Source organism: Shewanella sp. 30m-14, from assembly GCF_052977125.1.
In genome coordinates this window covers 1-57,671 of the sequence record NZ_JBRILW010000024.1, presented here as the reverse complement: position 1 = coordinate 57,671, position 57,671 = coordinate 1, and the positions used below count along the sequence as shown (strand labels likewise).

54 protein-coding genes (1 of these 54 running past the window's edge) are annotated in these 57,671 nt (G+C 43.6%); 23 read left to right on the top strand and 31 right to left on the bottom strand.

Going from position 1 to position 57,671, the window contains the following annotated elements; genetic code table 11:
- The 6 genes from ACVBIU_RS16465 to mioC form a co-directional block, all read right to left on the bottom strand.
- Positions 1-7: the start of an ATP synthase subunit I gene (locus ACVBIU_RS16465; RefSeq protein ID WP_447161624.1), read on the bottom strand. Its footprint begins 377 nt before the window's first position; 7 of the gene's 384 nt are visible here — the first part of the coding sequence; the start codon lies at positions 5-7; its stop codon lies off the left edge, out of view.
- A gap of 223 nt (positions 8-230) precedes the next feature.
- Complete coding sequence (locus tag ACVBIU_RS16460) at positions 231-1,121, bottom strand: ParB/RepB/Spo0J family partition protein (protein ID WP_447161625.1); 891 nt, start codon at positions 1,119-1,121, stop codon at positions 231-233.
- 9 nt (positions 1,122-1,130) lie between these two features.
- The gene (locus tag ACVBIU_RS16455) at positions 1,131-1,919 is read right to left on the bottom strand and encodes a ParA family protein (RefSeq protein WP_447161626.1); all 789 of its coding nucleotides are present in this window, start codon (positions 1,917-1,919) and stop codon (positions 1,131-1,133) included.
- Positions 1,920-2,148: 229 nt separating this feature from the next.
- Complete coding sequence (gene rsmG / locus ACVBIU_RS16450) at positions 2,149-2,772, bottom strand: 16S rRNA (guanine(527)-N(7))-methyltransferase RsmG (RefSeq protein WP_447164295.1); 624 nt, start codon at positions 2,770-2,772, stop codon at positions 2,149-2,151.
- Between the two features lie 119 nt (positions 2,773-2,891).
- Positions 2,892-4,781 carry a tRNA uridine-5-carboxymethylaminomethyl(34) synthesis enzyme MnmG gene (mnmG, locus tag ACVBIU_RS16445; protein ID WP_447164294.1) on the bottom strand — a complete coding sequence of 630 codons (1,890 nt, stop codon included), beginning with the start codon at positions 4,779-4,781 and terminating at the stop codon, positions 2,892-2,894.
- A 457-nt stretch (positions 4,782-5,238) separates the two neighbouring features.
- Positions 5,239-5,679, bottom strand: coding sequence for an FMN-binding protein MioC (gene mioC, locus ACVBIU_RS16440; protein WP_447161629.1), 441 nt, complete (start codon positions 5,677-5,679; stop codon positions 5,239-5,241).
- Positions 5,680-6,110: 431 nt separating this feature from the next.
- Here mioC and ACVBIU_RS16435 point away from each other — a divergent pair, with 431 nt between their 5' ends.
- From ACVBIU_RS16435 to ACVBIU_RS16425, 3 genes are all read left to right on the top strand, one after another.
- On the top strand, positions 6,111-7,082 hold the full coding sequence (locus tag ACVBIU_RS16435) for a nucleoside hydrolase (protein ID WP_447164293.1): 972 nt from the start codon (positions 6,111-6,113) through the stop codon (positions 7,080-7,082).
- A 270-nt stretch (positions 7,083-7,352) separates the two neighbouring features.
- Positions 7,353-8,282 (top strand): SEC-C metal-binding domain-containing protein, encoded by a 930-nt coding sequence (locus ACVBIU_RS16430; RefSeq protein WP_447164292.1) that lies wholly within the window; start codon positions 7,353-7,355, stop codon positions 8,280-8,282.
- Positions 8,283-8,320: 38 nt separating this feature from the next.
- Positions 8,321-8,614 carry a SemiSWEET transporter gene (locus tag ACVBIU_RS16425; RefSeq protein WP_447161632.1) on the top strand — a complete coding sequence of 98 codons (294 nt, stop codon included), beginning with the start codon at positions 8,321-8,323 and terminating at the stop codon, positions 8,612-8,614.
- A 136-nt stretch (positions 8,615-8,750) separates the two neighbouring features.
- On the opposite strand, the gene ACVBIU_RS16420 is transcribed toward ACVBIU_RS16425, so the two are convergent.
- Positions 8,751-9,395, bottom strand: a complete 645-nt coding sequence (locus ACVBIU_RS16420) for a LysE family translocator (RefSeq protein WP_447161633.1) — start codon at positions 9,393-9,395, stop codon at positions 8,751-8,753.
- A gap of 310 nt (positions 9,396-9,705) precedes the next feature.
- On the opposite strand from ACVBIU_RS16420, the gene ACVBIU_RS16415 reads away from it, so the two are divergent.
- Positions 9,706-10,227 carry a type II secretion system protein gene (locus ACVBIU_RS16415; RefSeq protein WP_447161634.1) on the top strand — a complete coding sequence of 174 codons (522 nt, stop codon included), beginning with the start codon at positions 9,706-9,708 and terminating at the stop codon, positions 10,225-10,227.
- 836 nt (positions 10,228-11,063) lie between these two features.
- On the opposite strand, the gene mnmE is transcribed toward ACVBIU_RS16415, so the two are convergent.
- The 5 genes from mnmE to rpmH form a co-directional block, all read right to left on the bottom strand.
- The gene (gene mnmE, locus ACVBIU_RS16410; protein ID WP_447161635.1) at positions 11,064-12,425 is read right to left on the bottom strand and encodes a tRNA uridine-5-carboxymethylaminomethyl(34) synthesis GTPase MnmE; all 1,362 of its coding nucleotides are present in this window, start codon (positions 12,423-12,425) and stop codon (positions 11,064-11,066) included.
- Between the two features lie 118 nt (positions 12,426-12,543).
- Positions 12,544-14,178 (bottom strand): membrane protein insertase YidC, encoded by a 1,635-nt coding sequence (gene yidC, locus ACVBIU_RS16405; RefSeq protein WP_447161636.1) that lies wholly within the window; start codon positions 14,176-14,178, stop codon positions 12,544-12,546.
- A 3-nt stretch (positions 14,179-14,181) separates the two neighbouring features.
- Entirely contained in the window at positions 14,182-14,436 is a 255-nt protein-coding gene (gene yidD / locus ACVBIU_RS16400) for a membrane protein insertion efficiency factor YidD (protein WP_249000586.1), read from the bottom strand.
- On the bottom strand, positions 14,403-14,759 hold the full coding sequence (rnpA, locus tag ACVBIU_RS16395) for a ribonuclease P protein component (RefSeq protein ID WP_086020069.1): 357 nt from the start codon (positions 14,757-14,759) through the stop codon (positions 14,403-14,405). The genes yidD and rnpA overlap by 34 nt, the downstream gene beginning before the upstream one ends.
- 14 nt (positions 14,760-14,773) lie before the next feature.
- Entirely contained in the window at positions 14,774-14,911 is a 138-nt protein-coding gene (gene rpmH / locus ACVBIU_RS16390) for a 50S ribosomal protein L34 (protein ID WP_011867659.1), read from the bottom strand.
- A gap of 444 nt (positions 14,912-15,355) precedes the next feature.
- Here rpmH and dnaA point away from each other — a divergent pair, with 444 nt between their 5' ends.
- From dnaA to ACVBIU_RS16365, 5 genes are all read left to right on the top strand, one after another.
- On the top strand, positions 15,356-16,741 hold the full coding sequence (gene dnaA, locus ACVBIU_RS16385; protein WP_447161637.1) for a chromosomal replication initiator protein DnaA: 1,386 nt from the start codon (positions 15,356-15,358) through the stop codon (positions 16,739-16,741).
- Positions 16,742-16,760: 19 nt separating this feature from the next.
- The gene (gene dnaN, locus ACVBIU_RS16380) at positions 16,761-17,861 is read left to right on the top strand and encodes a DNA polymerase III subunit beta (protein ID WP_447161638.1); all 1,101 of its coding nucleotides are present in this window, start codon (positions 16,761-16,763) and stop codon (positions 17,859-17,861) included.
- 119 nt (positions 17,862-17,980) lie between these two features.
- Entirely contained in the window at positions 17,981-19,063 is a 1,083-nt protein-coding gene (recF, locus tag ACVBIU_RS16375; protein WP_447161639.1) for a DNA replication/repair protein RecF, read from the top strand.
- A 16-nt stretch (positions 19,064-19,079) separates the two neighbouring features.
- The gene (gyrB, locus tag ACVBIU_RS16370) at positions 19,080-21,497 is read left to right on the top strand and encodes a DNA topoisomerase (ATP-hydrolyzing) subunit B (protein ID WP_447164291.1); all 2,418 of its coding nucleotides are present in this window, start codon (positions 19,080-19,082) and stop codon (positions 21,495-21,497) included.
- A 93-nt stretch (positions 21,498-21,590) separates the two neighbouring features.
- Positions 21,591-22,634, top strand: a complete 1,044-nt coding sequence (locus tag ACVBIU_RS16365; RefSeq protein WP_447164290.1) for an HDOD domain-containing protein — start codon at positions 21,591-21,593, stop codon at positions 22,632-22,634.
- 70 nt (positions 22,635-22,704) lie between these two features.
- Here the strand turns inward: ACVBIU_RS16365 and glyS are convergent, their stop codons facing one another.
- Both glyS and glyQ read right to left on the bottom strand, forming a co-directional pair.
- Positions 22,705-24,774: a glycine--tRNA ligase subunit beta gene (glyS, locus tag ACVBIU_RS16360; protein WP_447161642.1), complete on the bottom strand. Its 2,070-nt coding sequence runs from the start codon at positions 24,772-24,774 to the stop codon at positions 22,705-22,707.
- Between the two features lie 11 nt (positions 24,775-24,785).
- Positions 24,786-25,691, bottom strand: a complete 906-nt coding sequence (glyQ, locus tag ACVBIU_RS16355; RefSeq protein ID WP_447161643.1) for a glycine--tRNA ligase subunit alpha — start codon at positions 25,689-25,691, stop codon at positions 24,786-24,788.
- A 117-nt stretch (positions 25,692-25,808) separates the two neighbouring features.
- On the opposite strand from glyQ, the gene ACVBIU_RS16350 reads away from it, so the two are divergent.
- A complete protein-coding gene (locus ACVBIU_RS16350; RefSeq protein ID WP_447164289.1) occupies positions 25,809-26,369 on the top strand; it encodes a DNA-3-methyladenine glycosylase I in 561 nt (186 codons plus the stop codon).
- An 18-nt stretch (positions 26,370-26,387) separates the two neighbouring features.
- On the opposite strand, the gene ACVBIU_RS16345 is transcribed toward ACVBIU_RS16350, so the two are convergent.
- The 8 genes from ACVBIU_RS16345 to fadB form a co-directional block, all read right to left on the bottom strand.
- Positions 26,388-27,053 carry a hypothetical protein gene (locus ACVBIU_RS16345; RefSeq protein WP_447161645.1) on the bottom strand — a complete coding sequence of 222 codons (666 nt, stop codon included), beginning with the start codon at positions 27,051-27,053 and terminating at the stop codon, positions 26,388-26,390.
- 223 nt (positions 27,054-27,276) lie between these two features.
- Positions 27,277-30,471 (bottom strand): amidohydrolase family protein, encoded by a 3,195-nt coding sequence (locus ACVBIU_RS16340; RefSeq protein WP_447164288.1) that lies wholly within the window; start codon positions 30,469-30,471, stop codon positions 27,277-27,279.
- 334 nt (positions 30,472-30,805) lie between these two features.
- Positions 30,806-31,243, bottom strand: a complete 438-nt coding sequence (locus ACVBIU_RS16335; protein ID WP_447161647.1) for an MOSC domain-containing protein — start codon at positions 31,241-31,243, stop codon at positions 30,806-30,808.
- A gap of 34 nt (positions 31,244-31,277) precedes the next feature.
- A complete protein-coding gene (tusA, locus tag ACVBIU_RS16330; protein WP_447161648.1) occupies positions 31,278-31,523 on the bottom strand; it encodes a sulfurtransferase TusA in 246 nt (81 codons plus the stop codon).
- Between the two features lie 147 nt (positions 31,524-31,670).
- The gene (ybaK, locus tag ACVBIU_RS16325) at positions 31,671-32,138 is read right to left on the bottom strand and encodes a Cys-tRNA(Pro) deacylase (RefSeq protein ID WP_447164287.1); all 468 of its coding nucleotides are present in this window, start codon (positions 32,136-32,138) and stop codon (positions 31,671-31,673) included.
- A 38-nt stretch (positions 32,139-32,176) separates the two neighbouring features.
- Positions 32,177-32,638: a GNAT family N-acetyltransferase gene (locus tag ACVBIU_RS16320; RefSeq protein WP_447161650.1), complete on the bottom strand. Its 462-nt coding sequence runs from the start codon at positions 32,636-32,638 to the stop codon at positions 32,177-32,179.
- Positions 32,639-32,885: 247 nt separating this feature from the next.
- Positions 32,886-34,049: an acetyl-CoA C-acyltransferase FadA gene (gene fadA / locus ACVBIU_RS16315; RefSeq protein ID WP_447164286.1), complete on the bottom strand. Its 1,164-nt coding sequence runs from the start codon at positions 34,047-34,049 to the stop codon at positions 32,886-32,888.
- Between the two features lie 18 nt (positions 34,050-34,067).
- Entirely contained in the window at positions 34,068-36,221 is a 2,154-nt protein-coding gene (gene fadB / locus ACVBIU_RS16310; protein WP_447161652.1) for a fatty acid oxidation complex subunit alpha FadB, read from the bottom strand.
- 364 nt (positions 36,222-36,585) lie between these two features.
- Here fadB and pepQ point away from each other — a divergent pair, with 364 nt between their 5' ends.
- The 4 genes from pepQ (at position 36,586) to hemG (ACVBIU_RS16290) (ending at position 40,887) form a co-directional block, all read left to right on the top strand.
- Positions 36,586-37,908 carry a Xaa-Pro dipeptidase gene (pepQ, locus tag ACVBIU_RS16305; protein ID WP_447164285.1) on the top strand — a complete coding sequence of 441 codons (1,323 nt, stop codon included), beginning with the start codon at positions 36,586-36,588 and terminating at the stop codon, positions 37,906-37,908.
- Between the two features lie 67 nt (positions 37,909-37,975).
- Positions 37,976-38,590 carry a YigZ family protein gene (locus tag ACVBIU_RS16300; protein WP_447164284.1) on the top strand — a complete coding sequence of 205 codons (615 nt, stop codon included), beginning with the start codon at positions 37,976-37,978 and terminating at the stop codon, positions 38,588-38,590.
- A gap of 171 nt (positions 38,591-38,761) precedes the next feature.
- Complete coding sequence (locus ACVBIU_RS16295; RefSeq protein ID WP_447161655.1) at positions 38,762-40,219, top strand: TrkH family potassium uptake protein; 1,458 nt, start codon at positions 38,762-38,764, stop codon at positions 40,217-40,219.
- Positions 40,220-40,359: 140 nt separating this feature from the next.
- The gene (hemG, locus tag ACVBIU_RS16290; protein WP_447161656.1) at positions 40,360-40,887 is read left to right on the top strand and encodes a menaquinone-dependent protoporphyrinogen IX dehydrogenase; all 528 of its coding nucleotides are present in this window, start codon (positions 40,360-40,362) and stop codon (positions 40,885-40,887) included.
- Between the two features lie 77 nt (positions 40,888-40,964).
- Here the strand turns inward: hemG (ACVBIU_RS16290) and ACVBIU_RS16285 are convergent, their stop codons facing one another.
- The gene (locus ACVBIU_RS16285; protein ID WP_248472094.1) at positions 40,965-41,270 is read right to left on the bottom strand and encodes an ArsR/SmtB family transcription factor; all 306 of its coding nucleotides are present in this window, start codon (positions 41,268-41,270) and stop codon (positions 40,965-40,967) included.
- 211 nt (positions 41,271-41,481) lie between these two features.
- Here ACVBIU_RS16285 and hemG (ACVBIU_RS16280) point away from each other — a divergent pair, with 211 nt between their 5' ends.
- Positions 41,482-42,021, top strand: a complete 540-nt coding sequence (gene hemG / locus ACVBIU_RS16280) for a menaquinone-dependent protoporphyrinogen IX dehydrogenase (protein WP_447164283.1) — start codon at positions 41,482-41,484, stop codon at positions 42,019-42,021.
- A gap of 69 nt (positions 42,022-42,090) precedes the next feature.
- On the opposite strand, the gene ACVBIU_RS16275 is transcribed toward hemG (ACVBIU_RS16280), so the two are convergent.
- The 5 genes from ACVBIU_RS16275 to def form a co-directional block, all read right to left on the bottom strand.
- Positions 42,091-43,533 carry a TrkH family potassium uptake protein gene (locus ACVBIU_RS16275; protein ID WP_447161658.1) on the bottom strand — a complete coding sequence of 481 codons (1,443 nt, stop codon included), beginning with the start codon at positions 43,531-43,533 and terminating at the stop codon, positions 42,091-42,093.
- Between the two features lie 71 nt (positions 43,534-43,604).
- Positions 43,605-45,014, bottom strand: a complete 1,410-nt coding sequence (trkA, locus tag ACVBIU_RS16270; protein WP_447161659.1) for a Trk system potassium transporter TrkA — start codon at positions 45,012-45,014, stop codon at positions 43,605-43,607.
- A gap of 7 nt (positions 45,015-45,021) precedes the next feature.
- Positions 45,022-46,302, bottom strand: coding sequence for a 16S rRNA (cytosine(967)-C(5))-methyltransferase RsmB (gene rsmB, locus ACVBIU_RS16265; protein ID WP_447164282.1), 1,281 nt, complete (start codon positions 46,300-46,302; stop codon positions 45,022-45,024).
- Positions 46,303-46,308: 6 nt separating this feature from the next.
- Complete coding sequence (gene fmt, locus ACVBIU_RS16260; RefSeq protein WP_447161661.1) at positions 46,309-47,274, bottom strand: methionyl-tRNA formyltransferase; 966 nt, start codon at positions 47,272-47,274, stop codon at positions 46,309-46,311.
- A 4-nt stretch (positions 47,275-47,278) separates the two neighbouring features.
- Positions 47,279-47,791, bottom strand: coding sequence for a peptide deformylase (gene def, locus ACVBIU_RS16255; protein ID WP_447161662.1), 513 nt, complete (start codon positions 47,789-47,791; stop codon positions 47,279-47,281).
- A gap of 136 nt (positions 47,792-47,927) precedes the next feature.
- Here def and ACVBIU_RS16250 point away from each other — a divergent pair, with 136 nt between their 5' ends.
- The 3 genes from ACVBIU_RS16250 to ACVBIU_RS16240 all read left to right on the top strand — a co-directional run bounded on the left by ACVBIU_RS16250 (position 47,928) and on the right by ACVBIU_RS16240 (position 50,677).
- Positions 47,928-49,028, top strand: coding sequence for a LysM peptidoglycan-binding domain-containing protein (locus tag ACVBIU_RS16250; protein WP_447164281.1), 1,101 nt, complete (start codon positions 47,928-47,930; stop codon positions 49,026-49,028).
- Between the two features lie 153 nt (positions 49,029-49,181).
- A complete protein-coding gene (dprA, locus tag ACVBIU_RS16245; protein ID WP_447161664.1) occupies positions 49,182-50,201 on the top strand; it encodes a DNA-processing protein DprA in 1,020 nt (339 codons plus the stop codon).
- A 2-nt stretch (positions 50,202-50,203) separates the two neighbouring features.
- A complete protein-coding gene (locus tag ACVBIU_RS16240; protein ID WP_439267821.1) occupies positions 50,204-50,677 on the top strand; it encodes a DUF494 family protein in 474 nt (157 codons plus the stop codon).
- 283 nt (positions 50,678-50,960) lie between these two features.
- On the opposite strand, the gene ACVBIU_RS16235 is transcribed toward ACVBIU_RS16240, so the two are convergent.
- Positions 50,961-52,733: a collagenase gene (locus ACVBIU_RS16235; RefSeq protein ID WP_447164280.1), complete on the bottom strand. Its 1,773-nt coding sequence runs from the start codon at positions 52,731-52,733 to the stop codon at positions 50,961-50,963.
- A 136-nt stretch (positions 52,734-52,869) separates the two neighbouring features.
- On the opposite strand from ACVBIU_RS16235, the gene ACVBIU_RS16230 reads away from it, so the two are divergent.
- The 3 genes from ACVBIU_RS16230 to hemF all read left to right on the top strand — a co-directional run bounded on the left by ACVBIU_RS16230 (position 52,870) and on the right by hemF (position 55,018).
- A complete protein-coding gene (locus ACVBIU_RS16230) occupies positions 52,870-53,433 on the top strand; it encodes a DNA topoisomerase family protein (RefSeq protein ID WP_447164279.1) in 564 nt (187 codons plus the stop codon).
- A gap of 84 nt (positions 53,434-53,517) precedes the next feature.
- Positions 53,518-54,081 carry an L-threonylcarbamoyladenylate synthase gene (locus tag ACVBIU_RS16225; protein ID WP_447164278.1) on the top strand — a complete coding sequence of 188 codons (564 nt, stop codon included), beginning with the start codon at positions 53,518-53,520 and terminating at the stop codon, positions 54,079-54,081.
- Positions 54,082-54,103: 22 nt separating this feature from the next.
- Entirely contained in the window at positions 54,104-55,018 is a 915-nt protein-coding gene (gene hemF / locus ACVBIU_RS16220) for an oxygen-dependent coproporphyrinogen oxidase (protein ID WP_447161670.1), read from the top strand.
- A 29-nt stretch (positions 55,019-55,047) separates the two neighbouring features.
- Here the strand turns inward: hemF and ACVBIU_RS16215 are convergent, their stop codons facing one another.
- The gene (locus ACVBIU_RS16215) at positions 55,048-55,482 is read right to left on the bottom strand and encodes a group II truncated hemoglobin (protein WP_447164277.1); all 435 of its coding nucleotides are present in this window, start codon (positions 55,480-55,482) and stop codon (positions 55,048-55,050) included.
- A 181-nt stretch (positions 55,483-55,663) separates the two neighbouring features.
- Here ACVBIU_RS16215 and aroE point away from each other — a divergent pair, with 181 nt between their 5' ends.
- Together aroE and ACVBIU_RS16205 are read left to right on the top strand one after the other, a co-directional pair.
- Entirely contained in the window at positions 55,664-56,485 is an 822-nt protein-coding gene (gene aroE / locus ACVBIU_RS16210) for a shikimate dehydrogenase (RefSeq protein WP_447164276.1), read from the top strand.
- 28 nt (positions 56,486-56,513) lie between these two features.
- On the top strand, positions 56,514-56,792 hold the full coding sequence (locus ACVBIU_RS16205; RefSeq protein WP_447164275.1) for a DUF1488 domain-containing protein: 279 nt from the start codon (positions 56,514-56,516) through the stop codon (positions 56,790-56,792).
- Between the two features lie 28 nt (positions 56,793-56,820).
- On the opposite strand, the gene ACVBIU_RS16200 is transcribed toward ACVBIU_RS16205, so the two are convergent.
- Positions 56,821-57,378, bottom strand: coding sequence for a gamma carbonic anhydrase family protein (locus ACVBIU_RS16200; RefSeq protein ID WP_447161674.1), 558 nt, complete (start codon positions 57,376-57,378; stop codon positions 56,821-56,823).
- Between the last annotated feature and the right edge of the window lie 293 nt (positions 57,379-57,671).

Below are 57,671 nucleotides of genomic sequence, written 5' to 3'. Positions count from 1 at the left end.
TGCTCAATTTACCTTCTCCGCATTATAACTTCTTGTTTCGATGACCGGATTACAAATATCCGTATAAACCCGAGGTACAAAAAGCTTGCGAAAGTATACCGTTTCAGACATTCAAAGCAAGTTTAAGTAGTAGAAAAAGGAGACTTTTAGCGTGATCTACGCCAAAAGTCTAAAAGTGTAAGATTAACGAATGTCACAAAATTACATAATATCGTGTTAACTTCGTTTTTTTAGCGGATTTTGCTGATAATACCCTCTAATTCAGCCAGATCTTGATAGTTAATTACCATTTTACCTTTCCCTTTCTTGTTATGGGTAAGAGTGACCTTAGCGCCTAACCTTTCAATTAGTTGGGTCTCTAAACGGACTACATCGTGATCTTTAGCTGGTTTTTCAGCGATTTCAGTTTGATTTAAGGTTTTATTCACTAATCGTTCAGTTTCACGAACGGTTAATTCTTTCGCGACGACTAATCGAGCTAGATTTGTTTGCTCATCACCACCGATGGCAAGCAATGCACGACCGTGGCCCATATCGATATCGCCGTACTCAAGCATACGCTTTACAGGCTCGTTTAAACCATTAAGACGCAATAGGTTCGATACCGTTGCACGAGACTTACCAACTGCATCGGCAATTTGTTGGTGGGTCAGATCAAACTCTTCAATGAGGCGATTTAATGCAATGGCTTCTTCCATCGCATTTAGGTCTTCACGCTGAATGTTCTCAATCAAAGCAATAGCAACAGCAGCCTCATCAGCCACCTGCTTTACAATACAAGGAATTTTCGTCAGTCCTGCAAGCTGAGATGCACGCCAGCGACGCTCACCGGCAATAATTTCATAGCTTTCAGGCGAGATTTTACGCACAACGATTGGCTGAATAATACCTTGAGCCCGAATAGACTCTGCAAGCTCTTCTAATGCCTCTGATGACATATCTTTACGCGGTTGATACTTACCAGGTTGTAACCTATCAATATCTAACGTAATTAAATCGTCGTTTTTAATATTTTGTTCAACTTCAGTCGCAGTAATAGGTTCTGCGCGCTTACTTGCTGCTTGGCTTGTGCTTAGTAATGCATCAAGGCCTTTACCCAAGCCTCTTTTTTTCAGTGTCATTTTTTATCCTTAAACTTGCTCAGCCTGGGTGAGTTGCTCTGCTCGACGAATAATTTCGCCAGCGAGAGCTAGGTAAGCTTTAGCCCCTGCGCTCGATTTATCATAATACATCGCTGGAGCGCCAAAACTTGGTGCCTCAGCCAAACGAACATTCCTTGGGATCACTGTACGATAAACTTTGTCACCGAAGTGCTGTTTTAACTGATCGGAAACATCATTAGAAAGTCGGTTACGGGGATCGTACATAGTACGCAAGATCCCTTCTATATGCAGACCCGAGTTAACCATAGCACCAAGTTTACTAATGGTATCCATTAGTGCCGTTAGGCCTTCCAGCGCGTAATATTCGCATTGCATAGGGACTAAAACAGAATCGGCTGCTGACATGGCATTAACCGTTAACATGTTTAGTGAAGGCGGGCAGTCAATAAAAATGAAGTCATAATCATCTTTGATAGGGGCAAGAGCATTACGTAAACGAACCTCACGGGCATAGAACTCCATGAGCTTAATTTCCGCAGCAGTAACGTCACCATTACCAGCAATGAGATCATATTTACCGTTAGTATCTCGGCAAACAACATCTGCAAAGGGTTTTTCTTCAACCAATAACTCATAAGCGGTGTTTTCGACAGTATATTTATCGATGCCACTCCCCATGGTCGCATTACCTTGAGGATCGAGATCGATCAACAAAACACGACGTTTAGTCGCCGCAAGAGAGGCCGCTAAATTTACACAAGTTGTTGTTTTTCCGACGCCACCTTTCTGGTTGGCCACGGCAATCACTTTACCCACAATATCACCCTGTAAGTCACTTTTATTAGATTCCAGTGTGTTGTTTAACCCTGGAAATTAGCGCACTAATCTAATGGTTATTAGTAACAAATTGCTTGAAGCGCCGAAAGATTGCAACTCTTCTGTTCGCATTATCTGCAACTACTGGCTTCACCTAGTCCATTTCTATAGCGACTTAGATAAAATAAGCTAACGGTCATCAAAAGGTGACAACCGCATTAAAAATTAATCAGCCTTGCTTGATGACACGCAATAAATGACGCTGTTCATCCAGTTTTGGCACTTTAAGTTCAAAGACATCGGTTACCACAAACCCAGCTGGCAATTGTGACATTTCTTCTTCACTCAATTGCCCCTTAAGCGCATAGAAACAACCATCCGCTTTGGGTAAATGGTGGCACCAGTGCAGCATATCTTGGATTGAAGCGAACGCACGGCTTAATACGCCATCAAATAGCTCTTCAGGTTGGTAAGCCTCAACACGGCTTTCTATTGAAGAGATATTATTGATACCTAACTCAAACTGTACCTGTTTTTGGAAACGGATCCGCTTACCCAAGCTATCGAGTAAGACAAATTCTTTATCTGGGTTTAAGATCGCGAGCGGGATCCCTGGTAAACCTGGACCTGTGCCGACGTCAATAAAACGCGATCCCTTAAGGTGAGGCGATACCACTAAACTATCCATGATATGACGGATTAACATCTGCTCTGGGTCACGTACAGATGTCAGGTTAAATGCCTTATTCCACTTGTTAAGCATGCCGACAAAGTCTACAAGCTGCTTCTTTTGCTGCTCAGTAGCAGTCAGGCCAACTTCGGCCATATAATCATTTAATTGGGCAGATAACACAGTTTGTGTCCTCAAAATAAAGCGAATCAAAAATCAATCAGTATTATGAATCGCAGAAAAGATGAAAGGAAGCCTCAAAGCTTCCCTTTATCATCCAAAACGACCGAATATGTGGAGAATTAAGCGCTTTTACGTAATAGACCACGTTTTTTCAGATGAACCAATAGGATTGAGATTGCCGCAGGGGTCATTCCAGAGATCCGTGAAGCTTGGCCAATCGTTTCAGGCTTGTGCTCATTCATCTTAGCAATCACCTCATTCGACAAACCCGGTACTTCTTGGTAATCCAAATCTAGCGGTAGCAGGGTGGTTTCATGACGAATAGCTTTATCGATTTCACCTTGCTGACGTTGGATATAACCTGAATACTTTACCTGGATCTGCACTTGCTCTGCAGCGCGTTGATCTTCGAGTCCTGGACCGAAACCATCGATAGACATCAACTTTGAATAATCCATTTCTGGACGACGCAGCAGATCTTCAAACGTTGCTTCACGAGTGATGGGTGTATTCAAATTCGGGTTAAGCGCTTCAACTAGCGGTGAGTTTGGATGGATCCACTGACCACGTAAACGCTGTAGTTCAGTTTCGATCGATTCCATTTTCTCACTAAACAATGCCCATCGCTTATCGTCAACCAAGCCTAGCTCACGGCCTTTTTCGGTTAATCGTAAGTCAGCATTATCTTCACGAAGCAGCAAACGGTATTCAGCACGACTGGTAAACATACGGTACGGTTCTTTGGTACCTAATGTCGACAAGTCGTCTACCAAAACACCTAGGTAGGCTTGATCTCGTCGTGGCGCCCAAGATTCTTTACCTTGAACCTGTAGCGATGCATTCATGCCCGCTAACAAGCCTTGTGCCCCAGCTTCTTCATAACCGGTAGTACCATTAATTTGTCCCGCAAAGAACAAACCACTAATGGTTTTAGTTTCTAATGAGTTTTTAAGATCGCGAGGATCAAAATAATCATATTCAATCGCATAACCAGGACGCATGATCTGTGCGTTTTCCATACCTTTGATTGAACGTACTAAGTTCAACTGCACGTCAAAAGGCAAACTGGTAGAAATACCGTTTGGATAGATCTCGGTGGTATTTAATCCCTCTGGTTCAATAAAGATCTGATGCGATGTTTTGTCTGCAAAGCGATTGATCTTATCTTCGATAGAAGGGCAATAGCGTGGACCAATACCTTCGATAATCCCTGAGTACATTGGGCTTCTGTCTAAACCACCACGAATAATATCGTGAGTGCGCTCATTGGTATGAGTGATATGACAAGAAACCTGCTCAGGATGATCATTTACATCGCCGATAAATGACATCACAGGCAATGGATCATCGCCTTTTTGCTCTGTCATTAGAGAAAAATCTATGGTGTTAGCGTCAATGCGTGGCGGGGTACCCGTTTTTAAACGTCCCACACGAATTGGTAATTCTCTTAACCTATTGGCTAACGCAATTGCAGGTGGATCACCTGCTCGGCCGCCGCTGTAATTTTCAAGACCAATATGGATTTTACCACCTAGGAATGTACCAGCAGTAAGAACGACTGCAGGTGCTTCAAAGGCTAAACCCATTTGAGTGACGGCACCAATGACTTTGCCATTTTCGACTACAAGATCGTCTACCGCTTGCTGGAAAATACGTAAGTTTGGTTGGTGCTGTAAAATTTCTTGGATCTTGTGTCGGTAAAGTGCTCTGTCTGCTTGTGCACGAGTTGCACGAACAGCTGGCCCTTTACTCGAGTTCAATGTTCGAAATTGAATACCTGCAAAATCGGTAGCAACGGCCATTGCTCCACCTAACGCATCAATTTCTTTGACTAAGTGTCCTTTACCTATGCCGCCGATAGCAGGGTTACAGGACATCTGTCCTAAAGTATCTATGTTATGGGTCAGTAAAAGTGTTTTGGAGCCCATTCTTGCAGAAGCTAACGCCGCTTCTGTACCAGCATGACCACCACCAACAACGATTACATCAAACCGTTCATGAAATTGCATTCGACAGCCTTCGATTTGTAAAAGGATAAATTGTTTCTGAGCGGATCATTTTAGCATTTGCTTCGCTTAAGGTGAACGATCTATTTTGCTTGTTTTGATCAAGGTGGATCGCCTTAATAGATCTTAAGATCTTTATATAGATCTCTTATTATGTTTACTATTAGGATCGCACTTTTCGGTGGATAACTCTAATTCCTCTTTAGATTTAGTAGTTTACAGCAAAACGATCCTGTGATCTGATCGCGATCTAACTGGCTTAAGCTTGGGGATAGATCGCCTACTTATCCACAAGGTGGATCATTGAGCAGATTGGGTGTGAATTAATACAGACGTTGATCAGATCAAAATAATAGCTTATCCACATATTTATTAAATAAAAGAGTTATATGTGGATAAGTCAGATCTAATCTGTGCGTTACTAAAAAGATAACCCGTAAAGCTGAGATGAAAGTCGATCTTAAAGTTGATCTTGCCAGCCGCTAACCCATGATAATGCTGGATCTTCTGGGATTGGATCGTATTGCACATCGATCTGGATCTTATCCACATAGACTTGTGCACCGCATAGGTTAAGCTGATCGACTAATTTTTCTGGGCCCTGACAAAAAGTATCGTAGCTAGAATCGCCGATGGCACATAAGGCGAATTTTATTGCGCTAAGATCGGGCTTTTTGGCTTGGATCTCGTCGAAAAATGGCACTATATTGTCGGGCAGATCACCCGCTCCATGAGTTGAAGAAACAATTAACCAGAGTGAATCCTGGCTAAGATCGCTCAAATTTGGTGTTAAATGCACGATAGTTTCATGGCCTAAATCGCCTAATTGATCGGATATTTCATCCGCTACATATTCAGCGCTGCCTAGTGTGGTGCCGACTAAAATGTCTACTTTTGCCATTATTTGTCCTAATTGTTACTGTCGAAAGAGCGCTAAGTTTGCCAATACCCTTGTTTTATTAAGAGCAATATTAAGGGCAAATTATAGATTATTGGCGCTTATTATTTGCGTGCATCATAAGTTAAATTCAATTTTGAATCTTGTAGCTTGGCGTGATTTACGCTGAATTGAGCCAGTTAAATGGCAATTTTTTGGTCCAATAAAGCCCAAAGCAGCCATTAGAAACGCGAGTTAAAGCTGAAGATAAGCCAATTATTAGGTTTATTCGGTATAAAAATAGAACTGTGATGATGATTGAATCCAAAAATATAGCCTGTTGCTGTTGTTATGTTGTTGCTCTAGCGCTTAGATCACGTTTGTTAAAAGCGGATAAAGGTATCTTGATCGGCTACCTAGGTTAATAAAATTATAATTATTAGGATCTGAATAAAATGATAAATAAAATAATTCTCGATACTGATCCGGGGATTGATGATGCAATGGCTATCTTGTTTGCTGAAGCTCACCCAGCTATTGAACTTATGGCCATTACCACTGTTTATGGTAATGCCACTATTGAGAATGGAACTAATAATGCGCTGTTTTTAAAAAGAAAGTATGGTTTTAAGGCTGATGTAGCACAAGGGGCAAGTCAACCCATCGTGCGCGATCCGGTTGGGCCAACTGTTGTTGTGCATGGTGAAACAGGCTTTGGTGATGTGCATGCCCCAAAAGAGTTGGGTGTGACTGCCGATCCTCGTCCTGCCTACCAATACATTATTGATAGCGTTAAAGCGGAACCTGGTGAAATAACCTTAGTTGCGGTTGGGCCATTAACTAACTTGGCGTTAGCACTCGATGCGGCGCCTGAGATCGCAGGCTTAGTAAAAGAAGTTGTCGTGATGGGGGGCGCCTTCGGTGAGAATAATCATCGTGGCAATGTTACTCCTTATGCTGAAGCAAATATCCATGATGATCCGCATGCGGCTGATATCGTCTTTACCGCACCTTGGCCAGTCGTTGTTATCGGTTTAGATGTAACAGAGGAAAGCTTCTTTACTAAGGAATTTCTTGATCAACTTAGAGATGACGCCGCTGAAGTGGGTCAGTTTATTTGGGATATTAGTCGTTATTATCTTAAGTTTTACTCTGAAAAAGTCGGTTTAGAAGGTTGTCATGTACATGATCCATCAGCCATTGCTTATGTTATTAATCCTTCTTTATTTACCTTAAGAAAAGGACCTATTCGCGTTGTGACCGATGGGCCGGCAGAAGGGCTGACAATCCAGAAGTTTGATGGACGTGTCTATCCACATGATGATTGGGAGCTAAAACCTGTCCAGCAAGTCGGGGTAGCCGTAAAGGATGAGGCATTACTGCAGCTTTATCGTGAAACCATTATTGAATATGGTCATAGAAGCTAATTGAAGTTGCTATTAATGCTTGATGAGTTTCATATTATCGGTAATGCGCAAATAACCTAACTAAGCGGGAAACTCCCCGCTTTTTTATTACCCATTTCTGCTTATATCTATTGATATTTCATCGCGACATTCAATATTTCGCTCAGTCTCGACGACTGTTCGATAGTTACCTTGTATTCAAGATAATCGTTACCACTGTATTGAGTGGGGCTTTAGCTTTCTTTTTGAGTGTTCTAGAATGCTAAATCACTTATGAACCTTGAATGTAATATGAAGTTAGATGAGATAGTAACGACGCTAAGTCGTGGCGACTTAACAGAGCTCCCGGTTGACGCTATACAAGCCGCTAGGCTGCAGTGGCCAGAATTACTGCCCGTTATTGATGAGTTAATGCAGGCATTTATTGCTAAAGAAGCATTGACTGATCCAGAGGCTAACCTGTTGTTCTTCGGTATTTGTCTTATTATCGATCGTAAGCAATTTAGCTGTTTTGATTCTCTGATCAATTTAACCAATAAAGACGACTGTAATAGTCCTTTAGATGCACTACTGGGTGACTTTATTGGTTCTGAGCTTTCTACTGCTTATTATATCTTGGCTCAAGGGAAACCTGAGCAACTTTGCCTTCTGGTTAACTCTGAATGCGCTGGAGAAATAGTTAAAATGGCTGCTTTAGGGGCACTATTTTCACAGCTTAATAGTGGCCAAATCGATAAAGAGACACTTAATCAAAGTATTCCTGACTTTATCGATAACCTTGTTGCCTATGAACATTCTATAGCCCTGTTTGAGCTGACTAATTTATTGATTTCTAATCAGTTCAATCAATATCATACCCAAATGGTAGAGTTAGTCGTACGTAAAGTGATAGATGAAGGGGTCCTTGAAAATCAATGTATTATTGATTGGGACAACAACAGTATTGGCTACTCTGAATGGGAAAGTGGCCTGATAAGTGGTGAATTCGATATTATTGACTCGCTGAGTCAGTGGGCTGGTTTCAATAATGAATCAGAGATGAGTGATGAAGCTTTAATGGCGGTATTCAATGATCTTATGAATTCGCCGAATGAATTTGACGAAAGCTACTTTGAGAATATTGCTCCTCAGCAACCATTCATCAAAGATACTTTAGCTGGCCGCAATGATCCTTGCCCTTGCGGCAGTGGAAAAAAATATAAAAAGTGTTGTTTGAATTAAATATTGGCGCGATATAACAACAATAAAGAGGTGATAGTATGTCAATCATTGAACGAGTAGGCAAAGCACTAGAGCCTTTAATGTTAGCCATGGGACTGATTAGCCCACTTGCCACTTTGCCGCAATTGTACAAGCTTTTTTTCTCTCACAGTGAGCATGCCGCAGGTTTGTCACTTATTACTTGGGTGCTTTATGCCTTTATCGCATTGTTGTGGACGACATATGGTTTATATCATAAAAATCCAACAATTTGGGTGGGTAATAGCCTTGGTTTTATTATGTATATGGGAATGGTGGTTGGGATTATTATCCTAACGGGAGGCACGTTTTAATTTATATCTGCTTTTCGCTAAATATGGCGTTTTTTCTTTGCCAAAAAGCTGAAGATAGCTTCAAATGTTGACCGAATGCATCATGTACATAAAAAGCGGGATATACCCGCTTTTTTTGATCTCAATTTTGCTTATATCAACTGATATTTTGTACTTGAGAAGCCAGTAACCAAATGGCTAAAACAAAGAAGATCACACCCATAAACTTATTTTGATAAGTTCGGAACTTCTCATTCTTGAGTAATGGCTTGCCTACGCTACCAACTAAGGCCACCAGTAGTAGATTAAAGGCCAATCCCATCACGTTAAGCAGTAACCCAAGTGCTAGCATTTGTTCGCCTGAACTGGCAGTTAATTGAGTTGAAACGAATTGAGGCAAAAATAAAACGAAAAATATTAATGCTTTAGGGTTGAGTAGATTACTGACGACTGCACGGCGATATAAGAGCTTGGCAAGATTGTTCTGCTGCTCAATTTCAGGTGCCTGTGCAGCAGAGCTACGCATACAATCCCACCCCATTTTTAATAGATAGGCTGCACCTAGCACTCGCAGCACTTCGAGTGCCATTGGATTCATCGCTATTACTGCCGACACCCCCATAGCGGCCAATAACGTTAAGACAAGTCCTGATGTTGCATTACCAAAGCTCGCGTAAACCCCTACTTTTTTACCGTAGCTAAGGCTAGAACTCGCTATCAATAGCATATCTGGACCTGGGATGAGTAGGAGGGCGACAACGGTTGTTAAATATAGTGGTAGTAAAGCCAAATCGATCATCATAAATGCGCTGTATAAAAGTAAGCAATCAAAACAAGGCGCGGATTCTACAGTGATCGTATTGGAATGAAAGTGATACAGCTTGTAAAAGCGCTCACTAGCTTGGCAGACTTTGTTTACGCATGAGTTATAGGGGGGAGTTATAGGTTGGTGTAATAAGCGATATTGTGTTTTATTTAGCTTTATAGGGCACAATTATGCGCTGTGCTTGTGAAAAGGGGATCTTTAATAAGAGTGAGCAGTATTTATTTCAAATTGTTTGTTAATTCAATATAATACTGTTCTCTTCTTGTTAATTAAAACGATGAACTTCATGCAGAAAAGTGGCTTTACACTAATAGAGTTAGTAGTGGTTATTGTTATTCTAGGTTTACTCGCTGTGACAGCTGCTCCTCGTTTTATTGATCTTCAATCTGATGCCAGGATTTCATCTTTAAAAGGTTTAAAAGCTGAAATGCACGGTGTTATGAATGTGCTTTACTCTAAATCAGTGTTGCAGGGGTTACAGAATAAGCCGCCAGAAGATAAGGATGATGCTACCGATGATGAAAATGTCATTATCATCGATGGCCAAAAAATACATTTAGCCTACGGTTACCCTGCTGCTGACTCCAAGAAAGCCTGGAGTATATTAATTATGGCGACTTTTACTGATTCTGTTTTCAATGCTGATGAGTACGGGGATTGGTATTTTCATAATAACGGCGGCGATAATTCCATTCGCTTTATGACCCAATCAAAAAAGTATAGTGGTGATAGTTGCTACCTAAAATATACAGAGGCCACAAGTCCCACTACCCCGCCTGTTTTTGAAATCGTTGATTCTGGTTGCTAATCAATTAGTTAGTAAAATCATTTGGTTTGAATCTGGATTTTAATATTACTTTAAATAAGTAAAGACTTAAGCTGCATAAGGTTTCACGTGGAACTATTCGCAAATAGTAAAAGATGAGACCGCTCTGCGGTAGTGTATCGCTTCTGAGGCAAGGTCATTAATTGTTCCTCTGTTCTACCTCATACCTCATTATAGTCGTGTATTCATGACATTCGACCTCCATGGTCTTAAGTATTCCTATTCCATACGCCTTAAAGACATTTCCCATATATCCCTGTGGAGGACATATTTTACGTATGTCAGGTAAATACAAGACAATGCTGATCTCAACAAGTTAAGCGTATAGTTGAGCCTAGCTTTATAGAGGGGATTTTGCGCATTTTAAAATTGGCGGAGTGTCAAAATAGGAGTTTAGATCAGCTATCTTATCAATCGGCCATACTTGCTGATTTTTGTCTGTGATAACTTTTAAATTGAGTGCAATTCCTAGCGCGATCATAGGCTGCTTTTTCTGAGTATAACTTATCTAAGAAGATCAAATAATTCCAAAAATCAATATATTATGATCTTAGGTTTAATTATATAAAACCCATCTAAATCATTAACTTAAAAAGATGCCTAACTGTTGATTTAGATCTATCCACAGATCAATACAGCTTGTTGATATCTCTGTTGATACTTATCTCAGCTTTGATGATCTCGATCATTGTTTTTCTGCTTTTGATCATAATGGATCTTATCTGCAACATGATCGCTATTTAGATAAACAAAAAGCCACAGTAGTTAAGGCTACTGTGGCTTTATATTTTGTGGAATTATTCTTAATTCGAACTGTTTTACTTACCGATACAGAATGAACTAAAGATTTTGCCGAGCAGATCATCTGAGGTAAATTTACCCGTTATCTCAGATAGTGCCATTTGACACATGCGTAGCTCTTCGGCGAGTAGCTCACCTGCTTGATAGACCTCTAATTGCTCTTTACCCAGTAGTAGATGGCTACTTGCCAAGTCGAGTGCTTCTAAATGACGTCGACGAGCGATAAAGCCACCCTCAAGGTTACTTTGGTAACCCATCAATGATTTTAGGTGTTGCTTTAGATCGTCAACCCCTAGGCCTGTTTTAGCTGATATCCGGTAAACGCTGTGGCCTGACTCGTGAGTTACCGCAAGATCTTCGCCGGTAAGATCGGCTTTGTTACGCACAACAGTTACGCCTAAATTACTTGGTAGGCGATCGATAAAGTCTGGCCAGATTTCGTGCGGGTCAACTGCGGGGGTTGTGGTGCCATCTACCATAAACAAAACGCGATCGGCTGTTTTTATCTCATCCCACGCACGTTCAATACCAATTTTTTCAACGGTATCGACAGTATCACGTAGGCCTGCAGTGTCGATAATATGCAGTGGCATACCATCTAAATGGATATGTTCACGTAATACATCGCGTGTGGTGCCAGCAATTTCGGTCACAATCGCTGACTCTTTTCCTGCAAGTGCATTCAATAGGCTTGATTTACCTGCATTAGGTCGGCCAGCTATCACTACTTTCATACCTTCACGTATGATAGAGCCTTGTTTTGCGCTGGCTTGAACACCATCAAGCTTGCCAATAATGCCATTTAAAGATGCGGCAATTTTACCATCTGATAGGAAGTCTACCTCTTCATCGGGGAAATCAATTGCAGCCTCGACGTATAGGCGTAGGTTGGTGACCTTTTCTACTAGATCATGTACCTGAGTAGAGAATTCACCCTGAAGTGAGTTTAGAGCGCTTTTAGCGGCTTGTTCGCTAGTGGCATCAATTAAGTCGGCAATGGCTTCGGCTTGAGTGAGGTCAAGCTTGTCGTTCATAAAGGCTTGTTCGCTGAATTCACCGGGTTTGGCAATTCGCAGCCCGTCAACTTCCATCACTCGTTTAATCAGCATATCGAGAACGATTTGGCCGCCATGGCCTTGAAGCTCTAGTACATCTTCACCGGTAAAGGAGTTTGGACCTTTAAAGAATAGCGCAATACCTTGGTCGATAACTTCGCCGCTATCATCTTTAAAATCACAGTAGTCTGCGTAACGGGTTTTAGGGATATGTCCTAAAACGGCCATAGCAACATTACTCGCTAAGTCGCCAGATACGCGAATAATACCTACGCCACCACGCCCTGGAGCGGTCGCTTGTGCCACGATAGTATCTGTTGTCATTACTGTGTTTCCTAATCTGATTTTCAGAGTGAAGTTAAAAAATATTGTTTCTACATAGATAGCAAAAAAGCGGTCAATACTCAGTATTAGACCGCTTTTTGTTAGTCGGAGCTAAAGGTTATTTTAACCCTTTCTTCTCCAGACCAGCATAGATAATTTTCTGCTGGGTAATCGCTACTAAGTTACCTACCAACCAGTATAGAACCAGACCAGCTGGGAACCATAGGAAGAATACGGTAAAGATTACTGGCATCCACTGCATCATCTTAACTTGCATTGGGTCCATAGTCGGTGCCATTGGCTGCATCTTCTGCATAATGAACATCGAGATACCCATTAGGATTGGTAACACGTAGTAAGGATCTTGTACTGACAAGTCAGTAATCCATAGCATGAATGGCGCGTGACGCAATTCAACACTTTCTAGTAGTACCCAGTATAGTGCGATGAAGATAGGCATCTGTAACAAGATTGGTAGACAGCCACCCATAGGGTTCACTTTCTCTTTCTTGTACAGTTCCATCATAGCTTGACCCATCTTCTGACGGTCATCACCAAAACGCTCTTTCAGTTCAGCAAGCTTAGGCTGTAGATTACGCATTTTCGCCATAGAGGTGTATTGCGCTTTCGTTAGCGGGTACAGCAAACCACGAACTGTTAGGGTAATTAAGATGATAGCAAAACCCCAGTTACCAACGATTGAATGGAAGAACATCAATAGTTTGTAGATAGGTACAGCTAACCACCATAGGAAGCCATAGTCGACAACTAGGTTTAGTGATGGAGAAAGTGCTGATAGTGATTTTTGATCTTTAGGACCAACATAGAACTCAGCTGTAATGGTTTGTTCAGCGCCAGGTGCGATATCATGTAGCTCACCACGGAAACCAATATTAGCAAGGCCATTTCGTACACTAGAGAAGATAATATTCTTCTCAGTAGCAGGTGGTACCCATGCAGATACGAAGTAATGCTGCAGCATTGCAACCCAGCCACCTAGTGTAGAATCATCTAGGTTTTTATCAGCCATGTCGTCGAAGCTGTACTTTTCATAGCGAATGTCAGCAGTTGAGAATGCTGCGCCACGATAAGTAGGCATCATCATGCTGCTTTCGCTCTCCTTGATGCTGTGCTTAATCTGTCCATACATTTGAACTTGAAGCTGTGCATCTGAAGTGTTGTTAATTTTGTAATCAACAGCGATGTTGTACTTACCGCGAGTGAAGATAAATAATTTGGTATAAGTTACGCCTTTGTCACTAACATAAGTCAGTGGCACGCTAAGAGTATCTTGGCCATCAGCCAACTTGTACTCACGTGAAGCGCTATCAAAGTGAGCTCGACCTTTTACACTGCTGTCGATACCGTCACGACCAATAAGGCCACTTTGAGCGATATAATAGATATCGTTTGTTTGCTCTAGAAGAACGAATGGCTCGTCGCCGTTTTCCTCAAGGTTATGAGCAAGTAGGGCTGAGTAAACAATATCACCACCAATAGGATCAATTTTGATTTCTAGTTGGTCAGTAAATACGGTGATCAGTTCTTTAGATGCTGTTATCGCTTCAGGTACGGCTGAATCGGCATCAGGCACATCTGAACTATGGGCGTCAGCAACTGTAGAAGCTGGAATTGAAGACTGTGTTTGAGCTGCTGCCACCGGTTGAGGTGCTTTATCTGCTTGCCACTGTTGCCACAGTAGGAAGCTGACAAACAGCAAACCGATCAGCAATATATTGCGTTGAGATTCCATAACCTATTTATCGCACCTATGTTTTTTGTTAGGGACGGGGTCTTCTCCGCCCGGATGTAAAGGGTGACATCTTAATATGCGTTTCGCTGCGAACCAACACCCTTTCACTACTCCATGCAATCGAATTGCTTCGATTGCATAATGTGAACACGTTGGATTGAACCTACAACGAGGCCCCAGCATGGGGCTTATGAGTAGTTGGTAACCACGAATAATCGTAGTTGCTAGCCATTGTAACGGCGAGAGAGTTTTCGCCATAGCTTTTCTACTAAGTTTTTGAGTTCTGCGTTTTCCATATCAAGCACGCCATTTCTGACAAGCACAACGATATCCACAGCGGGTAGATCATGCTGGTGTAAACGAAAATTATCTCTAATTATGCGTTTAATACGGTTACGTTGGTTTGCTTTTTTGACATAACGCTTGGCAACAGTTAGTCCTAAACGAGGGTGTTGTTCAGAATTAGGAATTGCAAGTAAGGTTATTTCAGCGGAGGACGCTTTGATAGGTTTGGTAAATACAGATTTAAATTGCGCGGGAGTTAACAAACGTAACTCCCGCGTAAAGGTATAGCTAGTCACTTGCATTTCTACGGTTACGCAGAAAGACGAGCGCGACCTTTAGCACGGCGACGTGCGATGACCTTACGGCCACCTACAGTAGCCATACGAGCGCGGAAGCCGTGAGAACGCTTGCGCTTCAGGTTGCTAGGTTGAAAAGTACGTTTACTCATTATGGCAATCCGTCTTTGTTAGGTTAATAAACCTTAAACTCCAAAAAAGAGCTAAGGGCAAAAAAGAGGCCGAATTGTAATCACTTTAGTTATGCACGTCAACCATGAATGAGTGCAAGTGATTAAATATTGCCATCTCTGAATATATTCCGAAGCTTTAGAGCCACTAGAATATGTGGATAACTCTGTGAGTTACCACTACATCTTGTGGTTTCATAGATCTAAAAGCTGATCGAAAGCTTTCTATTATAGATCGATCTGGATCGCTTTATAAAGCTGGATTTGCAGCAGGAGCAATATTTTTTGATCGCAAGGGATCTTTTAAGATCGTGATCTTAATGATTAGTTGATCTATCTGGGGATAAATATATTTAAAGGATAGCGATCAGCGTGATCTCACTATAGAATAGGCCTCTTTTGTATGATCTTTTGGGGATAACTACAGTGGCGGTTTCACTTTGGCAACAATGTATCGCAAGGCTGCAAGATGAGCTACCTGCTCAGCAATTCAGTATGTGGATAAGACCGTTACAAGCAGAAATGGAAGGCGACACACTCGTCATCTATGCGCCTAATCGTTTTGTGTTGGATTGGGTTAGGGACAAATACCTAAATATCATCAACCAATTTTTTACTGAACAAATGGGTAGCGATGCGCCAAATTTGCGCTTTGATATCGGTAGCCGCCCGTCGGCTAAGCCAGTTGTTCAAGCCACTGCAGCAATAAGAACTAGCAGACCTGCTAGTAGAGAAGTTGTTAAGCCTTCTTTTAATACTCCGCATGCAGAGCCAATGGCGAATGCTAATCACCGCAGTAATATTAATCCTACTTACCAGTTTGATAACTTCGTAGAAGGTAAATCAAACCAATTAGGTAAAGCGGCTGCTTTGCAGGTGGCTGAAAATCCTGGTGGTGCTTATAATCCATTGTTCCTTTATGGTGGCACTGGTTTAGGTAAGACTCACCTATTGCACGCTGTTGGTAATGGCATAATTAAAAATAACCCGAATGCAAAAGTGGTTTACATGCATTCTGAGCGTTTCGTGCAAGACATGGTTAAAGCGTTACAAAATAACGCGATTGAAGAATTTAAGCGTTACTACCGTAGCGTGGATGCATTGTTTATCGATGACATTCAATTCTTTGCTAACAAAGATCGATCTCAAGAAGAGTTTTTCCACACCTTTAATGCATTGCTAGAAGGTAATCATCAGATCATTCTTACATCGGATAAATACCCGAAAGAGATCGACGGTGTTGAAGATCGTCTTAAATCTCGTTTTGGTTGGGGCCTAACGGTTGCTATTGAGCCACCAGAGTTAGAAACCCGTGTGGCGATCTTAATGCGTAAAGCGCAAGAGAGTGGCATTAACTTACCTGATGAAGTGGCGTTCTTTATTGCTAAGCGTTTACGTTCAAATGTACGCGAGCTTGAAGGCGCGCTAAACCGTGTTATTGCTAACGCTAACTTTACCGGCCGTCCGATTACTATCGATTTTGTGCGTGAAGCATTGCGCGATTTGCTGGCTCTACAAGAGAAGCTAGTCACTATCGATAATATCCAAAAGACGGTAGCGGAATACTACAAGATTAAGATGGCTGACATGTTATCTAAGCGTCGTTCACGTAGCGTGGCGCGACCAAGACAGATGGCAATGGCGTTATCAAAAGAATTAACCAACCAAAGTTTGCCTGAAATTGGCGATGCATTTGGTGGTCGTGACCATACAACTGTTTTACACGCATGCCGTAAAATTGCCCAGTTGCGTGAAGAAAGTCATGACATTAAAGAAGATTATGCTAACTTGATAAGAACTTTATCTTCTTAATATCAGGGATATTGAATCAATGAAATTTTCAATTGATAGGGACGCCTTGTTAAAACCGCTTCAATTAGTCAGTGGTGCGGTTGAAAGACGTCACAACTTGCCAATCCTGGCAAACCTTCTAGTCGAAGTGAGTAATCACTCACTTAAGTTGACTGGTACCGATTTAGAAGTCGAATTAGTCGGTGAAGTTCAGCTCGAAGGTGAGGTTGTAGAAGGTCGTACTACCGTCCCTGCAAAGAAGTTTTTGGATATCGTTAAGTCTCTGCCTGAACAGGTAGAACTTAAGTTAGAGCAGCAAGACAATCGTTTACTATTACGTTCGGGTCGCAGTCGATTTACGTTGGCTACTTTGCCAGCTGAAGAGTATCCAAATGTCGATGCTTTTGAGGCTGAGATTGAGTTTACCCTGAAGCAGGGCACAATGAAGTCGCTGATTGATGCGACGCAGTTCTCTATGGCTAACCAAGATGTACGTTATTACCTCAACGGTTTGCTACTTGAAACCGAAGGTAACGTGCTGCGCGCTATTGCTACAGACGGACATCGTTTGGCGCTAAGCCATCGTATGATCGAAGCCTCGTTACCTGAAAAGCAAGTTATTGTACCGCGTAAAGGTGTATTGGAGCTGATGCGTTCGTTTGAAGCTGACGATCTCGATGTCACTATTGCGATTGGCGACAATGCGATTAGAGCGACCACGGCAACAGCCACGTTTACCAGTAAGTTAGTTGATGGACGTTTTCCTGATTATCGTCGCGTACTGCCAAAGGGTGGCGACAAAATCGTTATTGCTAGTCGTCTTCAGCTAAAACAAGCGCTACTGCGTGCATCTATTCTGTCGAATGAAAAGTTCCGTGGTGTGCGGGTACAGCTTGAAAATAACTTAATTAAGATCACTGCTAATAATCCTGAACAGGAAGAGGCAGAAGAGATCTTAGATGTTGAATATGACAATACACCGCTAGAGATAGGCTTTAACGTCAGTTACTTACTCGATGTCTTAAATAACCTGCCTTCTGATGATGTACGTATTACCTTGATAGACGGCAACTCAAGTGCGCTTATCGACAACCATATAGAGCAAGACTCTATGTATGTTGTTATGCCAATGCGTTTGTAGTCTACAGCTCTCTCTTCTATAGCTATCAATGACTAACCTGATAAAGGCCTAACGGGTTTTTATCAGGTTAACTTCATAATGAGCCATAGAGCTCTCCTTCGTTGTTATAAAGGTCATCAATGAGTCTTAGCCGTCTTCATATTGAAGCTTTTCGAAATATAACCTCTGCACAATTGCTGCCGGGTGACGGACTTAACTTAATTTACGGTCAGAATGGTAGCGGTAAAACCAGCATTCTTGAGGCGATTTATTTCCTTGGAATGGGGCGGTCTTTTCGCAGTCATCTCTCACAACGTGTGATTAAGAATGACGATGATGCTTTGACCCTGTTTGCCAATATGGAGAACGGTGACGAGCAGAGTAAGATAGGTTTACGCCGATTTAGAAGTGGCGATATTGAAGTTAAAATTAATGGTGATAAAGTAAAGCGTTTATCGACGTTAGCTGAAACCTTACCGATCCAAGTGATCACGCCTGAGAGCTTTTCATTACTGTTCGAAGGGCCAAAATCCAGACGTCAGTTCATTGATTGGGGCGCATTTCATTCTGACCCTCGTTTTTATGCTGCATGGGTCAATGTTCGTCGAATTTTAAAACAGCGAAATCAGTTGCTCAGAGATGGTTCACCCTATAGTTCGATACAATTTTGGGATAAAGAATTTATTCGTTATGCTGAACTGGTAACCGACATAAGAAAGCAATATGTAGACTCGTTAAATGAGCTACTTAAGGGTATAATCGGAGAGTTTTTACCTCAGGTAGATGTTAAGGTTTCTTTCACCCGAGGATGGGATGCGAAAACTGAGTATGCACAGCTACTCGAGACGCAATATCCTAGAGATTTAGCCACAGGCTATACCGTCAGCGGGCCTCATAAAGCGGACTTAAGATTACGAGTAGGAACCCTACCCGCTCAAGACGCTTTATCTCGTGGCCAGTTGAAACTGTTAGTCTGTGCGTTACGCATTGCACAGGGAAAGTTGCTCAAACAACAAATAGATAAAAAAAGTATTTATCTGGTGGATGATCTTCCATCGGAATTGGATGCACAGCATAGAAAACTATTGTTACAGCAATTAGCTGATACCGGGGCACAAGTTTTTGTCACGGCTATTGAGCCTGCAGCAATAGTGGATTCGTTAATCACGCCGCCAAGTAAGATGTTCCATGTGGAACACGGTTGTGTAACGGTAATTGAATAACCGACGAGAGAATAATATGTCAGAGAATAGTTATGATTCTTCGAGTATTAAGGTTCTAAAAGGCCTTGATGCGGTACGTAAGAGACCAGGAATGTACATCGGTGATACCGATGATGGTACAGGTCTACATCACATGGTATTCGAAGTGGTCGATAACTCTATCGATGAAGCGTTAGCGGGCCACTGTAACGACGTCATTATTACCATTCATGCCGATGGTTCGGTATCAGTGCGAGATGACGGCCGTGGTATCCCGGTATCGATCCACGAAGAGGAAGGTATCTCTGCTGCTGAAGTTATTATGACCGTACTTCACGCTGGTGGTAAATTCGATGATAACTCTTATAAAGTATCGGGTGGTTTGCACGGTGTTGGTGTATCTGTTGTAAACGCGCTCTCTTCTAAATTGCAAATGACCATTCGTCGTGAAGGCAAGGTATACGAGCAGTTTTATACTCACGGTGTACCTGATGCACCAATTAAGCCTATCGGTGAAGCGACTAAGACAGGTACAGAAATCCGCTTTTGGCCAAGTACAGAGACATTCACTGATGTCCTGTTCCATTTCGATATCTTAGCTAAGCGTGTTCGTGAATTATCATTCTTGAACTCAGGCGTGGGTATTCGTCTTGTAGACGAGCGCGATAACCGTGACGAATTCTTCAAGTATGAAGGTGGTATCAGTGCATTTGTTGACTACTTGAATGTTAACAAGACACCAGTAAATAAAGAAGTATTCCACTTTATTCAAGAGCGTGAAGACGGTATTACCGTTGAAGTGGCTATGCAGTGGAACGATGGCTTCCAAGAGAATATTTTCTGTTTTACTAACAATATTCCACAGCGCGATGGTGGTACTCACTTAGCGGGCTTCCGTGGTGCATTGACACGTAACCTAAATAACTACATGGAACGTGAAGGTTTTAACAAGAAAGGTAAAACTGCAGCTACGGGTGACGATGCTCGTGAAGGTTTAACTGCTGTTATCTCTGTTAAAGTACCCGATCCTAAGTTCAGCTCACAGACTAAAGACAAGCTTGTTTCAAGTGAAGTTAAGTCAGCTGTTGAGCAAACAATGGGTGAGCAGTTAGGTGATTACCTAATGGAGCATCCAAACGAAGCGAAATTGATCGTCGGTAAGATTATCGATGCTGCACGTGCTCGTGAAGCGGCGCGTAAAGCTCGTGAAATGACTCGTCGTAAAGGCGCATTAGATTTAGGTGGTTTGCCAGGTAAGCTTGCTGACTGCCAAGAGAAAGATCCTGGTCTTTCTGAAATTTACATAGTGGAGGGTGATTCTGCGGGCGGTAGTGCTAAGCAGGGTCGTAACCGTAAGAACCAAGCGATTCTTCCACTTAAAGGTAAGATTCTAAACGTAGAAAAAGCCCGTTTTGACAAGATGTTATCTTCTCAAGAAGTGGCAACACTGATTACTGCACTAGGTTGTGGTATTGGTCGTGATGAATATAACCCTGATAAAACGCGTTATCATAACATCGTTATCATGACCGATGCTGACGTCGACGGCTCGCACATTCGTACACTGCTGTTGACCTTCTTCTTCCGTCAAATGCCTGAGCTGATTGAGCGTGGTTATGTTTATATCGCGCAGCCACCTTTGTACAAGGTGAAGAAAGGTAAACAAGAGCAGTATCTGAAAGATGATCCTGCATTGACAGAATACTTAACAACGCAAGCATTAGATAATGCCAATATCTATCCGTCTCAAGGTGCACCAGGCATGTCTGGTCAACCGCTAGAGCGTTTAGTTAATCAGTATCGTGAAGTTGAAGCTATCATTGCTCGTTTAGAGCAACGTTACCCAACTAATATCACAGATCTAATGCTATATCACCCAGCAATCACTAATGACATGTTGAGTGACGAAGCACAAGTTAAAGCCTGGGCTGATGCATTTGTCGCTGATCTTATTGATAAAGAAACTGGCGGTATCTTATATAGCGCTGAGCCAGTACTTGATCCTGAGCGTCAGGTTTATTTGCCAAAGATTACCATCCGTAAGCACGGTATCGATACACACTATATGTTCTCGTATGACTTCTTCCAGTCTACTGATTACCAACGCATCGTTAAGATTGGTAGTGAAATCAACGGCCTAGTTGAAGACGGCGGTTATGTACAACGTGGCGAGCGTACTAAAGATGTTGTCAGCTTTGTTGAAGCGCTAGAGTGGTTGATGAGCGAATCGAAGCGTGGCTTATACATTCAGCGTTATAAGGGATTGGGTGAAATGAACCCTGAGCAGTTGTGGGAAACTACAATGGATCCTGAGTCACGTCGTATGTTGCAAGTAACCATTGAGGATGCGATTGGTGCTGATCAACTATTTACTTGTTTGATGGGTGATCAAGTTGAGCCTCGTCGTGAGTTTATTGAAGCAAACGCGCTTAATGTGGCAAACCTCGACGTTTAAGTTTAGTTTTATCGGTAAACTTAAATATTGAGTAAAGTCGGTGCTATATGCACCGATTTTTTTTGTTAAAAACCCCGTACTGGTCATAAAAAATTGTTTAGTAAAGCGCTAAAAAAACTGTTTAATATCAGAGAGCAGGTTGTTATTGAGCAACCAAAGAGCTTTAGTGGCTCCATGGAACACTTTCAATCCACACTCAGTGAGCCTAAGCCAATAAAAGCGCAGGCAGCAACAGATGTTGCTGATGTGACGATAGACCTTTCTGCATTGTTCTATAGCCTGTTATTCCCAAGCACCCAGCTAAATGGCACAGCAAACGAGCTTGAAAAAAGTGTATTTAGACGTGTTGAAGCCGCTCTCACATCACCCAAGGCAATTGCTGATCGGGTATTAAAATTGCCGACGCAAATAGCGGCATTAGACCAGCAGCTCGCCGATGAGAATAGCGATACTAAAGCACTGTTAGCCCTAATCGAGCGAGATCCTGTCTTGAGTGTTGAGGTATTAAAGCTATGTAACTCGCCACTGTTTAGACGCAGCGATAAAGAGATCACTAGCTTACAGCTGGCTTTAGTGCAGCTTGGACGTGAGCAGATGCGACGTTTTGTTACTACTGCGATGATGCGTAAAGTTATTGATATTAAACCTATTTATTTTCGTCGTTTCGGCAGTCAAGTATGGCGCCACTCTATGCAAGTGGCTTACTTGTCGAGTGAGCTTGCTCAAGAGGAAGCTGATAGTGCATTTTTATTAGGCTTATTGCATGACGTGGGTAAGATTGCGATTTTTAAGCTGTTATTAGAAGCATTTAAACAAGCAGAACCCGGTGAACAACCTTGCTCTAGTTTATTTCGGCAGGTAATGACAACCAAGTCTTTGAGTCTCAGCGCGCTACTGGCTCGCTATTGGGAGTTACCGTCATTATTTGAGGCAGAGCTCAGCCGTTTAGCTGTCATTGATTCTAAGCCTGCTGGTGGGCTTGCTGAGGTGGTTTGGCGCGCTAATCTTATCAGTGAATGCTCTATGCTATTTGAAGCGGGTAAGTTACAGCCGGAGCAATTAGCACGCTTGTTATTTGAAGCGAGCATAGACCGTGAAACGTTTGAGCAGCTGCATTTGAAACTTGTGCAGTTTTAAGTTTGTTCCTAAAAAGTCCCAATAAAAAACGCGCCAAAGGGCGCGTTTTTATTATTCAGCTACTCAGTGTTTACTGAAGGAGTGAAATATCAGCGGCATGTAAGAACTGCTCACGTAGGCTAGAAAGTAGCGCTAAGCGGTTATTCTTAAGTGCTTCGTCGTCAGCCATAACCATGACATCTTCGAAGAATGTATCAACACTCTCACGCAGGCTCGCAAGCAGTGCTAGCGCTTCTTGATAGTTAGCAGCCGCAAAAAGCGGTGCTAGCTGTGGCTGAAGCTCTGCAAGTTTAGCTGCAAGCGCCTTTTCAGCATTTTCGACAAGTAGTGTGTCATCGATAGCTGCTGGTAGTTCACCTTCAACTTTAGCCAAGATGTTTGATACACGCTTGTTGGCTGCTGCCAGTGCTGATGCTTGCTCTAGTGTTCTAAAGTGAGCAACGGCTTTAATGCGGCTTTCAAAATCAGCTGGTGCAGTAGGGCGGCGAGCGAGTACCGCTAGAATAACGTCGACACTCACACCTTGATCTTGATACCAAGCACGGAAACGCCCCATGAAGAACTCAAGTACTTGCTCTGCAACGTTTTCGTTAGTGAGGTTCTCGCCGTGTAGTTCTTGTGCTTTAGCAATTAAATCAACAAGATCTAGTGGCAAGTTGTTCTCTAAACAGATACGTAGCACACCAATTGCTGCGCGGCGCAGTGCAAATGGATCTGCAGCGCCTTTAGGCGCTTGGCCAATACCAAAAATACCCACTAGCGTGTCGAGCTTTTCTGCCAGTGCAACACAAATAGAGATAGGTGCTGTCGGTACGGTATCGCCAGAGAATTTCGGCTTATATTGCTCAGATAGAGCAACCGCAACGGCTTCAGTTTCACCGTTAAGGCGTGCGTAATGCATACCCATGGTGCCTTGAAGATCGGTAAACTCCATCACCATGTTAGTCATTAAGTCTGACTTAGACAGTAGACCCGCACGCGCAGCTTCTTCGCTGTTAGCATTAATGCTGCTAGCAATATAACCCGCTAAAGCAGATATACGTTCAACACGCTGTTTAATGGTGCCAAGCTGCTTTTGGAATACAACGGTTTCTAAGCTGGCAAGGCGTGCTTCAAGCGACTCTTTCTTATCAGTTTCAAAGAAGAACTCAGCATCGGCAAGACGTGGGCGAACCACTTTTTCGTTACCAGAAATAATCTGCTGTGGATCTTTTGACTCAATGTTAGTCACAAAGATAAAGTTTGGTAGCAACTGACCGGCATTATCAAATACAGGGAAGTATTTTTGATCGCCTTTCATGGTGTATACCAAGGCTTCTGCTGGTACGTCTAAGAACTTTTCTTCGAAGCTGGCCGTTAATACAACTGGCCACTCTACGAGAGAAGTCACTTCTTCTAGTAAGTCATCTTCAAGATCGGCTACGCCGCCAATCTTAGCTGCAGCAGCCTCAGCACCAGCTTTAATAATCGCTTTACGCGCTTCATAATCCGCTAATACTTTACCTTTCTCTTTAAGAGCAATAAGGTAGTTGTCAGCATGATCTAGCTCGAAGCTAGACTCACCCATAAAGCGGTGACCACGAATCACGCGATCAGATTTAATACCTAATAATTCACCATCAACCACTTCGCTACCTAGTAGCATAGTCACCGTATGGACCGGGCGGATAAATTGAGTCGTGTTGCTACCCCAGCGCATAGGCTTAGGAATAGGTAACTTATCTAAAGAGCGCTGCGCCATATCGGCAATCAGGCTTTTAGTTTCAACACCAACAACACGCGCTTGGTGCAGTAACCATTCACCTTTGTCAGTCTTAAGACGCTCAGCTTGCTCAACAGTAATACCGTTACCACGAGCCCAGCCCATAGCGGCTTTTGTTGGGTTACCGTCAGCATCAAAAGCTTGAGCAACAGCAGGGCCGCGCTTTTCAACAACTTTGTCTGCTTGTGCCTGTGCAAGTTGGTTGATGCTAATAGCTAGGCGACGCGGCGCTGCATGCCATACCGCAGACTCAAAGCTTAATTCTGCTTTAGCTAGCTCTTCGGTAAAGTTGGCTAAAAAAGATTCGGCTAGCTTACGCAGTGACTTTGGTGGTAACTCTTCTGTGCCTACTTCAATAAGTAAGTTTTCAAAATTCATCTGTTATTCCTCTACTTACACATTGGGAAGCCAAGCGCTTCACGGGCCTGATAGTAAGACTCAGCTACGCCTTTAGCCATGGTACGAACGCGTAAGATATAACGCTGGCGCTCAGTAACAGAGATAGCGTGGCGAGCATCTAGCAAGTTAAATGCATGAGAGGCTTTCATTACTTGCTCATAAGCAGGTAGTGGAAGTGGCTTTTCTAGTGTCAATAAACGCTCACAAGCTTGCTCACAGTCGTCGAACATCTTGAACAGTACTTCAACATTGGCATGTTCGAAGTTATAAGTTGATTGCTCAACCTCGTTCTGATGGAAAATATCGCCGTACATGATCTTGCCCATCGGGCCATCGGTCCATACAAGGTCGTAGACGCTGTCTACTTCTTGAATGTACATAGCAAGGCGCTCAAGACCGTAAGTAATTTCACCTGTTACGGGCTTACACTCTAGACCACCCACTTGCTGGAAGTAAGTAAATTGAGACACTTCCATGCCGTTCAGCCAAACTTCCCAACCTAGACCCCAAGCACCAAGAGTCGGAGATTCCCAGTTATCTTCTACGAAGCGCACGTCATGCACATTCATATCAACACCAAGGGCTTCTAATGAGCCTAGGTATAGTTCTTGAATGTTACTTGGCGATGGCTTTAGTACTACTTGGAATTGGTAGTAGTGCTGAAGACGGTTAGGGTTTTCACCGTAACGGCCATCAGTCGGGCGACGACATGGCTGAACATAGGCACTGCTCATTGGCTCTGGGCCTAATGAACGTAAGAATGTCATCGGGTGGAATGTACCGGCACCGACTTCCATATCTAATGGTTGAACGATTGCGCAACCTTGCTGCGCCCAGTATTCCTGCAGGGTCATAATGAAGCCCTGGAATGTTTTTACGTCGTGTTTCGTCGTCATATCCGCTTGTCTACTGCCTGGAAGCTTTAATAGAAAATGGTTTCGATTATACCTTGTAGAATAACGCTTATGTAGGTTATTTTTTATCTTACTGACGATAAATTTAGGATTAAGGTTATGGAAGTAACGCGTTGCGGTTGGGTTAGCGCTGAACCCATCTATCAAGAATACCACGACAAGGTATGGGGAAGGCCGGTTTTTGATAGTAGAGAGCTGTTTGAAAAGCTGTGTTTAGATGGTCAGCAAGCGGGTTTATCTTGGATTACTATTCTCAAGAAACAGCAAAATTATGAGGCGGCATTTGCCAATTTCGACCCTAAAATAATCGCAACATTCGATGCCAAAAAAGTCGAAGAGTTATTGCTTAATCCTGGAATTGTACGCAATCGTTTAAAGGTAAACTCGATCATCAGAAACGCAAAAGCCTACCTTGAATTTGTTGAACAGGGTAATGATTTCTCAGCATTTTTGTGGGGTTTTGTTGATGGTTCACCCAAGGTCAACCACTTTACATCTATGAGTGAATTGCCGGCACAAACTCCAGCATCTGAAGCCCTGTCTAAGGCATTAAAAAAGATGGGGTTCAACTTTGTCGGCCCGACAATTTGCTACGCCTTTATGCAGGCTGTGGGCATGGTCAATGACCACACTACGGACTGTTTTTGTTATAAAAAATAACACTCATATCTTAAACGTTTAAGGCTGTGTCATCAGAAGTTGTGATGGGTCTTCTGAGTGCAAATAGATAGCTTTAAACTCGACTTCACCCGTTGTACTTTCAGAGGTATTTACAAAGCTAATATTGCTATCAAACTCCTGTATCAATTTTTTGTTTTTTGCAGTCAATTCGTTAGTGATAAGAGACAGGGCGCAGATTCGTCCAGAACAGACAGTATGCTGTTCATAGATAGCTAAGTCTTTTAGGGCGATTAATTGCTGATTGAGTTTTTCTTGTCGATTAATCGCAAGCTCACTATTTGTGTTTGCGCTAGAAGTTTGCTCGATAAAATCTGCCATACCGACTGTTAATACATGGGTCAAGGCCGCGCCATCAAGAGTACCTTGTTCATTTACAAAGAATGCATTTATCGAAGCCTCATCGACGAGTTTGGTGTATTGATTGTTGAGGCTATCAGGCTGCTGTGTAGAAAGTTGTTGTTTTTGCGTGATTGCCTCTTGTTTCAATCGGTTGCTATCGGCATTTGTTTCCGGTTCTTTTTGGCTCTCTAGAGTTAATGTCTTTTCAGTCGTAAATTGTGGGGTTTGAGTTGTTGTATCTGCTGAGTTTATAAACTGTATTGTGACAATGATAGATAGTGCAGCGCTAACTATAGCTAAAGCAATTACTCTATATGTACTCATGTTTTTATTCCCTAATGTGTAAAGAGTTCCATTCCCTAAGTTTTAATATAATGTATTAGCTAAAGTTAATGAAGGCATTTGAATAAAGGATGTTCCACGTGGAACATCCTTTTTTATTGTTAGCTTTTGGGCTAATAATGCAATTTTTGAATCAAAAAATAATTTCCCTCAAATTTAAAAAACCACAGCTAAGTTACTCAGATTTTAAATTAAAAATTGAAATTTATTCTTCAAAAAAGAACGCTTCTCTCTGCTTACCTCTATTTTTCGAACCACCATTTAATTGGTCCATTGTTTCTGCATTAAACAGTTTACCGTTAACCATGGTGTAAGTTACTCGATCGGTTACGCGAATATCTTCTAGCGGATTACCATCGATAACGATTAAGTCGGCTAGCTTACCTTGCTTGATTGAACCAATTTGGTGATCCATTGCAAAGTGTTTCGCTGGGTTGATGGTGGCCGTTTTTAGAACCTCAAGATTACTCATCCCGCCTTGAGCAAACATCCACATCTCCCAATGAGCGGCCAAACCTTCACGTTGACCATGGGCACCGATATTCGCTTTGATGCCGACTTCATTTAACTCGTTAGCAACGCGAGCCACATTGAAGTGGTTGTAATGCTCATCGGGTGCAGTAGGGCGACGCATGGAGCGGGCGTCTAAAATATCCGACGGTACATACATAGAAAGACGTGGGTGAGCCCAAACATCTGTCTTATCGTACCAATAGTTCTCACCTGAAATTCCGCCATAAGCGACAACGAGTGTTGGCGTATAGCCCACATCGGTTTGTCCCCAGAATTGTTTTATATCGCTATAAACATTGGCTGCTGGTAGCGAGTGTTCAATACCTGTATGACCATCGGCGATCATGGTGAGGTTGTGTTGCAGCAAGCTTCCGCCTTCAGGTACAACCATCATCTCTAGCTCGCGTGCTGCAGCAATAACTTGTTGGCGTTGATTACGACGAGGCTGGTTATAACTCTTTACACTGAAAGCCCCGACTTTCTTGAGGCGCTCTAGGTGGAATTTTGCATCATCTAGCGAGTCGATGTGCGAAGTGTAACCGGGCGCATTAGCACCATATAAAATGGTACCGGTTGAGAATATACGCGGACCTGCAATATTACCGGCTTTCTGTTGCTCTGAAGCGGCAAAGATTTCGGTAGTATCATTTGATGGATCATGAATCGCCGTCACACCTAATGATAGGTTTGAATACAACTCCCAGTTTTGTTGAGGGATGATTTCATTTTCCCCTTGAGCACCGTGAGCGTGAGCATCGAATAAACCAGGCATCAGAGTTTTGCCTTTAATATCGATAACTTTAGCACCGTCTGGAATATCAATTACAGAGGCAGGGCCAACGCTAACAATATGGTTATCTTTGACGATAACCGTACCATTTTCGATGACTTGATCGTTTTCCATGGTGATGATGTTGCCGCCAACGAAGGCGATTGTTCCACGTGGAACATCGGCCTTTTGAGTGAAACCAAGATCGGTAATCGTTGGCTTAACTTTGTTATCTTCAGCCTGTTCATTATATTGAGTATCTACATTCACCTGATACAACTCAGGACCAAGGGTCCAATACAGTTGATCGCTGTCGTTGTTCCAACTAATACTTTCACCCGCACGAACACTTAACTGCTCAACAGGAAGGTTGCTCGCCTTGGGACCAATCTGAACTGTTTCGCCGTGTTTGGCAAAGGGGGTAACGAACACTTTAAAGCGTTCGGCAAAAGCTAACTGTTTACCATCAGGTGATACTCTAAACTCAGTTGCATGCTTACTGGTGTAATGCACGCGTTTCTCGAAACCGTTTAAGCCAATTGAAGCTAGCTGTGGTGTTTCACCGCTTTCCATAAAATAGACGCGGTCGTTATCGGCACCAAACTGTGGTTGGTATCCTTCGGCTGTAATCTTAGTATTGTTATCACCATCAATATCGACTTGGTAAAGGCCCGTTTCTTGAGACCAGGTGCGCGGGGTGATGTAACCGCCTTTGGCTTTACGGTAAACCACGGTCTCACCATCAGGAGAGAAGGTGGGTTCGACATATTTCCCCGGCTCTTCGGTGAGTACCTTTACGCGCTTATTACGTACGCTTGCTAGGCTCACTGTACCTTGCTCTTGGTCATCCCAAGTGGTGAAAACAACACTCTTGCCATCACGAGACCATTGTGGAAATAGTTCTCGCAGTTCACTATCGAGCTTAGTGAGTCGTGACATTTTGCCATCGGGTAAACTCTTAACCCAAATCTTACCTAGTGCTTCAAATGCCACCTTGCTTCCATCTGGTGATACTTGAACCATGCGCAGCATCTTCACATCGAACACATCTTTATCGAGATCCTGTTGGAAACGTACCGCTGGTTGAACTGCGCGCTCAGTTTTTACCGTAAATGGAATTTGCGCTACCGACTTAGACTCAACCTTAAGCTTGTTGATTTTACCCTTGGCCCAAAACACAATCTCTTCGTTATCGGCAGTCCAACTCATGGTTGGATATACCCCATGAATAGCCCAGGTTTCTTGCATGTCACGGTCTAAGTCGCCATATAGCTTTTCTGTTTCACCGGACTTAAGGTCGAGTAGATATAGTGAAGACTGAAAACCGTCACGCTTGATGTAAGCAAGCTTTTTACCATCTGGACTAGGTGTAGGCCTAATGGCACCGCCAGTGCCCTGGATAAGCACTTCGATATCACCTGTTTGAGTATCGTAACGCTTTATCTTATAGATGCCTTTTACTGAGTCTTTTGAATAGTGGAATGTCTTACCTGGTGTCGCATCTTGGCTGAAGTAGATGTAGCGACCATCTGGAGAGTAAGCGGGTTCACCTAAGTCTTTCTGTTCGTTAGGACGTTCTGTTAGTTTGACGCCATCACCACCTGCTACGTGATACATCCATACTTCACCTGCACCCAAGCTTCGACTTCCAGTAAAGTGCTTACGCGCGACGAGATATTGCCCATCAGGGCTCCAGGCAGGACTGTTTAATAAACGGAAGGTTTCTTTGGTTACTGGGCGAGGGTTGCTACCATCAGCTTCCATGATCCAGATATTGTCGCCACCATCTTCATCAGAGGTGAAGGCAATGTATTTACCGTCAGGGCTGTAAACTGGCTGCATCTGCCAAGCGATACCTTCAGCTAGTGGTGTTGCTTCACCACCTGCAATAGGCATTTGATAAATATCACCTAACAGATCAAACACCACATGTTTACCGTCAGGGCTAACACTAACGTTCATCCAGGTTCCTTCATTTACTTCAATCTTTACCTGTTCTAAGGGGGCATTCGCTGGTGCATTAACTTGCCAGGCTTGTTTCTCTTCTTCGGCAATTGTTGGAGTACTGAAGCTAAGGGCAATAGCTGCATATAGGGGGGTAAGCTTATTGTTTAACATGCTAATCCTATGATTCTTGTTATCGTTATAAAGGTGTGACTTCAGGTGTCTCTTCTTAATTGTTGGTGATAGTGCTTAACTGGACGTTAAATCGTGCAACAGTTATCGCACAATTTGCTTAACAGTAAAACAAAAAATCTGTTTCAATTAGTTAAGTTAATACAAGGAAGAAGCGGTCGAGTGTGCGGGGTGTTTGATTGGTTAAGTGTGCAATTGAATAAGGTGAGTATTGTAAGTTAATAGATTTAGATTGGTGGATAGGTGCTTGGCAATAGCTGTTATGAGCAGCTGGGTATTGCTCAGTTATAGCTTAGATAGGCGGCTATAATCATGGCTATATCAATGCAACGTTGTCAGCTATTTTGATATTAGAACCGATGATAACTCTGCAAGTAACGCCACCACGCCAATCTGGCAATAACGCTTTTTCGAGTCCAGGGTAGGCTTGTTCCATCTTCTTACAGGGATCCGTTTCGCCGGTGATCTCCAAAACAAGTTTGCCAATGACAAGTTGCTTACCGACATCTTGTGCAGAGAAACTTATGTCATTGATGAGTAAATTTGCACGGCGGGTAAACCAGGGAAGTTGTTTGTCAATTTCATTGCAAGCGAGCTGCCATTGCTGAATAGACATCACTGTAACTTGGCGATTACCTGGGCGACCAAAGATGTCGTTTTCAACACCTTTGGCTTGGGTGACCTCGGCTTGTTCGACCGTGATCATAGGTCCACGCTTTTCAGTTTTAAATGCAATACCAATTAATGATGCCATGATAATTCCTTTTATCTACTTTGTAAGTTAATGGCTAAAGACCTTTCTTTATCAGATATTGATAAGGTGTCGCTTCTGTTTGGCTAGCGATTAATGTGTGATCCATAAACTCGCAAAAACTTGGGATATCACGGGTCGTTGCAGGATCATCTGCAATAATAAGTAAAGTCTCGCCCTCATTCATGCGTCTTACTGATTTACGCACCATCATTACCGGTTCAGGGCATCTTAGGCCTAAAGCATCGAGTTGATGTTGTGCGGCATTAAATAGTTCGTTCATATTTCCTCGGCTGAACGATTAAACAGAAGTGGCTAATATTACTCCAGCGTCTTGGTTTATCCAAGCGTCTAGCGTTAATTTGTGAGCTCAGGGCTATTCATTGGTTGCAATGTTCCACGTGGAACATTGCAAATTAAAACGAGCCATTTAGGCAGTGATAGGGGCAAACTGCGCTTTTAGCAGCTGCTTGATATCTTCAGGTGCTAATTCGATATCTAGCCCTCGACGACCACCGCTAACAAACATCTTATCGAGCGAAGCTGCAGACTCATCGATTACGGTTATCAGCTGTCTTTTCTGCCCAAGAGGACTGACACCACCAAGTACATAGCCAGAACTGCGCTGCACTTCCACGCCTTCAGCCATTACAGCCTTCTTAGCTTTTGTGGCTTTAGCTATAGCCTTCATGCTGAGCTTTTCCGCAACAGGAATTATCGCCACAGCCAGCTGCTTTGCATCTAGCTTAACGACCAAGGTTTTAAATACTAATTCGGGAGACACTCCAATTTTTTCGGCGGCTTCTAAGCCATAAGCGTGGCAAGCTGGATCGTGTTGATACTCGTGAACTTGATGGGCTATTTTGTGTTTTACCAATAAGTCGATAGCGGGGGTCATTTGTTTACCTAATTGGCGTGCGATTGCGCTTTTTTAAATTATAGTAATTTTTCCATAACCAGCACCTTAATACCGTGATAAATCACTTGTTCTACTGGTTGCCACCCGAGCTTTAGGTACAAGCCTCCAGACTGGTTCTCTGTTTGTAGGTTTATACTCTTGATAGCTAATTGGTTAGCTTTGGCGATAACAGCTTCTACTAGAGACTTAGCCACTTGTTTATTTCTATAGTTAGGGTCTACATATACACCACCGAGCCAGTGCTCTCGTTCCGGGTAGATATCCATCTCATGGTAGCGAAGCTGTGCAGCAGCAATAACCTGTTCACCCTCTTGCGCCAAGATGATCAAAGGCAGTTTGTCACGGTTCAGATAGTTTCCGAGTTTTAGCTCTATCTCTTTAGTGGTTCGGCCTTCTCCTATATGTCCCCATTCATCGCTATACCACTTTGCTATAAGTGGCAGGGCTGATGGATTGTCAGCAAGTAATATAAATTTCATCGCGTGTCCTATGTCTGCCCTTGGTGGTGCGTTATGTCATGTCATGTCTTAAGTTATGTATCAGGGTATTTAATCTAACCTTAGATTACGGTAGTGACCGGACGTTGGCTAGGTGATTTGATTATTGCAATCAGTATAAGAAACTAAGCGATGTGGCATGTTTCGTTTATCAGTGAAGACTGGAGCTATAATGGAGCAACAAAAAAGCCAGCGTAAGCTGGCTTTTATCTATCCGCAGATGAATGCCTTATGGGCGCTCGAAGATAGTAGCAATACCTTGGCCTAAACCAATACACATGGTCGCAAGGCCATATTTAGCATCTTTAGCTTCCATCAGGTTGATCAGCGTTGTTGATATGCGGGTACCTGAACAGCCTAGCGGATGACCGAGTGCAATCGCGCCACCGTTAAGGTTAATCTTTTCATCAACCACATCCATCAAGCCTAAGTCTTTTACGCACGGTAGAGACTGTGCTGCAAAGGCTTCGTTAAGCTCGATAACGTCTAAGTCATCAACGGTGAGACCTGCACGTTTAAGTGCTTTTTGCGTGGCAGGAACAGGGCCGTAACCCATGATTGCTGCGTCACAACCCGCAATTGCCATTGAGCGAATGCGTGCACGAATAGGTAGACCTAATTCTTTGGCTTTCTCTTCTTCCATCACTAGCATGGCCGACGCACCATCAGAGAGTGCTGAAGAGGTGCCTGCGGTAACCGTACCGTTTACAGGGTCAAAAGCTGGGCGTAAACCCGATAGTGATTCCATAGACGTTTCTGGACGGATCACTTCATCGTGCTCAACTTTAATCAAAGCGCCATCTGCGTCATGACCTTCAATCGCCACAATCTCGTTAGCGAAACGGCCTTCAACAGTTGCTGCGTGAGCACGTTGATGTGAACGTACTGCAAAGGCATCTTGTTGCTCACGAGTAATACCGTGCATTTTACCGAGCATTTCTGCAGTAAGGCCCATCATACCTGATGCTTTAGCTACGTTGTTCGCCAGACCTGGGTGGAAGTCGACGCCATGGTTCATTGGTACATGACCCATATGCTCAACACCACCAACGATAAAGGTATCGCCTTGTCCTGTCATAATCGCGCGTGCGGCTTGGTGCAATGCATCCATTGATGAGCCACATAAACGGTTTACGGTAACCGCGCCAACTTGCTTTGGAATGCCAGCTAATAGGGCGGCATTACGAGCGATATTAAAGCCTTGCTCTAAGGTTTGCTGCACACAACCCCAGATAACATCTTCAATAGTATTTGGGTCAAGCTTTGGGTTGCGCTCAAGCAGCGACTTCATTAATTCTGCAGATAGGGTTTCTGCGCGTACATTTCTAAATACTCCCGCCTTTGAACGGCCCATTGGAGTACGAATACAATCTACGATAACGGCGTTTTTCATTGTTCTAATCCTTCCTGCTTAAGCCTGCTGGTAGTAGCTGCCATTATTGGCGGCTAGTTCGCGCATAGTGTCGGTTACTTGGTATAGACCCCCTAAGTGTGCATATTTGTCAGCTAGCGCCACAAAGTTAGCCACACCCATCGTATCTAGGTAACGGAATACACCGCCTCTAAATGGTGGGAAACCAAGGCCATAGACTAGGCCCATATCCGCTTCAGCAGGCGAAGCGATAATTCCTTCTTCAAGACAGCGAACTGTCTCAATAATCATTGGGATCATAGTACGAGCGATGATCTCATCTGACTCAAATGCTTTTTGCTCACCAAACTCAGCTTGTAGTAATTCATAGCTGGTTGGGTCTAAATCTTTCTTTGGCTTACCGCGACGATCTACTGAGTACTGGTAGAAGCCCTTGTTGTTCTTCTGGCCAAAACGCTCTGCCTCGAACATGACATCAATAGCATCTTTACCCGACTTACCCATGCGGTCAGGGAAACCTTCGGCCATAACCGCTTGTGCATGATGGCCGGTATCTAGGCCGACTACGTCAAGCAAGTATGCCGGGCCCATTGGCCAACCAAACTGCTTTTCCATCACCTTGTCGATAGCCGCAAAATCAGCGCCATCAGCGAGTAGACCACTAAAGCCAGCAAAGTAAGGGAACAGTACGCGGTTTACAAAGAAGCCAGGGCAGTCATTAACTACGATGGGTGTTTTACCCATCTTGCTAGCATAAGCCACAACTGAAGCAACCGTTTCTTCAGAGCTGTTCTCGCCACGAATGACCTCAACTAGCGGCATCTTGTGCACTGGATTAAAGAAGTGCATACCACAGAAGCGTTCAGGCTTTTTAAGGCTCTTCGCTAGGAGGTTGATTGAGATAGTCGAGGTGTTTGAGGTGATAATGGCATCGTCACTGACATGCTGTTCAACTTCAGCGAGTACCATAGCTTTAACTTTTGGATGCTCAACCACGGCCTCTACGATAACATCTGCATCTTTTACTGGTGCGTAGTCGAGTGCCGGAGTGATATTGTTCAATACCGCAGCCATTTTGGCTGGCGTTGAACGCCCGCGCTTAACTTGAGCGGTAAGTAGCTTAGCGGCTTCGCCTAAACCTAAATCGAGTGCCGGTTGGGCAATGTCTTTCATCACAATTGGCGTGCCTTTACTAGCACTTTGATATGCGATACCGCCGCCCATGATGCCTGCGCCTAATACCGCAGCCGAGTTAACCTTCTTGGCGAGTTTGCCTGCTTTCTTGGCTTTACCTTTTACGAGCTGGTCGTTAAGGAAGATACCAATGAGCGCTTGTGCAACTTCTGTTTTGGCTAGTTTTACAAATGCTTGATGTTCAATTTGCAATGCTTCTGCGCGGCCGCACTTTGCTGCTTGCTCTACAACGCTAATAACAGCCATTGGCGCTGGGTAATGCTTGCCTGCAATTTTGAAGACCATGCCTTTAGCCGTTGCGAAAGACATCATGGCTTCAAGTTTTGGTAGCGTTAGTGGCGCTTGTTTTTTTGCGCGGCGAGTCTGCCAATCTAGCTTCTCTGCTAGGGCATCTTTGAGCATTTTTACTGCCGCAGATTTAAGTTGCTCTGGTGCAACAACTGCATCAATAGCACCGACTTTTAGTGCGGCATCAGGGCGTTGATCTTTGCCCGAAGTGATCCACTCAAGTGCGTTGTCAGCCCCAATGACGCGAGGTAAGCGAACCGTGCCACCAAAACCAGGGATAATACCTAGTTTAGTTTCAGGTAGGCCAATACGTGCTGTGGTATCTGCTATACGGAAGTCTGTTGCTAAAACGGTCTCGCAACCGCCACCTAGTGCAAAACCATTAATCGCTGAAATAGTTGGGAAAGGCAGGTCTTCTAGCTTGTTGAAAACATCGTTAGCTTGCTCAAGCCAAGAATGTAAAACCGCATCTTCTTCAGTGAAAAGTCCTAAGAACTCAGTGATATCCGCGCCAACGATAAAGGCATCTTTGGCTGAACTTAGCATTAATGCTTGGATACTCGTATCTTGTTTGATGCTGTCGAGTGCAGCATTTAACGAATCGATGGTTTCTCTGTCTAGCTTGTTAACCGACCCTTGTGCTTTAAAGCACAAGTGCGCGATATTGTCTTCGAGTAACTCAACCTCAATTGTAGGGCTTTGGTAGATCATTGCTTGCTTCCTTATAGCTTAAGTTCACTATTCAGATCATTGATGATTTTATTATCTGAATGCGACTTTCTTTGTCACAGCAGCCTAGGCCATCATTTGACCAGTTGTTGCTCAGTGTGCGACTAATCACAAAAAATTACAACACCCAATTTAAACGGTCGTTTGGTTTTTTGTTGCCCAAAATGAATAACTTTTAAAAATCATGAGTTTACTCGCTTGGTGTTTAGCTTTTCAATACAGGTTTCCCTGCTAAAGTTTAGCCTTAAAAGCGAATCATGTGTTTGACGAAAAAATTTAATTGGCTATGTGTTAGACTGAGCCGACGTCGAAAAATTGGCAAAATAATAACAATAGGGTAACCCTTATGGAACAGTTAGCGCATCTCTATCACGACCATATTCAACAACTAAATCGTCGTGTTAGTGAAATCATTTCTCGCGAAAACTTATCGGGCTTAATCATCCACTCAGGTCAGCCTCATAGGCAATTTTTAGATGATATGGATTATCCATTTAAAGTGAACCCACACTTTAAGGCGTGGTTGCCAGTAACCGATAACCCTAATTCCTGGTTAGTGGTGAATGGCACAGACAAGCCACTGTTAATTTTTTATCGCCCGGTCGACTTTTGGCACAAAGTGGCTGAAGAACCGACTGAATTTTGGGCGGATCATGTCGATATTAAGTTTTTGACTAAGGCGGACAAAGTTGCAGAATACCTTCCCGCAGATATCGATGAATGGGCTTATATTGGTGAACATTTAGATGTTGCTGATGTACTGGGCTTTAATCGACGTAATCCTGACTCGGTATTAAGCTACCTTAATTATCACCGGGCAACCAAAACGGATTATGAGTTGGCTTGTATGCGTAAATCCAACGAAATAGCGGTGACTGGGCATCAGGCGGCAAAAACGGCTTTTTATAATGGTGCTAGTGAATTTGAGATCTTGCAGGTTTATCTGTCGGCAATTTCACAAGGTGAAAATCAAGTGCCTTATAGCAGCATAGTCGCACTTAACCAAAACTCCGCTATTTTGCATTACACCGCTCTTGAACATACAGCACCTGCACAGCGTCGTTCATTTTTAATTGACGCCGGTGCTAACTTCAATGGTTACGCTTCAGATATTACTCGCAGCTACGCCTTTGAGAAGAATATTTTCGATGATTTGATTAGCGCAATCGACAATATGCAGTTACAGATCATTGATCTGATGAAGCCAGGTGTGAGCTATGCGCAATTGCACGTTGAAACTCATTATAAGTTAGCGCAGATCTTGTTGGATTTTGATATTGTCAGCGGCGATGTTCATGGGTTAGTCGAACAGGGGATCACAAGTGTGTTTTTCCCCCATGGATTAGGCCATATGTTGGGTGTACAGGTTCATGATATGGGCGGCTTTCTCGGTGATGATAGAGGAACCCATGTTGCGGCACCAGATGCGCATCCATTCTTGCGCTGTACCCGAGAGTTAGATGTTAATCAGGTGCTGACTATTGAGCCTGGTGTTTATATTATCGATTCGCTATTGAGCGAACTGAAACAAGATAAGCGCCAATCACAAATAAACTGGAATACAGTGGATACATTACGCCCATTTGGCGGTATTCGTATTGAAGATAACGTGATTGTTCATAGCGACCGTATCGAGAATATGACGCGCAACTTAGGCCTTAACCGTTAGCATTACGTCATATTACGGGCGATAGTTGCTGATAAAAGACCTAGGGTAATCAGTTGAGAGAAATATTTTGAGTGAAAGTTATCTCATCCCTGCTGCAGAGTTATTGATTGAAGAAGAGATAAAGCATAGTCGCTTTATCTCTTTTCTGTTTCACTGCCAGTCTGTCAAAGAGCTTAAGTGTGTACTTACTAACTTAAAGGTTGAATACCCAGGTGCTAACCATTATTGTTACGCGTTTGTCGGCGGCGCCCCAAATGACAGTATCAATATTGGCTCAAGTGATGATGGTGAACCTTCAGGTAGTGCTGGTCGGCCTATGTTGGCTGCTTTGCAGGGGTCTAACATAGGCGAACTGGGTGCGATTGTTATTCGCTACTTTGGTGGAACTAAACTGGGCGTTGGCGGTTTGGTGAGAGCCTATAGTTCTGGTATCACACACGCTATTGTTCAGCTTGAGACCCAGATTAAGCAGATCCGTTATCCAGGCAAGATGGTATGCGAATATCACCAGCTTAAGGATGTTGAGCATCTTTTAGCGCAGTTTGATGTGTTGGTTGAAGATAAGCAGTTTAGCGACAAGATTGAGATTCAATTTGCTATTCCTAAGCGTTTTAAGGATCCATTGAATCTTGATTTAGCGACCATGAGTAAGGGACAGTTAAAAGCGGTATTTGACGACTAATTTAAAGGCAGATGCAAGAACTGAGCGGATCGTGCCACTTTATATGAGCCAGCAATAAAATCATTTTTTATTATCGAGTAGTAAGAATATTCAAGCTTGCTAATCGGTTGTGAACATTTTTTAATAAGTATGCGAAAATGCGCTTGAGTAAAGCGCTAGCGATGGATACCAATGCAATATCGAACAATTATAAGAATTACTGGCTTGTTAATGGGGCTGTTTTCTTTATCTTTACTACCTCCAGCCTTAGTCGCTGTTATCTATAAAGATGGCGGCGGTATGGCATTTATTCAGGCTTTCGTACTCTGTCTGATTTTGGGGTTCTCACTTTGGTATCCTAACCGCGCTCATCGTAAAGACTTGCGTACCCGAGAAGGCTTTTTGTTAGTGGTGCTATTCTGGGTGGTGCTTGGATCGATTGGTGCCGTGCCTTTTATTTTCTCTGGCCAGCCCTCTCTTAGTTTAACCGATAGCTTCTTCGAATCCTTCTCCGCACTCACCACTACAGGTGCTACGGTCATTGTTGGTTTAGATAGTTTGCCCAAGGCGATTTTATTCTATCGCCACCTGCTGCAATGGCTGGGCGGTATGGGAATTATTGTATTAGCTGTCGCCATTTTGCCCGTACTGGGTGTCGGAGGCATGCAGCTTTACCGCGCAGAAATGCCAGGGCCTGTTAAAGACAGCAAGATGACGCCGAGGATTGCCGAAACCGCTAAGGCATTGTGGTACATCTACTTAGCGCTAACAGTGGCCTGCGCCTTTGCCTATTGGCTTGCTGGTATGGATGCTTTCGACGCCATTTGCCACTCTTTCTCGACTATTGCAATCGGTGGTTTTTCGACTCACGACGCCAGCATGGGGTACTTTAACAGCCCTACAATCAATATGATTTGTGTGGTGTTTTTATTGATTGCGGCATTAAATTTCAGTCTACACTTTGCCGCTTTTTCTCGCCGAGGCATTAACTTAAGAGTCTACTTTCGGGACGCCGAGTTTAAGGTGTTGATTGCGATTCAGTTGGTATTAACGGCTATCTGTTTTATCACATTGTACGGCTCAGGAATTTATGACTCAGCCGAAGAAACCTTTGATTACGCCTTATTTCAGGCTGTATCAATTTCAACTACTGCTGGGTTTGGTACCGAGAGCTTCCATGCTTGGCCATTATTCCTGCCAATTTTGCTGATTTTCTCTAGCTTTATTGGCGGCAGCGGTGGCTCTACTGCCGGCGGTATTAAAGTTATTCGTATGATTTTGCTGCTGCTTCAAGGCTCACGTGAACTCAAGCGTCTGGTTCATCCCCGCGGTATGTTCTCAATTCGAATTAGTGGTAACGCACTACCCGATAGAGTTATTGATGCTGTGTGGGGCTTCTTCTCTGCTTACGCTTTAGTGTTTGTAGTTTGCATGCTGATCCTCATGGCATTTGGGATGGATGCGATTACCGCTTTTAGTGCCACGGCAGCTTGTTTGAATAACTTGGGACCAGGCTTAGGTGAGGTGGCAAGTAACTACGCCAGTATTGGTGATGCTGAAAAGTGGGTATTACTGTTTGCCATGTTATTTGGTCGCTTAGAGGTGTTCACCTTGCTGATTTTGTTTACGCCGACCTTTTGGAAAAACTAAAAAAGTGTAAAGATGCTGCCTTAATCTACTCGCCTAAGCTAGCGTTAACTATTGGGTAGTATATTCAAAATATAGCGGGTCATTGACCGTTGTTTTAGTCTAGTCATACCGAGTTTTAATCGGAAAATAGTAGGAAGTTAATGAACAATACACTCATTATTTATTCGACAGTTGATGGCCAAACGAAAGCAATTTGTGAGCAGATCAAGAAGGTTAACCAAGCGCAGAATGCCAAGGTGACTTTAGCTTCAATCGATGAAGCAGAGTCTTTAGGTTTAGCACAATTTGATAAAATCTTGATTGCTGCCAGCATTCGTTATGGTAAGCATAGGCCCGAACTCTATCAGTTTATTAATCGTCATCATGCGGTGCTGGATGCGAAGATAAATGCATTCTTTACTGTGAATGTGGTTGCTCGAAAGCCAGAAAAAAATACTCCGGAAACGAATCCGTATATGCAGAAGTTCCTCACTCTATCGCTTTGGCAGCCACAGCAGTTAGGGGTATTTGCAGGTAAGATTGACTACCCTAAGTATCGATTTTTCGACAAGGTGATGATCCGCTTTATTATGTGGATGACTAAAGGCCCCACAGATACGACTGGTACCTTTGAATTTACCGACTGGAATAAAGTGGATGAGTTTGCCCAAGCATTTGCTGAGCGCTAGATTAAACACGATTTTGGAACAAAAAAGCCTGCAAGTATGCAGGCTTTTTTACATCTAAATTCGGGACTATAAAGCGATTAGGCGCAGTATTTACGATGCAAGATGGAGATCACTTCAGTGACTTGCTCATTTTTCAATGTGTAGTACACCACTTGTGAGCTTTTTCGAGTCGCGACTAAATCTTCAGAACGCAATACGGCTAAATGCTGTGATAGTGCAGACTGGCTCAGCGGCACGGTTTTATTTAACTCGGTTACGCTGAGCTCTTTATCCAGTAAAAGGCACAAAATCATTAATCGATATGGATTTGCGATAGCCTTAAGCCATTTTGCAGCACTTTCAGCATTGGTGACCATTGCACTGGCGTCGATTTCTTTTTGCATACGGTTACTTACTCCATTGCCTTTAATTAGTTTATTCTAATTGAGTTGGTCTTATAAAACAATCTACTTATGGATCATACTTGTGGAACGCAGTTATCTCAATTTTTGATGTTGATAATATGAGCTATACCTAATTTGTGATCCATTCTCCTTTAAAATCTATGATTAGCTGTAACAATACATCAATAGAAAATTTTCAATTGGAATCAAGATGAAATCAGTTCTGGTACTTTATTATTCTCGTGGCGGGCATACAGCCAGAATTAGCCGCGCTATGGCCGATCACCTTATTAGTGAAGGGCATAAGTGCGACATGATGCATATTAGTGAAGCAAAAGCTGAAGGCCTCGACTGGGCCAAGTATGATGTGGTCGCACTAGGTGCTTGCGTACTTTATGGCAGTTACCATAAGTCGGTATTTGAGTTTGTTGCTGAGCACCAAGCTGATTTCAATGCAAAAGCCTCAAGCTTTTTCAGTGTTAACGTCGTTGCGCGTAATCCAGAGAAGCGTGTGCCTGAAAACAACAAGTATCTGCAAAAGTTTATAGAGCTGTCAGCGTGGAAACCAACAGATGTTAAAGTGATTGCAGGTAAGGTTGACTACCCATCTTGGCGTTGGTACGACAGAATGATGATCCAGCTAATCATGAAAATTACCGATGGCCCAACCGATCCTAAATCTGTTATTGATTACACTGATTGGGAAGACGTAAAAGTCTATGCCGATCACCTGATTAGCTTAGCGAAATAGACAACAGAAATAACAAGCCGCAATGAATGCGGCTTTTTTATTGCGGACTTCTATACCCGTTGTGGGGGATTAGTATTCCCAGAATTGCGGGTGGAATAAAACCGCAACGGTTAAAATCTCGAGTCGACCTAATAGCATGCCTATTGCTAGGGCCCACTTGGCGACGTCGGGTAGGCTGGAGAAGTTTCCTGCTGGCCCAATGGTATCGCCTAATCCCGGGCCAACATTACTTACCGCGGTAATCGCGCCAGTAAAGCTAGTGATAGGGTCCAGCCCTGTAAGGACTAGAATTATCGACAGGGCGATGATTACCGTCATAAATAACATAATAAAGGTAACGAGCGAGCGAACAATATCTCCGCGAATAATGTGGTTGTTATAGCGCTCTTTAAATACACCATTAGGGTGGAATTGTTGTTTTAATTGATCGCGCATAATGACGTTAGCAATTTGAAAACGGAAAATTTTAATGCCGCCGGAGGTCGAGCCAGAACAGCTACCGACAAACATTAAGAATAGAAAGGCGATATTAGCCAGCGCCCCCCAGGCCGTGTAATCCGTGAGACCATAACCTGTGGTGGTGACCACTGAAACCACATTAAAACTGACGATACGAAGGGCATCGAGCGCAGCAATGTCTCTGGTACTCCAAAACCATAATGCCAGTGAGCAAGAAATTAAAACCACAAACTTTAAGAAGCCTTTTACCTGAGCATCATTCCATACTTTTAGCGAACGTTGCTGCACCATATAGACAAACATCAACAGGGGTAAGCCGCCAGCGAGCATAAAGGTGGTACCAACCCATTGAGCTTCATCTGAAAATGCTGCCATTGAACGATCTGAGGTTGAATAGCCCCCGGTAGATAGGGTGGTCATGGCGTGATTAATCGCCTCAAACCAGGTCATACCGCTTTGGTGGTAAGCAGCAAAACATATAAGAGTCAGTATGATGTAAACAAAAAATAGGCTTTTGGCCATATATTGAGTACGCGGGGTTGTTTTGTCACTCCAGTCGGAAGATTCAGTTCTAAATAAACGCATACCACCGACGTTTAAGAAAGGTAATACAGCCACTGCCATTACAATAAAGCCTATCCCACCTAACCACTGTAGCAATGAGCGCCAGATAAGGATGCTGTGATCCATGGTGTCGAGGCCTGACAACACCGTCGAGCCCGTCGTGGTAATACCTGACATGGTTTCGAAGAATGCGTCGGTATAGTTGATGCCGTGATACAAGGTGAAGGGCATTGCTGCAAATAGACTCACGATAAACCATGTGAGGCTGGTGAGCAGGAACATATCTCGAATATTAAGGTGAAGTTTTCGGCTTTGACCTTGGTGCATACAGAAGCTGGCTGCAGAGCCTGTAACCAGAGATGAGATCATGAAGGCACCAACAGTTTCTTCACCATAGTAGAGGGCAAAGGCGCCGGGAATTAACATAAACGCAGTGAGCGTTGAGAGGAAAATTCCTAAAATAAATAGCAAGGGGCGATAGTTCAACATAATGTTTATACCAGTTAGCAGTCTACCTAACTGGCATGAGTTACACTCCTGAACGCTGTTAAATGACGCTTTTAAAAGAAGAAGGCGCTCGGTTGGAATAGCTTTTCAACTTCGCCAATAAACTTCTTGTTGACCAAAAATAGAATGACGTGGTCGCCTTGTTCGATAACGGTTTTGTCGTGTGCCATAAGCACTTCTTCGTCGCGAACGATAGCGCCAATGGTGGTCCCAGGTGGTAATTTAATTTCGCTGATCTGCTTGCCAACCACTTTAGACGTATTGGAGTCACCATGAGCAATCGCTTCAATTGCTTCTGCTGCGCCGCGACGTAGTGAGTAAACGTTACAAATATCACCTTGGCGAATATGAGTCAGCAATGCCGAAATCGTAGCTTGTTGTGGAGAAATAGCGATATCAATATTCGCTTCTTGCACAATATCAACATAGGCTTCGCGCTGAATAAGTACCATGACTTTTTTAGCGCCCATGCGTTTGGCGAGTAATGCAGCCATGATATTGGCTTCATCGTCGTTGGTAACCGCAATAAACACATCGGTTTGGTCGATATGCTCTTCAAGCAACAGCTCTTGATCTGAGGCGTCGCCACAAAATACCGTTGTATTTTCAAGCTTTTCTGATAACTCTTCAGCACGCTCTTGCTTACGCTCAATCAGTTTTACTGAGTGGTTGCGTTGTAGTTTTTTCGCTAGTCCCAAACCAATATTACCGCCACCGGCGATCATAATATTGCGATAAGAATTATCGAGCTTCTGCATCTCACTCATTACCGCGCGTACGTGGCGGCTGTCGGCCACGAAGAACACTTCGTCATCGGCTTCGATAATGGTGGTGCCGCGAGGCATAATTGGACGACCCTGTCTAAAAATAGCGGCAACCCGGGTATCAATATTTGGCATATGCTCGCGCAGTGCTGCGAGTGCATTACCCACTAACGGGCCGCCATAGTAGGCACGCACGGCAACTAAACTCAGTCGGCCTTCGGCAAACTCGAGCACCTGTAATGCTCCAGGGTATTCAACAAGGCGAGCAATGTAGGCGGTCACCAGTTGCTCTGGTGCTATCAGCTCATCAATAATAAAACCGCCCCGAGGGCGATGTTCTGCATTCTTGGTTTCGCTGTCGATAAACAGTTTATCGCGAAGGCCTAGGTATTGTTCTGAACGAATTCGGGCAATTTTGGTGGGAGTACCATAGAGCGAATAAGCAATTTGGCAAGCTGCCATATTGCATTCGTCGCTATTGGTTACCGCGATAAGCATATCCGCGTCTTCGGCTCCCGCCTCTTTTAATACACTTGGGTGAGCACCGTGGCCCACAATGACTCTTAGGTCGTACTTATCTTGCAAGCTACGTAGGCGATTTTTGTCGGTATCGACAATGGTGATGTCATTGTTTTCGCCAACTAAGTTTTCGGCGAGTGTGCCGCCAACTTGTCCTGCACCCAAAATGATTATTTTCATTGCCGTTCTAATCCTTAACTAGGCGAGCGTAATAAAAGCCATCCATGTTGTCTTGTCCAGGGACAATCTGCCAACCAATATCGTCTGGACTGGCTTGTTCTGCAATCGGCACTAAAGTCGCATCAGGTGTTCTGCCTAAGAAGGCGCTGACTTGATCTTTGTTTTCTTGTGGCAAAATTGAACATGTTGCATATAAGAGTGTGCCACCGGGCTTTAACCACTTCCAGCAATGATCGAAAATCTGTGACTGTAATTGCGCCAGCTCTTCAATATCGTTATTCTTTCTAAGCCACTTAATATCAGGGTGACGACGAATAACACCGGTTGCGGAGCAGGGAGCATCGAGCAAAATGCGGTCGAACTTATCGCCTTGCCACCATGAGTCGATATCGGCGGCATCGCCATGTACCAGCTCAGCTTTGAGTGACAGTCTATCGAGGTTTTGCTGAACGCGCTCAAGACGTTTGGCATCAAAATCCACAGCCACCAGTTTAATTTCAGGTGCTAGCTCTAATAAATGACAGCTTTTACCGCCAGGAGCGGCACAGGCATCGAGTACTAGTTCATTACCTTGCGGTGCTAATAAGGTGGCTGCCCATTGGGCTGCACCATCTTGCACTGATGCTGCGCCGGTTTCAAAACCGGGTAGCTGCATCACATCGCGTGGGCTAGATAGTAAAATTGAATCTGGGCTGTTACCCGCTTGAGCGTCAATCTCTAATCCTGCCAGCGCCTGTAAATAGGTGTCTCTGGTTTGTGATTGCTGATTGTTACGAAGCCACATAGGTGGGCGCTCATGACTTTGCTCAATCACGTTTTGCCAGTTTTCTGGGTAAGCGTCTTTTAAGCGCTTAATGATCCAGGCTGGTGTGTTATAGGTAAGAGTGTCGTTGTCAGTCGATAAAGGCTTTTCCTGGCGCTGAATATTACGTAATACACCATTAACCACTTTCACTAAGCCTTCAAACTTTAGCTGACGACAGGCTTCGGCGGTCTCTGATATTGCAGCGTGGCTCGGAATGCGCGTGAAGTACAGTTGATAGCAACCAACCAGTAATAATTGGTGCACTATGCGCTGCTTACCTTTCATCTGTTTGCTCATGCAGTCGCTGACTTGTTTGTCTAACTGCGGCAAAAAACGCATGACACCATAGCAAAGCTCGGCGAGTAGCGCCTTGTCTTTACCATTATCGAGATGTTTTTGCTGATCCGGTAGCGCCACTGAAAGTGAGATACCTTTTTCTAGCACCTGAAAAACGACCTTAGCGGCCAAAGCTCTTAAGTTCATTAGCGATTAAGCCTCTTGATTATCGGTGCTAGTAAGAACGGTTCCTGGGGTAAACCAGTCGGCTCTTGAGTTTAGGATGTCGGCAACACTTAATGGCTTTTTACCTGGAAGTTGCATCTGGGTGATAGTTAATACACCTTCACCTGTGGCGATACTAATGCCATTTTTATCGGCTGACAAAATCGTACCCGGTAGCTTTGAGCTTGTCTCACCGCTCACATGGCTCTGCCATACCTTAATAGTATTACCTTCATGTTGGTAATGGCTAACAGGCCAAGGATTAAAAGCGCGGATCTCGCGCCATAGTGCGTTAGCTGATTTAGTCCAATCTAAGCGCGCTTCTTCTTTCGATAACTTTTCAGCATAGTTGGCTAAGCTTTCATCTTGCTTTTCAGCAGGCAGAGTACCTGCTGCTATCCCTGCTAATGCGTCAACAAGTGCACTTGGGCCTTGTTCGGCTAGCTTTTCATATAGGGTTGCAGAAGTATCAGTGTCTTCAATTGTCAGCTGAGTTTTTAACAGCATGTCGCCGGTATCTAAACCAATATCCATCTGCATAATGGTAACGCCAGTTTCACTGTCGCCTGCCCATAGTGCTCGTTGAATCGGTGCAGCACCACGCCAGCGTGGCAAAATTGAACCATGTACATTGATGCAGCCAAGGCGAGGGGTGTCGAGCACGACTTTTGGTAAAATTAACCCGTAAGCGACAACAACCATAATGTCAGCGTTCAAGGCGGCAAGCTCTGTTTGCGCATCTTCGTCACGTAGAGATTTTGGCTGCAAAACTGCGATGTCATTTTCAAGCGCTAATGCTTTGACTGGGCTTGCTTGAAGCTTTTTACCGCGGCCAGCAGGTCTGTCTGGCTGGGTGTACACTGCAATAACGTTATGCTCTGAATCGATTAACGCTTGAAGATGGCGTGCAGCAAAGTCTGGCGTTCCTGCAAAAATGACATTTAATGGTTTCAAAAATTTATCCTTGTTTAGCTTCGAGACGAGCTGCTTTTTCGAGCTTTTGTTTGATGCGTTGACGCTTAAGCGGTGATAAGTAGTCAACAAACAGCTTACCTGATAGATGATCTAATTCATGTTGTAAGCAGATAGCAAACAAATCATCCGCTTCTAACGTGAACTCTTTACCATCGCGATCTAGGGCTTTGATTGTTACAAATTCTGCGCGATCGACTTTGGCGTAGACGCCAGGAACAGACAAGCAGCCTTCTTCGTTGCAGAAATCACCGCTTTTGGCTGTAATCTCTAAATTGATGAACACTTTAGGGCGTTCAACATCATCTTGAAGGTCCATAACGATAAGTTGATGGTGATAATCAACCTGGGTTGCAGCTAGGCCAATTCCCTTCTCTTCATACATAGTTTCGAACATATCGTCGATTTGTGTTTGAAGGGCAGCGTTAAACTCTGTGATTGGCTTTGCTACTGTACGTAATCTTTCATCGGGAAAACATAAAACTTTTAATAAACTCATATCTAAACTCTTAACAAGTCTGTCAAAATTGAGCCAGTTAGTTATACTGACTTTGGCTAATGGCTCAATTTTAGTCGTTAGCGGCATTCAATAACAGCAAAAGCTCTACATATACTCTAATAAAAGAGCAAATAGCATGGATACCCTGATGAAACGGTTAATATTACTTGCTTCACTTATAGTTGGTTGCACTTCAGTTTTCGCTGATACCTTAACGCTAAAGTCGGGTCATCCTGATTCTTATGTGGTTGAAAAAGGCGATACGCTTTGGGATATTTCAGCATCTTTCCTAAACGACCCTTGGCGTTGGCCTAAGCTGTGGGGAGCAAACCCTCAGGTAGCGAACCCTCACCTTATCTACCCTGGCGACAAGCTGACTCTGGTGTTTATCGATGGTGAACCGCGCTTGGTGGTTAAGCCTCATATCAGAAAAAGCCCCCAAGGCCGCATTTCAGCTAAAAATAGTGCGATTCCAGCGATAGACCTTTCGCTAATCCAGCCCTATCTATTACAAAACCGTGTAGTTGATGCCGATTGGTTCGAGCAGCAACCCAAAGTCATGGGCGGTGAGAGTCCTTCAAAATTTCATGTGATTTCAGACATTATCTATGTGCAAGGTGAGTTAACCGTTGGCGATAAATTTGGCGTTTATGTTGATGGGCGAACACTCAAGAATAGTGACGGCGAAAATCTAGGACTCGAAGTGATTTTATCGGCTTCTGGTCGAGTGGTTGAGTCGGGCCCCATCTCTAAGGTGGAGTTACTGAGTAATTTGCAAGAAACTGCGGCAGGTTATCGCGTACTACCGATTGAGGATGACTCGCTGATGTCTGCTTATTTCATGCCTAAGGCGGCTGAAATTAAAGAGCCTGCAACAGTATTGGCATCGGGTAAAGATATTCGTGAAATGGGTAAACTCGATGTGGTTTACCTAGACAAAGGCGCTATTGACGGTCTAGAAACCGGACAGGTATTTTCTATCTTTAAAGAGGGCGCAGTCGTCGTTATCAATGGTGATGGCGTCCCGGTACAGCCTCTCGAACGTAATCGCTACGAGAAGATAATTGCGAATATATCGTCAGATAATGCAGTAAAAATGCCGGATCTTTATCGTGGAAAGTTGATGGTGTTTAAAGTTTTCGATAAGACCAGTATGGGGATTATTTTAGTTAATGAACGTCCTGTGCGGGTGGCTGACAAGCTTACGATTCCTGATTCGCTGATTAGTAGCGAATAGGCTAAGGTTAGTTATACTCATTGTATTGATGCCATCTTATTGATGGCATCGGCTTTTAAAGGATAAACCATTAACGATAAACTGGTCGACTGGCTAGTTGTTTCAGCTGTATCTGGGCTAGGACCCGCTCGGATTAAACAATTAATAAACTACATGGATGTAGCAGAGTTAAGGCAAAGGTTAGCGCATGAACCACAGGCGCTGCCGCTACCTGAATCGTTACTACAATCCAATTTATCCCCTAATTATGCGTTAGTTGATGAGGCGTTAGCCTGGCAGCAAGCTGCAAATAACCATCATCTTGTAAGCCTAGATGACCCTCACTATCCCCCGTTATTGAAACAAATTAATGATCCTCCAACTGTGCTGTTTTTAAAAGGTAACCTTGATACTTTATTGTTTCCTGGTATCGCCGTTGTTGGTAGTCGAAATGCGACGTTAGGAGGAAAGAAAGTGGCTTATGAGTTGGCGACTCAATTGGCCCTACATAGCCTGGCAATAACCAGTGGAATGGCTTTAGGTATTGACGGTGCAGCCCATCAAGCGGCTATTGATATTGGAAAGCCGAGTGTTGCGGTATTGGGGACGGGGGCGGATGTTATTTATCCTAAACGCCACAGAGGCATTTATCATGACATTCAAAATGATGGCTGTGTTTTGAGTGAGTTTTGGCCCGACGTTAAGCCATTTTCCGGAAACTTTCCGAAACGAAACCGTATTATCAGCGGTCTAACTATAGGAACCTTAGTGATAGAGGCAAGCTTGAAAAGTGGCTCATTAATCACTGCGCGACTTGCTAACGAACAAGGGCGAGAGGTGTTTGCAGTTCCTGGGAGTGTGCTGAGCGGTCAAAGTGAAGGGGGCCATCAATTATTGCGTGATGGTGCTAAGTTAGTGGAGTCTGTGGCAGATATTTTAGAAGAAGTTACCGCTTTATCGCAGTTTCACCTTGAAGAACTAAGGGCGCGCCACCATATAGGGGGAGAAAGCGCCTCTGATTTGCCATTTTCCTCACTGTTAGCTAGTGTTGGCTATGAGACTACAGCGATAGATGATGTGGTCGAGCATAGTGGAAAAACCATAGAGCTAGTATTGGAGCAATTGCTTGAACTCGAGCTGCAAGGTTGGATTACTGCAGTCCCTGGTGGTTACATAAGACTAAAGAGGAGCTAGTCATGTTTGATATCCTCATGTATTTATTTGAAAACTATGTTCATAGTGAAGTCGAATTATTAGTAGATGAAGACGAACTCACAAAAGAACTCACTCGCGCCGGATTTCATCAAAGTGAAATCATTAAGGCACTTTCTTGGTTAGAGCGTTTAGCTGATATACAAGAAGCAGGTACGCCTTACCTTTGTAATCATGATCAGCAATCATTCCGTATTTACACCAAAGCTGAGATGGAAAAAATTGACGTCGAAAGTCGTGGCTTTTTACTGTTTCTAGAGCAGATTAAAGTGCTCAATGTTGAGACACGTGAAATGGTGATAGACCGAGTCATGGAAATTGATGAGCCGACCTTAAACCTTGATGATCTTAAGTGGGTTATATTGATGGTGCTATTTAATGCTCCGGGTCATGAGTCTGCTTATGAGCAGATGGAAGATCTTATCTTTGAGCAGCCTGATGGTGGTTTACATTCATAATCAGCTAAACACGATTAAAAGAAAGGAGGCCTAAGCCTCCTTTTTTGTGTCTGGAACATTTATGCCTATTTGCCATGGATGGGCTCAAATAGGCGTTGTACATGGATGTGCGCTATTTCACCTAACATCAGCCTGAACGCAAGGACAGCGTAAGAAGGGATTTGTGTCTGGCGATAAATGTTCCATACATTTATTCGCATTTCCTCTATCCCTAGAGGTCAGAACACTTATGCCAATTTGCCTTGGATGGATACAAATTGGCTTTGTACCTAGAACCTAGAACCTAGAACTTCAGGTGGTTTTCGCCATGGGCTAAGTGCTGTGGCTGCAAATAGTCACGGTAATCGTAGCGATACTGCTTATGCAGGCGTGGTTTACTCTTCTCTTCGTTATCATCAAATTCAGCAACCTGAGTATCTAACCAAGTTGCAAACTGATCTTGATGCTGAGTCAAAGAGGCCATTAACTGCTCATAGCCTTCGAAATAATCTGTTTTTAAATACTGGCTAAGTTGTACAAAGTCAGCATGGTGGTGCTCTGCAAGGAAGCGAATAGCCATGTAACTCCATTTGTAAGTTCTGTCCTGACCGTCCTTATATTCGGTAGCAAAAATCTCCTCTAATGTTGGTGCTTCATCTCGATCTCGCTTAATCACACGCAGAGCTGAAGGGTTGGTATCGCCCTTAGAGATGTATTCAGCTAAACCTTCTGACCACCAGACCATTTTCTCTGGGAAGTGCCCAAAGCCTGCATATTTCACAAAGTGGCCATCAAGGTAGTGCACATATTCATGATTCAAATTCCAAACTTTGAACTCGGGTTCAATCCACCACTGGCGAAACGCAAAGAAGGTTGCTTGGTTGCCAGGCTTTGAAGGGGTGCCTTCTATATACATACCGCCGTTATCGGTTTGGATATCAAAGATCAGCTGGCCATATAAGTGGTATTGGCTCCAGTTTTTAAATGCAACAACCCTCAGCGCACTGTTAAAGTCATTGGGGGTTGGCTTTAACTCTGTGCTTAGTAAACCATGAAAGTTAGACTCTTGTGAGGTTAACTTATTACAGCTTTCAGCAAGCTCTTGCTCGTTTAAATCTTGGGTCAATATAAACAGGCTATCAGAACAGTGGTGTTCAATCGGCAGCGCCGCCTTAAGCTCTGGAATACGACATATATCGCTGTTTTCCTTGCATAGCTCTTGGCCACCAAACACATTTACGTGAAAGCCTGCGGTGTATGCATCTTTAGCAGCATCACCACGAAGTGCAACATCGGCTTTAGCAATAGCAGCGACGGCAGCATCGAGGGCCAACTCTTGTTGTGTTTGTTCACCATCTTCTGATGATGGCAGCGCTAAACGATATAGGGCGAGTGCCCAGTAGGCATTTGTACGTGGCCAGTCGTTGTTGGCGCGAATGCTTTCTGCGCTTGCTGCAAAATCAATAAGGGCTGTATTTAAGTCAGCCGCTAACAATACTTTGTTTAGCTCACCGTCGACCTCTTTACGGCCTTGATTCAGTAAGAAGCCATAAGCTTTTAAGGTTTCTAGTAATGCATAGTCATTAGCGCTGTTGGGCGTTGTACTCGCCAATTGCTGTAGCTGGGTTTCTAGCTGAGGCAGTAACGGAACTAAGGCTTGAGCTGCATCGTTGTTGGCAAAATAGCGGTAGAGGGTAACGGCATATTGCTCTTGTAAGCGCGCTTGATTGTTGAGAAGGCCTGAATCAGCTAACTCTTCTAGTGCTTCAGCTAAAGCGGAAATATCTGCATCACTTAAGTCATCAACTGGCCCGTAGTAACTAAAGGCGCGAAAGTAGTAAAGCAGCTTATCTATGGCCTCTATGTCTTGGTTGCTAGCGAGCGCAAGGCTGGTTTGAGTAAAAGCGTCGGTTGTTAATAGTGGGCTTTGAGCATCAAACAAATCTGCTTCAGATGTGGTGTTTATCTGGCTGATTATTTGTGGATTAATGTTTGGCTGTTCAACACTCGCGCAGCCTGAGAGCGATGCGAGCAGGCTTGCTATAATAGTCGTAGCGAACTTTGAGGGTGTATTCATTTTTTTCCCTTTAAATTTATCCCTTTGTTTTATTGAATACAATATATCATTGCTTTTTACGAAATTCTAACACTGGAATATAAAACTTAATCGATTCCTTGGTAGAATAGCGGCATATAGATGAATTGAGATAACCATGGCTAAAATCGATCAGCAACTGTTTACTACGCACGAGCATGCCCTTGAGAAAGAGTATGAGCTGTGCCCTAAGTGTGGCTGTGAGTTGTCGGTAAAGCACAGTAAGCACGGTGGTTTTATTGGCTGTAATAACTACCCAAGCTGCGACTACACCCGGCCTTTGGTACAGCATGAATCAATTGAAACACAAGTGATCCAAGGATCGGTTTGTCCTGACTGCGGCAGTGAACTGGCGGTGAAGTCAGGCCGTTTTGGTATTTTTATCGGTTGTACTAACTATCCAGCCTGCAGTCATATCGAAAAACATGATAAGGCGGATGCTGCGGATGAGATCGCCTGTCCCAAGTGTAAGATCGGGCATATCGAACACCGAACTAGTCGCTTTGGTAAATCATTTTATGCTTGTAGTGCTTATCCAAAATGCAAGTTTTTAGTCAATTATCCTCCAGTTGCTGAAACGTGCCCAGACTGTGGTTGTGGTATTTTGGTTGAACGCAAAGGGGCTGCAGGTATGCGCCTAGAGTGTCCTGAAAAAGCCTGTAAATATAAGCGTCCTGTTTAAATAATCATATTAACTTTAACTAATGTCGCATTTAAGTAATCATAGCGGCTTAAAATCGCTCTTATGTAAGGTGAATCGAAACAAATGTTAGAAGTATTACCTGCTGGCGCGGCAGAGCTTGTTGAGCAAGGCGGCGTGATTGCTTACCCAACAGAAGCTGTCTATGGCCTAGGCTGTGATCCAGATAATAACGACGCAATTGAACGCTTATTAGAAATAAAGCAGCGGCCATGGCAAAAAGGGTTAATTCTAGTCGCAGGCGATTATCAGCAACTACTCCCTTATATTGATGAGTCGCAACTCTCGGTAGAGCAATTAGCATTTGTACACAGTAAGTGGCCCGGGCCATTTACTTTTATTATGCCAATTAAGCCCGGTCTGTCTAAATTGCTAAGTGGTAGCTTTGATTCGATTGCCGTACGGGTTACCGCTCATGAAGACGTCAAAGCTTTGTGTGCGGCGATTAATAAGCCAATAGTATCAACGAGTGCAAATCTGACAGGGCAAGAGCCTGCATTGTCTGCATCGAGTGTAAAGCTGCAGTTTGAGGGAATGATTGCAGGCTTAGTGATTGGTGACTTAGGGAGCCAGGCATCACCGTCTACGATTATCGATGCTAAGAGTGGAAAAATTATAAGAAAAGGCTAATCAGCTTTTAAAAAGGAATGATATGAGCGCACCAGATCCAACAGTAGTAAAAGCTTTCTTACTCGATCTTCAAAATCGAATTTGTAATGGACTTGAAGCCTTAGATAATGAGGCAACATTTGTCGAGGACTCGTGGCAGCGTGAAGAGGGTGGCGGTGGTCAAAGTCGAGTGTTGACTGGTGGTGCGGTATTTGAACAAGCTGGCGTTAACTTCTCCCATGTTATGGGCGCCTCTATGCCTGCTTCTGCAACGGCGCACCGCCCAGAGCTTGCTGGTCGAAGTTTTGAGGCGATGGGCGTTTCTTTAGTTATCCATCCAAACAACCCGCATATTCCGACGACACATGCCAATGTACGCTTTTTTATTGCCCATAAAGAGGGGGCGGATCCAGTTTGGTGGTTCGGTGGTGGTTTCGACTTAACACCTTATTATCCGTATTTAGAAGATGTTGTTGCGTGGCACCACAGTGCAAAGTCATTGTGCGAGCCTTTTGGTGAAGATATTTACCCTAAGTATAAAAAATGGTGTGACGAATACTTTTGGTTACCGCATCGTAATGAAACCCGTGGTGTTGGTGGTTTGTTCTTTGATGACCTCAACAAGCAAGGTTTTGAGAGCAGCTTTGCCTTTATGCAGGCTGTCGGTAACGGCTTCTTAACTGCTTATGCCCCCATTGTTGAGCGCCGAAAAGATACCGAATTTGGTGAACATGAGCGTCAGTTCCAGCTCTATCGTCGTGGTCGTTATGTTGAATTTAACTTGGTTTATGATCGAGGCACATTATTTGGCTTACAGACAGGCGGCCGCACAGAATCAATTTTGATGTCTATGCCGCCATTAGTGCGTTGGGAGTATGCTTACACGCCGGAAATGGGTAGCCCGGAGGCGCAACTATACAGTGATTACCTCAAACCAAGAGATTGGTTAAGCCTATAGTGAGTAAAGTGAAACCAATAAATGTTGTTTTATTGGTTTCGCATATGGTCCGCGAGTGTCGAAATAGCGCTATATATAGCTTGTTGATGCTGCGGATCTTTCACTTCTTTCTCTATCGCTGCCTTCATACAGACGAGCCACTGATCTCGCATAGCTTCATCGACTTTAAACGGCATATGCCTGGCACGCAACGCAGGGTGCCCATGCTTCTGTTGATATAGCTGAGGCCCACCAAGCCAACCGCTTAGAAATTCAAATAACTTCTGTTCAGATTCTGCGATAGGGGCTCTATGGATTGACAATAGATCTTGAGTCGCTTGATTGTGTTGCATCTGTAAATAGAACTGATGGGCAATAGCACGAATCACTTTTTCTCCACCTATACGATCATAAGCATTAGATTGATTTGGATCTCTATCCTGACTCGCTTGGTTTTTACCAACAAGTTTCTTTAACCAGTTCATCTATTTCTTGTACCAGGCTCTTATACGTTTGCGCGACAGTGTAGCAAGTCGATGAGTAAAATTATCTAGCTATTTAATAGCATCACCGTTGAAAGTTCAGCTGAAAATAACTCGGATAGAATCGATTGCCTAAGCAAAGATCCGCGTTACACTACTACTTTTAGTGGCTAGAGTAGAAAACATGACTGAACGATATGCAGTATTTGGTAACCCAATAGGGCACAGTAAGTCGCCCCAAATTCATACAATGTTCGCCACCGAGACTGCTCAGTCGTTAAGTTATGAGGCAATCTTAGCGCCCGTCGACGCTTTTGAAGCAAGTTTCAAAGAGTTTGCTGCTAATCATGGTTACGGTGCAAACGTTACCGTGCCCTTTAAAGAGCAAGCATTTGCCCTGTGTGATGAACTTAGCGAACAAGCCCAATTAGCTGGAGCAGTGAATACCTTAACGGTATTGGCCGATGGTAAAATTCGCGGCGATAATACCGATGGTCTTGGTTTAGTCGCCGACCTAAAGAGAAACTTAGGAGACTTGTGTGGATTGCATGTCCTGTTAATTGGTGCTGGTGGTGCTGCGCGAGGCAGTGTATTGCCATTACTGCAATCAGGCATTGCTAAGTTAACGATTGTAAATCGCACTCAAGTAAAGGCTGAGGCGTTAGTGGAGATCTTTTCGCGCTATGGTGATGTGACTGCTTTACCTATATCCCATACAGGGCAGAGCTATGACCTTATTATTAACTCCACTTCTTCCAGCTTATCAGGTGAAGTACCGGCTATTAGCCCTGATACTATTGTATCGCACACAGTTTGCTACGATATGATGTATGGCAAAGAGCCAACAAGTTTTAACCTGTGGGCGACAGCGCAGGGGGCAAGTCAAACAATCGATGGCTTAGGTATGCTGGTGGGACAAGCGGCAGAAAGCTTTTCTATTTGGCGCAGCGTAACACCAAGTGTCGAGCCTGTTCTGACTCAGCTTAGATCTGAACTCATAGGCTAAAAACTTCTGAGCATTAATCGAGATAAAGATGAACCAAAGTATTCTATTTCCAGATCTACAAGATTGGGATCAACTAAGCCAAACCGTTATTTTCCCAGTTCAAGTACAAGGGGTAAATATTGAGTGTCGGATAAGCTTAGCAAAACTGGCTTCGTTATCATCAACAAAAATATTGGCCGAAGAATTAGATATCGAGAGTAAGGCTCTAGCCCTATTTGAACAGTATCGATTTGATATAGAGGAAGAGGTTGAAACGCTCATCGAGCAGGAAGCATTCGATGAGCAAGGTAGAACCGTTCTTTTATAGTGCTATCTATAGAAAGCGAACTTTTTGCTTACTCGCCTTCTTGCAAGTACTCATTCTTCAGTCTGACATAATTGTCGGCAGATTGCGGCAGGAAGGCAAGTTCAGCATCGGTAAGTGGACGAGCCTGTTTAGCTGGGCTGCCTACATATAGAAAACCACTCTTCAATACTTTACCTGGCGGTACCAGAGAACCCGCACCTAGGATGACATCATCTTCTAATATTGCACCATCTAGAATGATTGCGCCCATACCGACCAAAATACGATTACCCACTTGGCAACCATGTAACATAGCCTTGTGACCAATAGTGACGTCATCACCAATGATCAGAGGGTGGCCAGCAGGTAAAGAGGGGGATTTTCGGGTTACGTGTAAAACCGTACCATCTTGGATATTGGAACGTTTACCTATATAGATATGGTTTACATCTCCACGTGCGGCAACTAAAGGCCAAACACTGGCATCCTCATCAAGGGTAATATCACCGACTAATACAGCAGCCTCATCGATATAAACACCCTGTTTAAGTGTAGGTACGACACCTTTATAGGAGCGTAGTGGGTTATTGTTTCTAGAGTTTGGCATCTAAAAGTCCTAATTATGGTGTTTTTAGCATTATAAAGCCTAAAAAGTGGCTAGTCAGTGGGTTTTATGAGCAAACGATTATAAAAGTTCGATTTTATTCATTATTGCCCTTGCGCTGCTCTGAGATATCCCTATAATGCGCATCCACTGACACGGCACAGCAGGCCATTCGCTCTTAGCAAAAGCTAGATAGAACGGGACTTGCAGCGGTGTTAGAGAGTTAAAACTCCTAGGAGATTTGATTCAGGTGACAAACGCTTTAAGAGCTTCGAATGATGGTTGTTAACACGAGA

Bases quoted from the DNA above. Each gene is read 5' to 3' on its own strand.
- ACVBIU_RS16460 (WP_447161625.1), bottom strand. From the start codon at position 1,121: ATGACACTGAAAAAAAGAGGCTTGGGTAAAGGCCTTGATGCATTACTA.
- mnmG (WP_447164294.1), bottom strand. From the start codon at position 4,781: ATGCAATTTCATGAACGGTTTGATGTAATCGTTGTTGGTGGTGGTCAT.
- mioC (WP_447161629.1), bottom strand. From the start codon at position 5,679: ATGGCAAAAGTAGACATTTTAGTCGGCACCACACTAGGCAGCGCTGAA.
- ACVBIU_RS16435 (WP_447164293.1), top strand. From the start codon at position 6,111: ATGATAAATAAAATAATTCTCGATACTGATCCGGGGATTGATGATGCA.
- ACVBIU_RS16430 (WP_447164292.1), top strand. From the start codon at position 7,353: ATGAAGTTAGATGAGATAGTAACGACGCTAAGTCGTGGCGACTTAACA.
- ACVBIU_RS16425 (WP_447161632.1), top strand. From the start codon at position 8,321: ATGTCAATCATTGAACGAGTAGGCAAAGCACTAGAGCCTTTAATGTTA.
- ACVBIU_RS16420 (WP_447161633.1), bottom strand. From the start codon at position 9,395: ATGATGATCGATTTGGCTTTACTACCACTATATTTAACAACCGTTGTC.
- ACVBIU_RS16415 (WP_447161634.1), top strand. From the start codon at position 9,706: ATGCAGAAAAGTGGCTTTACACTAATAGAGTTAGTAGTGGTTATTGTT.
- mnmE (WP_447161635.1), bottom strand. From the start codon at position 12,425: ATGACAACAGATACTATCGTGGCACAAGCGACCGCTCCAGGGCGTGGT.
- yidC (WP_447161636.1), bottom strand. From the start codon at position 14,178: ATGGAATCTCAACGCAATATATTGCTGATCGGTTTGCTGTTTGTCAGC.
- yidD (WP_249000586.1), bottom strand. From the start codon at position 14,436: ATGGCGAAAACTCTCTCGCCGTTACAATGGCTAGCAACTACGATTATT.
- rpmH (WP_011867659.1), bottom strand. From the start codon at position 14,911: ATGAGTAAACGTACTTTTCAACCTAGCAACCTGAAGCGCAAGCGTTCT.
- dnaN (WP_447161638.1), top strand. From the start codon at position 16,761: ATGAAATTTTCAATTGATAGGGACGCCTTGTTAAAACCGCTTCAATTA.
- recF (WP_447161639.1), top strand. From the start codon at position 17,981: ATGAGTCTTAGCCGTCTTCATATTGAAGCTTTTCGAAATATAACCTCT.
- gyrB (WP_447164291.1), top strand. From the start codon at position 19,080: ATGTCAGAGAATAGTTATGATTCTTCGAGTATTAAGGTTCTAAAAGGC.
- glyS (WP_447161642.1), bottom strand. From the start codon at position 24,774: ATGAATTTTGAAAACTTACTTATTGAAGTAGGCACAGAAGAGTTACCA.
- glyQ (WP_447161643.1), bottom strand. From the start codon at position 25,691: ATGACGACGAAACACGACGTAAAAACATTCCAGGGCTTCATTATGACC.
- ACVBIU_RS16350 (WP_447164289.1), top strand. From the start codon at position 25,809: ATGGAAGTAACGCGTTGCGGTTGGGTTAGCGCTGAACCCATCTATCAA.
- ACVBIU_RS16345 (WP_447161645.1), bottom strand. From the start codon at position 27,053: ATGAGTACATATAGAGTAATTGCTTTAGCTATAGTTAGCGCTGCACTA.
- ACVBIU_RS16340 (WP_447164288.1), bottom strand. From the start codon at position 30,471: ATGTTAAACAATAAGCTTACCCCCCTATATGCAGCTATTGCCCTTAGC.
- ACVBIU_RS16335 (WP_447161647.1), bottom strand. From the start codon at position 31,243: ATGGCATCATTAATTGGTATTGCATTTAAAACTGAAAAGCGTGGACCT.
- tusA (WP_447161648.1), bottom strand. From the start codon at position 31,523: ATGAACGAACTATTTAATGCCGCACAACATCAACTCGATGCTTTAGGC.
- ybaK (WP_447164287.1), bottom strand. From the start codon at position 32,138: ATGACCCCCGCTATCGACTTATTGGTAAAACACAAAATAGCCCATCAA.
- ACVBIU_RS16320 (WP_447161650.1), bottom strand. From the start codon at position 32,638: ATGAAATTTATATTACTTGCTGACAATCCATCAGCCCTGCCACTTATA.
- fadA (WP_447164286.1), bottom strand. From the start codon at position 34,049: ATGAAAAACGCCGTTATCGTAGATTGTATTCGTACTCCAATGGGCCGT.
- fadB (WP_447161652.1), bottom strand. From the start codon at position 36,221: ATGATCTACCAAAGCCCTACAATTGAGGTTGAGTTACTCGAAGACAAT.
- pepQ (WP_447164285.1), top strand. From the start codon at position 36,586: ATGGAACAGTTAGCGCATCTCTATCACGACCATATTCAACAACTAAAT.
- ACVBIU_RS16295 (WP_447161655.1), top strand. From the start codon at position 38,762: ATGCAATATCGAACAATTATAAGAATTACTGGCTTGTTAATGGGGCTG.
- hemG (WP_447161656.1), top strand. From the start codon at position 40,360: ATGAACAATACACTCATTATTTATTCGACAGTTGATGGCCAAACGAAA.
- ACVBIU_RS16285 (WP_248472094.1), bottom strand. From the start codon at position 41,270: ATGCAAAAAGAAATCGACGCCAGTGCAATGGTCACCAATGCTGAAAGT.
- hemG (WP_447164283.1), top strand. From the start codon at position 41,482: ATGAAATCAGTTCTGGTACTTTATTATTCTCGTGGCGGGCATACAGCC.
- ACVBIU_RS16275 (WP_447161658.1), bottom strand. From the start codon at position 43,533: ATGTTGAACTATCGCCCCTTGCTATTTATTTTAGGAATTTTCCTCTCA.
- trkA (WP_447161659.1), bottom strand. From the start codon at position 45,014: ATGAAAATAATCATTTTGGGTGCAGGACAAGTTGGCGGCACACTCGCC.
- rsmB (WP_447164282.1), bottom strand. From the start codon at position 46,302: ATGAACTTAAGAGCTTTGGCCGCTAAGGTCGTTTTTCAGGTGCTAGAA.
- def (WP_447161662.1), bottom strand. From the start codon at position 47,791: ATGAGTTTATTAAAAGTTTTATGTTTTCCCGATGAAAGATTACGTACA.
- ACVBIU_RS16250 (WP_447164281.1), top strand. From the start codon at position 47,928: ATGGATACCCTGATGAAACGGTTAATATTACTTGCTTCACTTATAGTT.
- dprA (WP_447161664.1), top strand. From the start codon at position 49,182: ATGGATGTAGCAGAGTTAAGGCAAAGGTTAGCGCATGAACCACAGGCG.
- ACVBIU_RS16240 (WP_439267821.1), top strand. From the start codon at position 50,204: ATGTTTGATATCCTCATGTATTTATTTGAAAACTATGTTCATAGTGAA.
- ACVBIU_RS16235 (WP_447164280.1), bottom strand. From the start codon at position 52,733: ATGAATACACCCTCAAAGTTCGCTACGACTATTATAGCAAGCCTGCTC.
- ACVBIU_RS16230 (WP_447164279.1), top strand. From the start codon at position 52,870: ATGGCTAAAATCGATCAGCAACTGTTTACTACGCACGAGCATGCCCTT.
- ACVBIU_RS16225 (WP_447164278.1), top strand. From the start codon at position 53,518: ATGTTAGAAGTATTACCTGCTGGCGCGGCAGAGCTTGTTGAGCAAGGC.
- hemF (WP_447161670.1), top strand. From the start codon at position 54,104: ATGAGCGCACCAGATCCAACAGTAGTAAAAGCTTTCTTACTCGATCTT.
- ACVBIU_RS16215 (WP_447164277.1), bottom strand. From the start codon at position 55,482: ATGAACTGGTTAAAGAAACTTGTTGGTAAAAACCAAGCGAGTCAGGAT.
- aroE (WP_447164276.1), top strand. From the start codon at position 55,664: ATGACTGAACGATATGCAGTATTTGGTAACCCAATAGGGCACAGTAAG.
- ACVBIU_RS16205 (WP_447164275.1), top strand. From the start codon at position 56,514: ATGAACCAAAGTATTCTATTTCCAGATCTACAAGATTGGGATCAACTA.
- ACVBIU_RS16200 (WP_447161674.1), bottom strand. From the start codon at position 57,378: ATGCCAAACTCTAGAAACAATAACCCACTACGCTCCTATAAAGGTGTC.